This window comes from Olsenella phocaeensis (genome assembly GCF_900120385.1).
GTDB classification, from domain to species: Bacteria; Actinomycetota; Coriobacteriia; order Coriobacteriales; family Atopobiaceae; genus Olsenella_I; species Olsenella_I phocaeensis.
Genome location: NZ_LT635494.1, coordinates 283624 through 339290, shown reverse-complemented (window position 1 = coordinate 339290; position 55667 = coordinate 283624). Strand labels below are relative to the sequence as shown.

The following is a 55667-nucleotide window of genomic DNA, read 5'->3' as shown; positions in this document are numbered from 1 at the left end:
CGTGGAGACGCTCGTCGAGGGAAGCTCCAAGCGCAACGACGCCGTGATGATGGGCAGGAGTCCCAAGGGCCAGACTGTGCTCTTCCCCCTGCCCGAGGGAAGGCGAGCCCCCGAGCTCGTGGGCAGGCTCTGCGACGTCCGCGTGGACGAGGCGAAGACCTGGTACCTGCGCGGTCCCATGGTGGGCGAGGCACGATGACGCCCGCGGGCCCCGTGATCGCCATCGTGGGGCCGACGGCCTCGGGCAAGAGCTCGCTCGCCGAGCGCGTCGCGCTCCAGCTGGGGTCATCCGTCGTCTCGGTCGACGCCATGCAGGTCTACCGCGGCATGGACGTGGGGACCGCCAAGACCCCGCCCGACCAGAGGCGCTGCCCGCTCCTCATGGTGGACGTCTGCGACCCCTGGGACGACTACTCCGCGAGCCTCTTCCAGAGGGACGCGCGCCGTTGCGTCGACGGGCTTATCACGCAGGGCTGCGCGCCCGTCCTCTGTGGCGGCACGGGGCTCTACCTCGACGCCGTCATCGACGAGATGGACTTTCCCGCCGGGGGGGCCAGCCAGAGCAGGACCCGCTGGGAGGAGTTCGCGCGCAAGCACGGGCCGCAGGCGCTCCACGACGAGCTCAGGAGGCTTGACCCCGCCAGCGCGGAGCTCGTCCATCCCAACAACCTCAAGCGCGTCGTGAGGGCGCTCGAGCTCGTGGACCTCGGCCAGTCCTATGCCACCAAGCACGAGGGGCTCAAGCATCGCGAGCCGCACTACCGCACCAGGATCTTCGCCATCCACATGGACCGCGCCAGGCTGTACGCGCGCATAGACGCGCGCGTCGGGCAGATGATGGCAGACGGGCTCCTCGACGAGCTACGCGGCCTCCTGGGGACGGGACATGCGCTCTCAAAGACGGCGGCCCAGGCCATAGGCTACAAGGAGCTCATCGACCACCTGCAGGGGCACTGCACGCTCGAGGAGGCGGTCGACGCCATCAAGCGGAGGACCCGGCGCTATGCCAAGCGCCAGATCGCCTGGATCAGGCGAGACGGACGAGCGAGCACGCTCGACTATGACCGTCTGGACGAGGGCGAGGCGGCCCGTCGGGTCGTCGAGACCCTGAGGGGGGAAGGGCTGCTGTGAGCCGGTTCGAGCCCCTCTCCACCGTACCCGTCCCGGAGCGTGCCATCCTCGTGGGCGTCGACCTCGGAAGGGGAGGCTGGCCCCTCGAGGACTCCCTGGCCGAACTGGGAAGACTTGCCAAGACCGACGGGGCCGAGGTCGTCAGCACCGTTACGCAACGCCTCGACTCGCCCGTCCCCCGCACCTTCATAGGCAGCGGCAAGGCGCAGGAGCTCGTCAGCCTCGTGAGGAACCTCAGCGCAGACGTCGTCATCTTCGACGACGAGCTCAGCCCCTCGCAACAGTCGAATCTCGAGAGGATCCTGGGCGAGCCGACCAAGGTGATCGACCGAACGGCCCTCATACTCGACATCTTCGGCCAGCATGCGACCACGCACGAGGGGCGCCTGCAGGTGCAGCTCGCCCAGCTCCAGTACGTCCTTCCCCGACTCAGGGGCATGTGGGGCCACCTCGTGGGGGAGCAGACGCGAGGGGGCATCGGAAGCCGCTTCGGGCAGGGAGAGAGTCAGCTCGAGGTCGACCGACGCCTCGTGCGCGACCGCATCTCGTGGCTGAGGCGCGAGCTCAGGGAGCTCGAAGGGCGCCGTAGGGTCCAGAGCAAGGCCCGATGGGACTCCGGAATCTATCGCGTCACGCTTGTGGGCTACACGAACGCGGGCAAGTCGACCCTCCTCAACCAGCTCACAGGCTCGGAGGTCTATGCGAAGGACGAGCTCTTCGCGACGCTCGACCCCACCACGAGGAGGCTCGAGCTCGAGGAGGGACGCAAGATCACCCTCACTGACACGGTGGGCTTCATCCAGAAGCTGCCCACCACGCTGGTCGAGTCCTTCAAGTCAACCCTGGCGGAGGTCAGGGCCGCCGACCTCGTGCTCAAGGTCGTGGACGCCTCAGATTCCAACGCACGGAAGCAGCTCGCGGCCGTGGACGACGTGCTTGCCGACATCGAGTCCGACAAGATTCCCTCCGTCGTCGTCTACAACAAGTGCGACCTCCTGGACGCGGACGAGAGGAACGTGCTCTCTGCCTCGCATCCCGACGCGGTGCTGCTCTCTGCCCTTGACTCCTGGGGCCTGCGCGGCCTGCTCTATCGCATCGCCCAGGAAGCGTCACGTGACGATGTGACAATCACGGCGCTCGTCCCCTACGACAAGGGGCTTCTCATGAAGATGGTCCACGAGCGCTGTCAGGTCGTGCGCGAGGAATACGTCCAAGGGGGCCTCATGGCAACGGTCAGGGCGTCGAGTCGCATGGCAGAGACCCTGGCCCCCTATGTCGTGCGCGCCTCGGACGTGGCCGGAAGCTAGGCCCAGAGGCCCAGGGCGATGAGGATGAGGGGCTGGTGCAGGAGGTAGACGGCCAGCGCATGCCTGCCCACGAACTCCAGGGGAGGGCAGGTGGCATCGTAGGCCCAGTCGGGATACCCTCGCGCCACGAGCCACCCACCGAGAGACGCCCCCGAAAGGAAGAGCAGGGAATAGGGGAGCAGGGGATAGTAGTCCCCCGAGGCGAAGGTGGGTCCCGGGAAGCCCAGCCAAGAGAGCCACGGGGTGGAATAGAGGGCCCTGGGCAGCGCAATCCACACGCGGTCGCCCAGCCCCACGCCTCCCGAGGGGATGCCCAGGGCGAGGAGGAAGGCGAGGAAGAGCAGGAGGGCCTCGGCCGGCCTGCCCCTCGGAAGTCCCAGCTCCGAGACGAGCCATGCGGCCAGCGTGCTTGCGCCCATGCAGAAGATGATGCCAAAGCTTATGGGTGTGTCCACGCCGGCCAGGAGGCTTGCCACGAAGACGAGGGCGGCACAGGCAAGGTAGCGAAGGGCCCGTCTGAGGTTGTTCCTCGACTGCGGGCACATGGCTCCCGCGATGAGGAGGAAGGTCCAGCTGATGCTGGCACGCCAGAGGTCCTGCGAGAATCCGCCGAACCACGGCATCCCGACGCCACACAGGTAGCGCAGGTCGTAACAGAGGTGGAAGAGCACCATGGAGACGACCGCGAGACCCCTCAGCGCATCGAGGGCGCGTATGCGCCTGTGCGCAGGCGATGCGCCCCCGTCCTCGCCAGCGGCTGCCGGACAAGCCCGCTCGCAGCGGGCGGACGGCGTCACAGAGACCTGATCAGTGCGGTCACCCTGCCCAAGATGGCGGGGTTCTTCGCGTAGATGGGTTCCATGCTGTCGTTCTCGGGCTGAAGGCGGATGCGGTCCTTCTCCCTGTAGAAGGTCTTCACGGTGGCGGAGTCATCGATGAGGGCCACGACGATCTCTCCGTCATGGGCGTCACGCTGCTCCCTCACCACGATGAGGTCGCCGTCAAAGATGCCGGCGTTGATCATCGAGCTGCCATGGACCCTGAGGATGAACGAACTGGCGTCACCCACGATGCTGGTGGGAAGGGAGAGAGACTCTTCCACGTTCTGCTCGGCAAGGATGGGCTGGCCCGCGGCCACGCGGCCGACGAGGGGCAGCGAGGTGATGCCGCTGCTGGGGTCTTGGCGAACCTCGGCGAGCCGTACGCCCTCATGCGTCGCAGTCGGCTCCTCGGTGACGACCTCGATGGTGCGGGGCTTCTTGGAGTCCCTCTTGATGAGCCCCCGCTCCTGCAGGACCTTGAGGTGCATGTGGACGGTAGAGGGGGAGGCAAGCCCCACGGCGGAGCCGATCTCCCTCACCGAGGGCGGGTAGCCGTGCTCGCCCGTGTAGGAGCAGATGTACTCGTAGATGGCAGCCTGCCTCTTGCTGAGCCGGTCCTTGGGCATGTCCACTCCTCCTGTGAATAGGCCTTGCCGCGAGAGAAACACATGTTCTGTTTTTGCTTGACCGAACAACTGTACGTACCTAGTATAGTACATGCGTTCTGAGTTTTGAAGCGGCCATTTATGTCCCGGGCTCCCCGTATAACTACGTCGTCAGCCACGAGGGAAGGAAGCAAGGATGGAAACGGCGAAGATCTACGCGGGTCAGGCGGGCTACGGCTGCGAGGGGTCTCTCGCGCTCAAGCTCCAGGCCAACGGTAGGCCACGCCTCGTCGTCCACGAGGGCGGCAGGGGAGTCGACGAGCGCGGGCGCGACACGACGGGCCATGGGCTCCCCCTCATGGCTTCGGTCTCGTTTTTCGCCGTCGCCGTCGCCGTGGGGATGCTCCTCTTCGTGGGAGGCGTGCTTGTCCAGGAACGCCGGCAGGCCGCGTTCGAGTCTGCCTTCGCCGACGTCTCTCCCGCGAGCGTCACCGTGCAGGAAGGGGACTCCGTATGGGGCATAGCGAGTCGCATCGACGTCGACGGCGCGGACACCGCGGCGGTCTCGCGCTGGATCGACGCGCACAACGACCTTGGTGCGGGACCCCTCCAACCAGGCCAGTCGCTCGTCGTGCCCCAAGGCCGGTAGCCCAGGTCCTGAGCCCTCCGCTCGCCCCTCCTCCCTTGCGTTCGTGGGGGGAGGGGCATCCGTATGTCCCTTCTGTGCCGAATCTCTGGGTTTCCTGTGTTATCTTTCCTTATGAGAATGACGTCAGGGGAGGAACATGCGCTGTCCAAAGTGTGGTTGCGAGGAATCCAAGGTCGTTGACTCGAGACCGTCCGAGAGTAACGACGCCATCCGACGCAGGCGCGAGTGCATACGTTGCGGCGAGCGCTTCACGACCTACGAGCGCAGGGAAGAGATGCCCCTGATGGTCGTCAAGAAGGACGGTCACAAAGAGACCTTCGACCGACAGAAGGTCATGCGCGGCCTCCTTGCCGCGACCGTGAAGCGCGACGTGCCCGTGGACAGGCTCGGTGCCCTCATCGACGGCATAGAGAGCGAGATGCGTGACCACGGCAGGTCGGAGGTTCCCTCGGAGGAGCTGGGCAAGATGGTCCTCCAGCGCCTCGTTGACATCGACAAGGTAGCCTACGTGCGCTTCGCCTCCGTCTACCGCGACTTCAAGGACCTGGACGAGTTCAGCCAAGAGTTACGGAGCCTCATCAATGAGTGACGACAGGATCGAACTTCCCATCAAGAGGCTCGACCCCTCGGTCGACCTACCCAGCTATGCCTATGCGGGCGATGCCGGGCTTGACCTCAGGTCCAACGAGGACGTGGTCCTCGAGCCCCTCGAGCGCCGCCTGGTCTCGACGGGACTCGCCATAGCCATCCCCGAGGGCTACGCCGGCTTCGTCCAGCCAAGAAGCGGCCTTGCCCTGCGCGAGGGGCTCTCCATGGCAAACACCCCCGGCCTCATCGACGCCCACTACCGCGGGGAGCTCAAGGTCTGCGCCATCAACCTCGATCCCAAGAGGCCAATCGCCATCGCGAAGGGCGAGCGCATAGCCCAGCTCGTCATCCAGAGGGTCCCTCTCGTTCGGCTGGTCGAGGTCGACGAGCTCGACCAGACCGACCGGGGTTCCGGGGGGTTTGGGTCCTCGGGAGCATAGGGTCCCACCAGGCCGACGTTGCTTGCTCCCGATGCATCCACGGTCCAGGCGACGCAGAGAAATGGGTGCGGAAGGAGGGGTAGTCATGGAGTCGTTCTTCAAGCTGCGCGAGAGAGGGTCCAGCCTGGGCCAGGAGGCCCGTGCGGGCCTCACGACCTTCCTTGCGATGGCATACATCATCGCCGTCAACCCATCGCTGCTCTCCGCCGCCGGGGTCCCCGCATCGGCTGCCGTCACGGCCACCTGCCTGGGCGCCGGCATCATGACCATCTGCATGGGCGTCTTCGCTAACCGCCCGCTTGCCTGCGCCTCCGGCATGGGCATCAATGCCGTCGTCGCCTTCACGCTGACCGAGGTCGCGGGCGGAGACTGGCACGCCGCCATGGCGGTCATCTTCATCGAGGGCGTCGCCATCCTCGCCCTGGTGCTCTGTGGCCTGCGCGAGGCTATCATGGACGCCATCCCCATATCTCTGCGTCACGCGATCTCGGTGGGCCTCGGCATCTTCATCGCCATGATAGGCATGGCCAACGCCGGCATCATCGTCGCCAACGAGTCCACCCTCGTGAGCTTCGGGGACATCTCGAACCCCCTGTTCATCGTGGGCCTCGTCTCGATCGTCGCCACCGTCGTCTTCCAATGCCTCCAGATCAAGGGAGCGCTGCTCCTGGGCATCATCGTCGCGGTCCTGGCGGGCATCCCCCTCGGGGTCACCGCCGCTCCGGCGGGCATAGTGTCGGGCCTCGACTTCAGCACCTTCGGTGCCCCCTTCCAGGTCGACGAGACCGGGGTCATGGGCATTGCGAAGGTCATCACCACGCCCGTCCTGCTCGTGTTCGCCTTCTCGCTCATGATGTCCGACTTCTTCGACACCATGGGCACCGCCATGGCCGTGGCGAAGCAGGGCGAGTTCCTTAACGATGACGGAACCGTCGAGGACATCAGGCCCATCCTGATCGTCGACTCCGTGGCCGCAGCCGCGGGCGGCTTCTTCGGCGCCTCGTCCATCACCACCTTCGTCGAGTCCGCCTCGGGTGCCGCCGACGGCGGCCGCTCGGGGCTCACCTCCGTCGTGACCGGCCTCCTCTTCGTGGTCGCGGCGTTCTTCGCCCCCATCATCAGCGTCGTCAGCTCCGCAGCCACCTGCGGTGCCCTCGTCATGGTCGGCTACCTCATGATGAGCGAGGCGGCAGAGATCGAGTGGGGCAACATCCTCGAGGGCTTCCCCGCGTTCATGATCATCGCCGGCATCCCGCTGACGTACTCGATCTCGAGCGGCATCGGCCTGGGCTTCATCGCCTACGTGCTCGTCGCCGCAGCCACGGGCAACATCAAGAAGGTGAAGCCGCTCATGTGGGTCGCAGCGGCCGCGTTCCTTGTATACTTCCTGATTGCCTAGAGTCCCTGGCACCTCGGGGCCCGGTGAGCCGGGTCCCTTTTTTCATGGGCATCCATTGCACGGATGCCGTACGCAAGACGGAGAGGAGCGCTGCTTGAACAAGAAAGAGAGAGAGGTCATCGGGGTCGACGACCGCGTGTCGGTGGGTCGCGCCATTCCCCTGGGAGTCCAGCACATGATGAGCATGTTCGGCTCGACCGTACTGGTTCCCGTCCTGACCGGGCTCAGCCCCAACGTGGCCATCATGTGCTCGGGCATCGGCACCATCTGCTACCTGCTCGTGACGCGCAACAAGATCCCGAGCTACCTGGGCAGCTCCTTTGCCTTCATCAGCCCGATCCTCGCGGCGACCGCCGCCACCGGCAACCTCAACACCGCGCTCTCCGGCGTCGTGGTGGCGGGCCTCGTGTTCCTGGCAGTGGCCGGGATAATCAAGCTCGTGGGCACGGGATGGCTCGACCGCCTGCTCCCGCCCGTGCTCGTCGCCGCCGTCATGGTGGTCATCGGCGTGGGCCTCTCCGCCACGGCGGTCAAGATGGCGCTCAACTCCTCGACCGACGCCTTCGTGGCCGAGGGTGCCGCAGTCGCCGCCATAACCCTCGTCGCCGCCGTCGTGTTCTCGAGCATGGGTGGCATCCTGGGCACCCTTCCCATCCTGCTCGCCATCATCGTGGGATACGTGGTCGCCGCGTTCCTGGGCCTCGTCGACCTCCAGAGCGTCGCCGACGCCGCCTGGGTCGGCCTGCCCCCCGTGCAGATGCCCCACTTCGACCCCGGTGCGATCGCGCTCATTGCGCCTGTGGCCATCGTCGTCGTCATCGAGCACATCGGTCACCTCCTTGCCGTGGGGGAGATCGTGGGAAAGGACTACTGCGAGATGCTCCCGCGCTCCCTTGCCGGTGACGGCATCTCCACCGTCATCTCGGGCTTCCTGGGCGGCCCTCCCACCACCACCTACGCGGAGAACATCGGCGTCATGAGCGTCACGCGCGTCTACTCCACGCAGGTCTTCTGGTACGCGGCGGGCTTCGCCCTCATCGTGGGCGGGTTCTGCCCCAAGCTCGCCGCCTTCATCAACTCCATCCCCGTGCCCGTCATGGGCGGCGTGAGCCTCCTGCTCTTTGGCCTCATCGCCTCCAACGGCCTGCGCATGCTGGTCACCAACAAGGTCGACTTCGACGAGAACCGCAACCTCATGATCGCCTCCGTGGTCATCATCCTGGGCGTCGGCATGGAGACCTCCGGCATCGCCATCCCCCTGGGCTCCTACACGCTGCCCGGCATGGCAACCGCCACCCTGGTGGGCATACTGCTCAACCTCATCCTCCCACGCGCCGAGAAGGTGGAGTAGGGGAGAGAATCCCCAGCTCAGGCCCCATGGTCTTCCCGGGACGCCTCGGCAAAGTGCCGGGACGCCCCCTCGTGTTCGGGTGTCTTGTCGCAAGCTGGCGACGAATTGTTGTCATGAAGTTCCCATATGTTGTATCGTGCGCGATTGAATAGGGTAGTATTGACACGTCGAACAAGACCATGAGGGGAGAAACCCATGTCCCAGAAGCAGCAGAAGGACCTCGTAATCGTCGGAGCGGGCCCTGCGGGCCTCTCCGCCGCCATCTACTCGGCGCGAGCCCTGCTCGACGCCGTGACCCTGGAGCAGGAGGCCGTGGGTGGCCAGATCATCCTCACCAGCGAGGTCGACAACTACCCCGGCGTCCCGCACACCGACGGCTTCACCCTGACGGATACCATGCAGAGGCAGGCCGAGGAACTCGGCGCAAGCGTGGTCATGGGCAAGGTGGAGTCAATCTCCAAGGACGAGCGGACGGGCAGGTTCGCCGTCGTCACGTCCGACGTGAGCTACGAGTCACGTGCCGTCATCATTGCTGGCGGCGCGACCCCGCGCCCGGGCGGCTTCGAGGGCGAGGACGAGTTCCGTGGGCACGGCGTCTCGTACTGCGCCACCTGTGACGGCATGTTCTACCGCGGCAAGCAGGTCTTCGTCATAGGCGGGGGCAACTCGGCCGCCGAGGAGGCCCTGTTCCTCGCCAAGTTCGCCGACCACGTGACCATGGTGGTGCGCAAGGACCACCTGCGCGCCCAGGCGGCCGTGCAGCGGCAGGTCGAGCAGAACGAGAGGGTCTCCGTGCGCTTCAACACCTCCATCGTGAAGGTCGACGGGGACAAGCTCCTCAAGAGCGTCAGCTTCAGGGACAACCTCACCGGTGACGTCCACGTGGAGGAGTTCGACGAGGGCAGCTTTGGCGTCTTCGTGTTCGTGGGTCGCATCCCGGCCTCCGAACTCGTGAGCCAGTCGGTCGACGTGGACGAGCGCGGCTACATCGTCACCAACGAGCGCATGGAGACGAGCCTGCCCGGACTCTTCGCCGCGGGCGACGTGCGCCAGACACCGCTGCGCCAGATCATCACGGCAGCCTCGGACGGCGCCGTCGCCGCCACGAGCGTCGCTTCCTACCTGGGACAGCCCATAGACTGCTGAGGCCGGCAAGCAGGCCCTCGCGGCCTCGTGCCATCGCATCCACAGGAATGCTCCCGTCCAGAGGAGCCTCTAGGCGGGGGCGTCCTTCTCTTCTCCCCTATAACCGTGATAATATATCTTATGTAAAGTAGAAGAGACTCTCGCCTTTCTCTGGGGGCTCTCTTGGCGACGGCCCCTACCTCACCTCTGACGTGCCGACGGCGACAAGTCCGGCTGTCCGCTGGCCCGACTATGCCATCGTGGACAGTTTTCCGCCCATCCCGCGTCGATTCTGTCCACGATCGCAAGATTGGGGCTCGCCGTTGGGCTCGCATGGGCAGAGTGACTCCGGGCCAAGCCCTGCAGGCAGCTAGCCGATGCGCGGAATCTTGCCCGTGGCGAGCGAGCTGCGGCAGTAGTCCAGGATCAGCTCCTGGGTCTCGACCTCAGTGTCGGTGTTCATGATGACGAGGATCTCGTCCAGGGCCTCGAGGGTGGTCTCTCCGCTGGGAACGATGTCCACTCCCGCGCGGGACACCGTGACGATGCGCGAGTCGTCGGGCCAGCCCACCTCGCTGAGGGTGCGACCCTCGAGCTTGCTGCCCGCACCCACGGTATAGGTGTGGAGGACCTTCTCGCCTGGCTCGCCGTTGGCGGAGGGGTCGACGGGCGTCAGATCGAGAAGCCTGGAGAGCAGCCTCTCGTAGAACGGGTCCGTCTTGGTGAGGTTGGCGACGACGTACGAGACGATGGAGACGATGGAGACCGAGAGCAGCGCGTCCATGCTGCCCGTGAGCTCGAAGGCGAGCACCACGGCCGTCACGGGGGCCCTCACGACCGACGCGAAGAGCCCTGCGATGCCCAAGGCCATGAAGTTGGCCATGAAGAGCGACTGGACGCCCGTGACGCGGGTCAGGCAGGCTGCGAAGACGGCTCCGCAGAGCATCCCCATGACGCAGAGCGGGAACAGCGTGCCACCGGGCGTCCCCGCCCCGAAGCAGACCGTCGTGTAGAGGTACTTTCCCAGGAGCAGCAGGGCCAAGGTCCCCAGGGGCACGGCCGCGGGGGCCGAGAGAAGCTCCACGATGGCGTCGCCGCCACAGAGCAGCTCGGGCATGGCGTAGGCGACGGGAATGGCCAGCGCGAAGGGAATCGCGAGCCTGAGCTGCAGGGGCAACTCCCCCATCTTAGCGAACAGGCGTTCGGTACATGCGAACATGCCGCGATTGTGGACGGCACCCGCGAGCCCGCAGAGCACGCCCAGGGCAACGACATAGAGGTAGTAGTCGTGCGGGATGTCCTTGATGAAGGCGAGCTTGAGCACGGGCTGCACGCCCAGGACCTGTGACACGAGGAAGTCCGACGCCACGGCGCTCGCCATGGCGGACACGATGAGCGACGGCGCGAACTCCTTGTGGATCTCCTCTATGGCAAAGAGCACGCCCGTGAGCGGCGCGTTGAAGGCGGCGGACATGCCCGCGGCGGCCCCGCAGGTGACAAGGAGGCGCTCCTCTCCCCTGTTCCTCCTGAGCAGGCGCGAGACGGCCTTGCCGCCCATGCTCCCCAGCTGCACGCTGGGACCCTCCCTGCCCATCGAGAGGCCGGCGAGGGCGCAAAGCACGCCCTCGCTGAACTTCGCGAGGAGGACGCGGTGCCAGGGCATGTCCATGCGGCCCATGACCTCGGCGTCCGTCTGCGGGATGCCCGAACCCGAGGTGTAGGGCTCCCAGCGAACGAGCGCGGCGACGACGAGGCAGCAGGCGAGCACGAGGGCGGCGAATCCCAGCAGCCCGAGGCCGGAGGAGAAGAAGGTGGGCAGGAGCCCCCTCAGGATGTGCTCCGCCCTCGTGAGCGCCATGCGGTAGAGGGTCACCACTCCCCCGCCCGCTATTCCCACCAGCGCGCCCTCCCAGACCATGTCTATCTGGAAGCGACGCGAGAAGCGCCTCCTGACCTCCCCCTGCATCGTGTCTGCGAACACCTGCGCGTGACCTCCCCTGCTGGCCGCCGCGGCGGCCCCGTGCCAATCGTCGAGATAAGACCAACTGCCCAAAGACCGGACGACCCAACATCATACGCATGCCACGGGCGGGGACGAACCGTCTGGTCCGCCCCCGCCCGTCGTCGAGTTCCAAAGGGCTGCCGGCTGCTAGTAGCTGCCGCCGCCGATGAAGCTGTACACGCTGGCGATGCACACCGTGCGGCCGGGATACGGCGCATGGATCATCTGGCCGCCGCCGATGTAGATGCCCACGTGACCGTCACTCGGGAAGACGAGGTCGCCCACCTGGAGCTCGTCCATGCTGGTCTTCCAGTCTCCCGTGGACTTGAGCGAGTCGATCATGTCGTAGGTGGTGCGGCCGCGGGCGTAGCCGTAGCTGTAGCAGACCAAGCCGGAGCAGTCCACGCCGCTGGCGGATGCGCCAGCCCACTCATAGGGCACGCCGATCATGGAGTAGGCCGTGGAGAGACCGCCGCCCGAGGCGCCGCCGTTCTTCGAGGTGCTTGGCTCCTCCTGGGTCGCCTGCCGGGTCTGGGGCTGCTGCTGGGGTGTCTCGTCCTGGGACGGGCTCTGAGCCTGACCCTGGGAGGGGGCGTCATCCTGCTGCTCGGCCTGGGCGGGTGTCTCCGCCGCCTGGGTCGCCTCAGACGATGTGCCGCCGTCGTGCGCCTCGCTGATGACCTGACTCACGGCAGAGGCCTGCCCCCCGCTCTCCTGGGCCTGCTGCCGCTCGGCCGCGGCCTGGGCCGCGAGCTGCTCCTGGACCTCGGCGCTCAGGCTGTTGTAGTACGAGCGCGCCTGCTCGAGCTTGGAGTTGTACTCGGCAACCTGGGAGTTGAGGCTGTCGACTGCGGCCTGCTGCCCCTGCTGGCGGCTCTCGAGCTCCTCCTCCTCGCCCTTGAGCTGGCCCTGGAGGTCGTTGACGCGGGCGATGCTCTGGGCCTGCGCCGAGCTCACCTTGCCGGCATAGTAGACGTTCTGGACGAAGTCGCCGATGCTGTTGGAGCCCAGCGCTATCTGGAGCAGCGAGACGGAGCCGTTCTTGTACGAGCTTCGCACCGTGGTGCCCAGCTCGCCCTTGGCAGTCTGGAGCTGCTGCTGGGTCTCTTCGATCTGGCTCTGCTTCTGGCCGATCTGGTAGCGGGTCTGCTCGAGCTCAGCGGTCTGGCTCTGCAGGCTCTGCTCCAGCGAGGACGCCTCCGAGCTTAGGGACGATATGGTCGCGGACGCCTGGGCCAGGTCGGACTGCGGATCGGCGAGGGCCATGGTGGGGAGCAGCCCGGCAGTGGCCAGGACTGCGGCCAGGCCAGCCGTGGCGGCCCTGCGTCCGAAGGAACGAGCCAATGGGCTCTTGGGCATGAGCATTTCCTTTCGTAGGCTAGTCCCGTCAATTCTATGATTCCGGCAAGGGGCCGACTGCCATTCCACAGAACGGCCACCGGCCTGAAACCCCTGCAAAAGCGGACGGGAGGTCCGTACCTACTTCACCTGGACGAGGGTGAACACCTCCTGGTCGAATGACTCGGCGATGGTCTTGCGGGGGTCCAGGAAGGCAAGCTCGAGGATGAAGGAGAAGCCCACGACCTCGGCCCCCGCCTTCTTGACCAGTCGCGCGGTGGCGACGGCGGTGCCGCCCGTGGCAACCAGGTCGTCCACGATGAGGACCTTGTCGCCGTCGCGGACGCTGTCCTTGTGTATCTGCAGCTCGTCGGTGCCGTACTCGAGGGAGTAGGTCTCGGAGTAGACGGCACGGGGGAGCTTGCCAGGCTTGCGGGCTGGGACGAACCCGGCGCCGAGCTTGTAGGCGACGGGGGCGCCGATGAGGAAGCCGCGGGCCTCGGCGCCTACGACCTTGGTGATGCCGGCGCCCTCGTAGTGCTCTGCGATCTGGTCAACGGCCGACGCCAGCCCCTCGGGGTCCGCCAGGAGCGGGGTGATGTCCTTGAAGATCACGCCCGGCTCGGGGTAGTCGGGGATGTCGACGATGTAGCTTTCGAGCTTGCGGTCGGACACGTCTGTTCCTCTCGTCTTGGTCGTCCTGGTGGGCGACGCGCTAGTCCTGTCTGTCCTCCATCTGGCTGAAGGTCTGCGAGACCTGCCTGCGGATGAGCGCCTCCCGCACGTTGCCGGTGAGGCTCAGCATCTGGCGGAACGCCTGCTCGAACTGCTGGCGGCTCTCGCTGGTGAGCTCCATCTGGACCCCTCCGCCCTTGCGGGCGAACACGATGAGCGCCTGCTCGAACATGGCGCTCTCGCGATTGGCGGCCGTGACGTACTGCCTCAGGTTCTTGGGGCCGATGCCGAAGTGGCGCAGCTCGTCGCAGGCCCTGATGAGCGGGAAGTCCTTCCCGTCCACCAGGTCGCGGCCGTGCGGCGACCTCTTGAGCGCGATGAGGCCCGCGTCCGAGAGCTGGCGCACGAAGCTCACCGACATGCCCAGCACCTCGGGCATGCGGTCGATGGGGTGGAGCTTCTTCGCAAGCTCCTCGTCCTCGTTGGGAAGACGCAGCGAGCTGGGGAGCCCCAATGCCTCGTCCTGCTCCCCCACCGGCCCGGAGCCGTTGCCCTCGAGCCGCTCCTTGATCACGGAGAGGGGCAGGAAGCGGGTCTTCTGGAGGTAGAGGATGGTCTCGAGGCGATGCACGTCATGCTGCGAGTACAGGCGGTAGCCCGAGGGCGTGCGCGACGGGTCGAGCAGCCCCTCGTCCTCGAGGTAGCGCACCTTCGAGATGGAGAGGTCGGGGTACTGCGCCTGCAGCTTGCGAACGACCTTGCCGATCGTCAGGTATCCGGCGTCGGGCATGGCCTAGTTCCCGGTCTCGATCCTGGTCGGCTTCTGGTTGGTGTGGAACACCATGCGGAAGGTGCCGATCTGGATCGTGGAGCCGTCCTTGAGCATGGCGCGGTTGACGATGGCGCCATCCACCCAGCTGCCGTTGAGCGAGCCCAGGTCCTCGATGGTGGCGAATCCGGAGGCGAGTCCGCTGAGGTCGATGCGCGCATGGCGGCGCGACACCGTCATGTCGTTGAGGAAGACGGAGCTGTTGGGGTCACGGCCGATGCTAATCTCGTCCTCGCTCAGCTCGAAGACGGAACCAGTCTGGGGCCCCTTCACGATTGAGAGCGTGGGACTCGACGGCCTCGCCTGGTCCATGAGGTCGGGCGAGGTGGAGTCGGAGGAAGGCATGCGGAAGATCTCGGTCGCGCCCATCTCGGGGCTGTTGTTTGTGGACGTCAAGGCGGCTCCCCTCGATGTGGAGTGTACGTAGACCATCATAGCGCTTGCGCCTGGGCTACCTGCAGGCGACGCAGTCCATCTCGACGAGCGCGCCCAGGGGCAGGCGGGCGACCTCGACGACGGAGCGGGCGGGGGCGGGCGTCACGAAGTGGCGCCCGTACACCTCGTCGACCGCGGGGAGGTCGTCCAGGTCCGTCAGGTAGAGCGTGGTCTGGGCGACGTCGGAGAGGGTACAGTCGCATTCGGAGAGGAGCGACGCCACCAGGGCGATGATCCTCTCGGCCTCGGCGGCGGCACCGCCTTCCACGATGCGCGTGGGGTCGTCGGGGTCGACAGCGACCTGTCCCGCGGCGAAGACGAGGCGCCCCGCCGTGGTCCCCTGGGAGTAGGGCCCCGCCGCGTCGGGGACGCCCGGCGCGTGGATGGAGTACTTCATCGCGCGTCCCCCGGCTCGTCTCCCCCCGAGAAGGCGCCCAGCCTGCGCTCGCGGGCGGCGTGCACGAGCCGCTCGAGGGCGGCCTCCAGCACGTCGGTGGGGCAGGCGAGGTTGAGGCGCTCGAAGCAGTCGCCCTCGGGGCCGAACATCGAGCCCTCGTCGGGGAAGAGCAGGGCGTCCTCGCACATGAAGGCCTCGAGCTCCTCCTTCGAGAGCCCCCAGGAGCCGAAGTCGAGCCAGGCGAGGTAGGTCCCCTCGAGCGGGTAGAGCTCGACTTCGGGCAGGTACGCGGCGAGGAAGCCCCTGAGCATCTGGTAGTTCGCCCACACGAGCCCGATCAGCTGCTCGAGCCACTCGTCGCAGCTGGTGTAGGCAGCCTGGGTGGCCACGTAGGCGAAGGCATTGAGCTCCAGGAGCGGCACCTTGGCGAAGCCCTCCTCGAAGCGCTCGCGCAGGGCCTCGTCGGGGATGTAGATGGCGGACGCCTGGCAGCCGGCCAGGTTGAAGGTCTTCGAGGGGGCGGTGCAGACCAGGATGTGGTCATACTCCCCCGCCTCCGCCACGCGCATGATGGTCGTGTGAGCGTGCCCGGGCATCACGAGGTCGTCGTGGATCTCGTCGCTCACCACGATGACGTCGTTCTGCACGCAGATGTCAAGGAGGCGCCTGAGCTCGTCGGCCCTCCAGACGCGCCCCACGGGGTTGTGCGGGCTGCAGAGCACGAGCATGCGGTTCCTCGGGTCGGCCGCCTTCTGGGCGAGGTCCTCGAAGTCCATCTCGTAGGAGTGGCCGCCCTCCTCGAGCTCGACGCGCCTCAGGGGGTTGGTGACCAGCGTGCGCCCCGTCCGCTCCACTGCCATGCGGAAGGGGTAGTACACAGGCGGCTGGATGATGACGCCGTCGCCCTCCTCGGTGAGCGAGCTCACGGCGTTGAAGATGGCCGGTACGACCCCTGGCGAGGTGACCAGCCAGGCGCGCGCCGGCGTCCAGCCGTGGTGGCGCGCCTGCCAGCCTATGCACGCGTCGTAGAAGGCGTCGGTGGGCTCGGTGTAGCCGAGGATGGCGTCGTCCAGGTAGGACCTCAGGGCGTCGATCACCTCGGGCGGGTTGGGCAGCTCCATGTCCGCGACGGAGAGGGGCACGATCTCGTGCCCCACGCGGGGGTTGCGCCGGTACATGGCGTCCCACTTCGCCGACCCGGTGTTCTCTCGGCTCACATGGGTCTCGAAGTCGTATCCCATGGCATCTCTCCCTCCCTCGGGTCCCGGGCGCACGCCCGGGCGCCCATCCGATTATCTACGAACGCAGGCCGCGCGCGCCCACGAAGTCGTCCGTCTTGCGCAGGAGCCCCTGGCCGTCGAGCTCGCCCCCTGTGGGGGTCACGCGGTCTGCCTGGGCGAGCCAGCCCGCCCAGGGCAGCGCCTCCCTCAGGCGAGAGAGGACGCGCCCGTGCCCCACCGGCGTCACCGAACCGAAGGAGAGGAGGCTCCTCCAGAGCCTGCGCACGAGCGTGGGCGGCACCATGAGGAGGGAGCAGTCCTCCCCCGCGAGCGGCAGCCGTGCGACGAGGCAGCCTATCCGCCCGTCCAGGAGGAGCTCGCCGAGCCTGCCCGCCGCGGGAAGCGTGTCCTCGCCCGGCAGGTAGTCCCTGAGGACGGCCTCGGCGGAGTCTCCCCAGAGCGCGAGCGGGACGAGCCGGTCCGTGACGTCCTCGGTCCCCAGGCCCTCGTAGGGCTTGTAGCCCCCCTGCTCGACGTTGGCCAGGAACGACAGCCAGGCGCTCAGGGTCTGGGAGCGCGGGCTCAGGTCCCAGATCGCGTACTCGTCGTCGCCGGTGCGCCCCAGGAGGGGAATCGACGCCAGGGAGCCGTCGCCCAGGAGCGCCGGCTGGAAGGAGCACTCCCCCACCGCAAGGCGCTCGCCCGCGAACGCGGCCTGCGCCCAGGAGCTGGCCGGACCGCCGGAGGCGAGGAGCACCAGCGTGCCCGTGAGGTCGCAGAGGGCGCAGCCCCCGCGGAAGGGGTCGTCCGCACCCTCCGTGACATACGAGACGGGCCCCAGGAGCGGCGCCTTCCCCTCGGGGAAGCTCGCTCCCAGGAGCAGGTGCTCCTCGTGCAGTTCGCTCTGCAGCATGCAGGTCACATCCAGACTACGCGCCCATGAGCTGGGTCACGTCGAAGAAGAGGGGCAGTTCGAAGGGAGAGAAGGCCGGCACGCTCACGGGTCGCAAGCTTCCGCGCAGGCAGCTTACGGCCACGCTCCGCCCGTCCTGGGTCCAGGAGGAGTAGCCGAAGGGCCCTCCCAGGTCGCAGAGCTCGCCCTCCCCGCGCAGGGTCGTGGAGTACGAGACGGGCTGGCCGCGGTAGCAGCGCCCGCCCACGCTCCACTCCGGCGTGACCACGACCTTGCCCCAGAAGCCGAGTGCCCAGCCGCTCACGCGGATGGGCCAGCTGCTGCGCGCCAGGTGGACCTGGCCCAGGTACTCGTCGTAGGCCCAGTCCATGAGGGCGGCCGTGTCCGTGAAGCGGCCCTCGTGCGTCTGGCAGCCCAGGACGCAGCTGAAGAGCTGCAGGCCGTGGCGGCGCGACGAGCCCAGGAAGGTGGTCCCCGCCTCCACGGCGCCGGTCTTGATGCCGCAGAGGCCGCCGTAGCTCTCCATGAGGTCGTCGGTCGACTCGAAGGTCCGCTCCTTGCCCGCCACCACGCAGCTGTAGCTGCGCGTCATGACGGCCTGCGCTATGAAGGGGTAGTGCTCGAGCGCGTAGCGGCCCATCACCACGAGGTCGTGGGCGCAGGAGTAGTGCCCGTCCTGCTCGAGCCCGTGCGGGTTGGCGAAGTGCGTGTCCCCCATGCCCAGCTCGGCGGCCTTCTTGTTCATGAGCCCCACGAAGGCGTCCGTGCTGCCCGCGACGTTGATGGCGACGTCGTCCGCGGAGTCGTTGCCCGAGTACACGAGCATGGTCATCATCAGGTCGCGCAGGGTGGGGGCATCTCCCTGCTTCCACCCCGTGAGCTGGGCACCCTCCTCGTAGCTGCCATCGACGACCGTACAGGCGCCGTCGAGCGACCTGCCCGAGTCGAGGGCCACCATGGCCGTCATAACCTTGGTGATGGACGCCATTGCCATGTGCTCTTGGGCGTCCTGGGCGAAGAGGACGTTGCCGTCCTGGTCCATGACCTCGTAGCTCCTGGCCTCGCTGAGCCTGGGGGGCTCGACCGCGAACGCGGGGGCAGGCAGGGCCAGGAAGCACAGGACCGCGAGAACGAGGGCGAGGGACGCGCCAAGGACGATGCGGGATGTCCCCCGTCCGAACGTGCCCCAGGTGCCGGCGGGCCTCATCGGCCCTCGCCGTCCTCCGCCCTGGACGCAAGGGCATCTCGTCTGATGGCGATGCCGGTCCTGGTGTACTCGAGGACGGCGAGCAGGGAGCAGAGGAGCCCCGCGTACACGAAGAAGATGCCCATGCAGGCGGGGTCATGGTTGAGGCCGGGCAGCCAGCCGAGGCTGGTGACCCCCAGCCCCCGCACGACGGGAAGGCCCAGCAAGAGGTCGCAGAAGCCAAACATGAGGAGCGCCGTCGCCGCCTTGCCCACGAAGACCACGTCCACCGGACGGCGGCGGTAGTGCTGCAGGCGCAGCCCGCCCAGGAAGAGGTAGACGTCGCGGCCGATGACGAAGCAGGCCACCCACACGGGGAGCTCGCCGGTGATGATGAGCCCCAGGACACCCGTGAAGAGCAGCACGCGGTCCATGATGGGATCCATGACCTTGCCCACCCAGCTGACGGTCTGGGTGCGGCGCGCCACCTGCCCGTCCAGGAAGTCCGTCACCGCGGCGACCGCATAGAACGCCAGGGCGACGTAGCGGTTCATGTCCGAGACGAACATCCACAGGAAGACGATGGTGAGCACGAAGCGGCAGGCAGTGATCACGTTTGCCACGGTGAGGATCGCGTTGGACGGGTTCTGGGGGCTGCCCACGGGAGCGGTGGCGGTGCCATGGGCCTGTGCCATGGCGGCGTCGTGGTCCGCCTGGCTCTTCACGCGGGTCTCGATCTTGTCCTTGGTCTTTCCCAAACGAGTGCCTCCGATGCTCCGGGCCCTCGCCCGGAATCGCATTGAACGACCCTCATACTACCCCATGCCCCCAGGGGCTAGACGGGCAGGAGCTCCCGCACCACACGCTCCCCAAGCTCGCTCGTGCTGGCGCTCCCGCCCAGGTCGGGCGTGAGGGTGTCGCTGTCCTGCAGCACGCGCTCGATGGCGTCCAGCACGCGACGCGCCCACTCGGCGTGTCCCAGGTGCTCGAGCATCTGGCTCGCGGACCAGAGCGTGGCGAGCGGGTTGGCGATGCCCCGTCCAGCGATGTCCGGCGCCGAGCCGTGGATGGGCTCGAACATGGAGGGGAAGCGTCCCTCGGGGTTGAGGTTGGCCCCCGCGGCGAGCCCCATGCCCCCGCTGATGGCGGCGCCGAGGTCGGTCAGGATGTCGCCGAAGAGGTTGGAGGCAACCACCACCTGGAAGCGGCCAGGGTCCCTCACCATGAGCATGGCCGCCGCGTCCACCAGGTAGCTGTGGGTCTCCACCTCCGGGTACTCGGCCGAGAGCTCCTCGAAGACCTGGTCCCAGAAGACCATGGAATAGTTGAGGGCGTTGCCCTTGCTGATGCTCGTGAGGCTCCTGTGCTCGCGCCGTGCCAGCTCGAAGGCGTAGCGCATGATGCGCTCGGTCCCGTGGCGAGAGAAGACCCCGTCCTGGATCACGACCTCGCGCGGGGTGCCCGCGTACAGCCAGGAGCCGGAGCCGGCGTACTCGCCCTCGCTGTTCTCGCGGATGAACGTCATGTCTATCTGACCGGGCTCGACGCCCTTGAGGGGGCAGGGCGCACCCTTGAGCAGGCGCACGGGACGCACGTTGACGTACTCGTCGAAGTCGTGGCGGATCCTCAGCAGGAGGTCGCGCAGGGACACGTGGTCGGACACGCCGGGGAAGCCGACCGCGCCCAGGAGGATGGCGTCGAAGCCCCTGAGCCTCTCTATGCCGTCCTCGGGCATCATCTGGCCGGTCCTGAGGTAGTGCTCGCAGCCCCAGGGGAAGCTCGTGAAGTCGAAGTCGAAGCCACCGTCCGCCTCGGCGACCGCGTCCAGGAGCCTGACGCCCTCGGCAACCACCTCGGGGCCTATGCCGTCGCCGGGGATGAGGGCGATCCGATGGGTCTGCTTCGTGGCCATGTCTCCTCCTGACCGCCCCTGGGGGCAAGCGTCTCGTACCGATGCAGGAGCTTAGGGCATGGGGGTTTCGGGCGGGTAAACGGGCGGGCAGGCGCACGTGCGCACGGAGCCGAGGAGCGCCTCCGGCTCGTGGACCCTGAGCTCGAGCGGGAGTCCCTCCGCCGTAGCGGCACAGACCACGTGCCCCAGCTCCAGCCCCCAGCGGAAGCGCCAGTGGCCGAACCAGTCCTGGTGCTCGCGCAGGTCCGCGTAGAAGCCCGTCCCCTCCGCCTTGAGCGTCGCCTCGAGGCGCGTCCACAGGCGGGCGAACCCCTCTGGCGTGAGCCTCGAGGGCTGGTCCTCCAGGCTGGGCGCGAGGGCCTGGCCTCCGCGCCTCAAGGTCATGACCTTGAGGCGGTCCACGTCCTCGGAGGCAGACGCGACGTCGAGCCCCACCACCGAGGGAGAGGAGCACACGGCCACGAGCTGGTGGGTGTGGGATATGCCCAGGTGCCAGTCGCCCGAGGTGGGCTCGGGCTTCCCGTAGGGACCGTCGAGCAGGTCCCCGTCCCGAACGAGCCCCATGCACCCGGCAAGGATGAGGCCCGTTCCCAGGGACTCGGCCCTCATGCCGGGATGCCGCGCATGGCACGCTCTGTCCAGGTAGCGCGGCATGACGCGTCCCTCGAGCGCGTCGGCGAGCTCGCGCGGGTCCCCCAGCTCGCAGAGCGACCCGAGGTCAAGCAGGTGGCAGGTCACCTGGGCGTCGGATGCGAGCGCCTCTCTCCCCTGGCGCATGGCTACTGCACCTTCTCCACAAGGTGGCGGTACTGGATCTGGGCCAGGTCTCGGAGGGCGCGCGCGAGCTCGAGGAGGAGGTAGCGCGGCTCCATCCGCCCCGGGAGGTCGTTCCAGGGGAGCTCGGGCGCGACCATCGCGAGCAGGGCGGAGGCGACGAGGATGGCGAAGCCTGCAGCGAGCGTTGGAGTGGACAAGACGAGGGCCCTTCTTGCGTCTTTCTGACCAACAGATTGTATCAACTGGGTGTAATAGAGGACAAACTCCTCCGGGTGGGCGCATCCTAGTGGCAGGGACCCAGAGATCGATCGAGGCATGGGAGGTCGGAACATGGCAAAGAACACAAGGCAGGACGCGCGAGGCGTGGCGCGTCAGTACAGTCTGGGCGAGGAGGTCGCCAACTCGATCTCTCACGGAGTGGCCGCGCTGCTCTCCATCGCCGCACTGGTCATCATGATCGTGGTGGCGGTGAGCCATGGGGGCGGGTTCCGGCTCGCCGCGGCGATAGTCTTCGGGATCTCGCTCTTCCTGGAGTTCCTCTTCTCCACCCTCTATCACGCGCTCGCGCCCGAGAAGGCCAAGCGCGTCTTCCGCATCATGGACCATGCGGCCATCTACGTGCTCATCGCCGGCAGCTACGCGCCATACGCGCTGGTGACACTCCGCGACGAGGGAGGGCTGGTGCTCTTCTCGGTGGTGTGGGGCGTGGCGATCCTGGGCATCGTGGCGGAGTGCTTCCTCAAGGAGAGGCAGCCAAAGTGGATGTCTGCCCTGGTGTACCTGGCCATGGGCTGGCTCGTGGTGTTCAGGCTGCCGCAGCTGATGGCGCTGCTGCCCACGCCGGCCTTCGCCCTGCTGGTCGCGGGAGGCGTCTGCTACACGCTGGGAACGGGGTTCTACGTGGCGAAGGGGGTGCCCTTCCTGCACTTCGTCTGGCACCTCTTCGTGCTTGCGGGAGCCGCGTGCATGGCGCTCTCCGTCATGCTCTTCGTGCTGTAGGCGCGCGGGCAGCGGCGGAGCGGCCTGAACCTCGGACGTTCGCTTTGCTTGTGCATGACGTGGGGCGAGGCACGAGCAAACGTCAAGACTGTCTACTTCTCGCGAGACTCCAGCCAGTCGCGCAGGATCACGGCATGGTTCACCTCGGGGTCTTTTGCCGCATAGAGCAGCGTGACGACCTCGTGCGAGAGGAGCTCCGCGGCCAAGGCCGCCGCCTCGTCGCTCTGGTCGAGCTCCATGAGATAGCGAGTGCGGAAGCTCTGGAAGTTCTCCGCCTTGTGGGCGAACTCCTTGCGTGCCTCGTTTGAGGGTGCGAGACCCTTGGCCCAGAGGTCGGGATGCAGGCGCTCCTTGCTCATGCCGCGCGGCCAGAGCCTGTCGACCAGGACCCTGAATCCGTCCGACTCGCTCGCGTCCTCGTACACGCGCTTGATGCTGACCTGTGCCATGTTGCTGCCTCCTGACTTTGTCCACGAGCTTGTTGTGCCCGAGCCGACGCAGAGTATGCACTGCGGTAGAAAATGGACCGGATGTAAAGCCAGTCGCCGACTGCGCTCTGTATTACACAATGGAAGAGCCGGTACCATAAAAGAGGCAATCCCTAGGTACGCAGAGGAGACGGATCCGTGTCAGACATCGTCATCGACTGCACGATCAACTTCCTTTCCCTTAAGAGGGCACTGGGCATGACGCCTCCCGAATTCGCCGCAGCCTACGCATGGTTTCAAGAGCATGAGGGAAGCACAATCCCACGCCTGCCGATCGGTGACGATGCGCCAAGGGGCGTCGAGGTAAAGATGGCATCCCAAAGGGGCATCCATCACCCGAATTACAGACAGCTTCCTTCGAAGGGTGCTGGCAACCCCGCGTACGCCCTCTCGGTCCACTCGGAGGGGCAGCGGTATTACGCAGACAAGGACGTGATCTTCAGGCCTGAGGACGGAACGTGGACCCTGGACTACCAGGAGCATGCAACCGCCGAAGGCAAGAGGGATACCGACAAGTCAAACGAATTCCTCATGAGAAACCTAGAGGATGGGATACCCGTAGGCGTCATGGTCAGGGACAAGACACGGGGCGGATACAAAGTGCTGGGCCTGGCCTTTGTCGAACTATACAACGCAGAGACGGGAACCTTCACGCTCCATGGCCCCGTGAATGCACGGACGGAGCTCCAGGGCTCCTTCCTTGGGTTCCAAATGGATGAACTGACCAATGCGCAATCAAAAAGGGCCAGGCAGCTTTGCGTGGCGGATTTCGGCGAGGAGAAGGATCCGGAGGCGCGACGTTTCGTGAGGGCCCTGCAACGAGAGCGACAGTCGAAGTTCAGGCAGAGCCTCATTGCCGCCTACTCCGGAACCTGTGCGGTGTCCAGCACGGACGTGGTCGACGCCCTGCAGGCCGCCCATATTGATCCCTATAGAGGACGTCGCTCTCAGGTTGTTCAGAACGGAATACTCCTGCGCGCAGACATCCACCTTCTGTACGACGCCAACCTCATCGCGATAGAGCCCGAGACCCACGTCCTTCGCTTGGCGGATGCAATCAGGGGCTCTGTCTACGAACAGTATGCGGGCAGAGCAATCATGACCCCCAAAGACCAGGAGCTACGCCCCTCGGACGAACTCCTTAACAGGCACTACGAACAGTTCATTGCGACATGGAGTCATGCAGCCTAGAGCATTCGCTCAGCCACCAGTCGACGTCTTCCTGTTCCAGGACGCTTTCTAACAGGCTTACCACAAGGCTTGGGAGGAAGAGGTCGGCACCTACCTCAAAGGCAAACCGCACCCCAGAGTAGTCGACTCGACCTGTCCAAACGGAATTTTGGAACCAGGCAGACAGTTCGAGCTTGCGTCCCTTGAATGAAGTGTTGATGTAGGCGACCAAGGCGGCATCGTCAAGGTCCTGAAACGGAGCCTCCGGATTCTTGTCAATGACATCCCGGTAGGCTCCAATGGAAAAACTATGTTCTTCCGCCCATTCCCACTCCCTTTTCCTAGCTTCAGGTGACGGATACAGAAGGAATGGCTTCCGACTCCTATAACTCCTCAACGTACTCTCCCTTCGTCGTAACAAGTCTTTCACGACGGGGTGAGATCGTCAGATCCCCAATCCGACGAGTGGCGAAACGTAAAGTCTGTTTGTGTAGGTTTGAGATGTCGAGTCGACCTCAAAATGGACGGGAAGTGCGTTTGTGCAAGGAAGAGGACGCCCTTGATGCCGCCGGAGCTGTTTTTTTCCTTGCACAAACGCACTTCCCGGGTAGGTCGAGCACCCTTGGGGCATGCGAAGTCGACACAAACGCATATCCCATCCCCATCCAACGGACGGACCTCGGAGGGTCATGCGCGATGCGCCAGGCGCTCCGCCAGCCAACCTGCTATGAACCCGATGGCTGCCGGAAGGATCCAACCCATACCCAGACCCGCCAGGGGCAGAAGGTCAAACGGCAGCACCACGCCCTTCGCGAAGCCATCGCGAAGGGCCACGATCACGCTGTCCACGCCACAGAACGTGATGCAGAGCTTCCAAGCAACCACCTCGCCGTGGCCTTCCCCCCTCTGGACCAGCCCCATGACCACGAGCACGATGGCGATGGGATACAGGGCGGACAGCAGAGGCACCGAGTACTCAAGTATGGTCGTGAGTCCCACGTTCGCAAGCAGGCACGAGAGGGCGGCGATGGCCAGGGCCCAGCGTCTGTAGGGCATGAGCTCGTATTCCGTCGAGAAGTACTCGCTGATGGAGCAGATGAGCCCGATGCACACGTTAAGGCAGGCGAGGAGGAAGATCGCCGCCACAAGAACGCTCCCGGCACCCCCGAACTCCATCGCCGCCGCCGCGGCAATGACCTCGGCTCCATTGGTCGCGTCGGGTACCACGGACCCCATGGATGCTCCCAGGTATCCGAAGCCGCAGTAGATCGCCGCCATGCAGACCCCCGCGATGACACCGGAGCGCACAACCTGTCGCGCTATTCCCTCGGGACTCCGCACGCCGAGCTCTCTCACGTTCATGGCGATGACGTAGCCGAAGGCCAGGGCGGCCAGCACGTCCATGGTCTGGTAGCCATAGACGAAGCCCGCCACTCCCGCAACGCCGTCGTAGGGGGCGCTGGCCGTGGCAGCGGGAGTGCCCGGAGGAGACACGAGGGTCGAGGCGACGAGAAGCACCACGAGGACGATGAGCGTGGGGCCAGAGACCTTGCCCATGAGCTCGGTCAGGCGGTTGGGGTGCATGGCAAGGAGGTAGGCCGCGGCGAAGAACGCGAGCGAGAAGGCCACGAGGGCCGCAGATGCGGGGGTTCCCTCGGGAAGCAGGGGCCGGACCATCTCGAACGAGGTCGTGGCCGTGCGCGGAATGGCAAGGAAGGGACCGATGGCCAGGTAGGTCGCCGCCGCGAAGACCTTCGAGAAGATCGGATGGATGCGGTCGGCGAGCTTGCCGACCGTGCCAGAGAGCGCGATTGCTGCGATGGTGAGGACGGGCAGCCCCACGGCCGAGACGATAAAGCCCAGGAGGGCCTCGGGAGTCTGTGCGCCCGCGCGCACGCCCAGGAGCGGCGCCAGGATCAGGTTGCCGGCACCGAAGAACATCGAGAAGAGCGTGACGCCCACGACCAGGCCGTCGCGAGCCCCTAGCGCGCTCAGGCCCCTGTCAGATGCCAGCTGGTCTCTCTTCGCCATGACGGTCCTTTCGATTGGCCACTCAGAAGGTACACGGTGTATAAGAATAGCGTGTTTCTTGCATCCATTCCGAGACTCTCTCGATGACATTCGCGCACTACGGGGCGAACCAACCGGAAATCCGGTAGGTCCACCCCGTAGCACACACCAATTTTTCCGCACCTTGATGCAGGCATCAACCTGCCCGCACGACATCCCCCTCCCCTACAGCTCCCTCCCCTGGTAGAGCCTGCAGGAAATCTGCATGGAGAGCAGGTAGACCACGACGCAGGCAAGGACGCCGATGGGGGAGAGCCACCATCCGAGCGCGCCGACGACCCCCGTCAGCCCCGCTCCCATGCCCTGCAGCGTCTCATTCGGAAGCAAGGCCAGGAGTGAGGGAACCAGGCAGGGCAGGACGACAATCGCCCTCGCCCTGGCAGTCCCCCAGGCGAAGAGGAAGGGCAGCTGCAGGCTGAAGAGCAGGTGCAGCACCAGGTATGCAAGCAGCAGGAAGCCGAAGAGGCTCTCAAGGCCGAGCTCCCCCGAGACCCGTGGCATGAGCAGGGGGAGCAGCCTGGCGCAGAGCAGTGCCAGAAGGGCGACGAAGAGTAGCACGACCAGGCCGAAGAGGGGCAGGAAGAGGTAGCGCGAGCGCACGACGTCCCGCCTCGTGACGGGGAGCGCCAGCCTGCCCTGCTCCCAGCCGCTCGCCTCGTCGGCGCCGAAGGCCCAGCCGAGGGCAAAGTACATCGCGATGCAGAGCACGATGATAGGGAAGGCGACTATCTGGTCGATTGAGACGGTCGTCTCCCTGCCCGAGACGTAGTTAATCAGGAACGGGACGAAGACGACCAGCGCCGTCACCCACAGCATCTGGCGAAGCCTCCGCGCCATGAGGCAGAAATCCACGTACAGCAGAGACACCATCAGAACTCCTCCCCCCTGACGACGAGCAGCATGAGCTCGTCGATGTCCGCCGCGTCGCAGGCGAGCTGCGGGTAGGAGCGCAGGAACTCCGCGCGGTCGGGAACCAGCAGGTCATAGGACAGGTCGCGCCTCAGTACGCGGGCGCCGCCGCCCCGGAGGAGACCATCCGCGCGCACGCGCTCCAGCTCCGCCTCCCTCAGCCGGGCGATTCCCATCACGTCGTCCACGAGGTCCCTCTCGCACTGGAACACGACCCTTCCGTCGTCCACCATGAGGAGGTAGTCGGCGACGTGCTCGAGGTCACTCGTGATGTGGCTCGAGATCAGCGCGGAGCGGTCTCCCGGCTCCATCCACTCTCGCAGGATGCCCAGGACCTCCTCGCGCACGATGGGGTCGAGCCCCGCCGTTGGCTCGTCCAGGACCAGGACGCGCGCCCCCGTGGCGAGGGCGCAGGCCAGCTGCAGCTTCATGCCCATGCCGCGCGAGAGCTCGCGCACGCGCTTGCGGGCCGCGTGCGAGCGGTGCGGGCGCTCATCGTGCGGCAGGAGCCCCATGCGCTCGGACAGCTCCTGGAAGAGCCTCCAGTCGAAGCGCTCGTAGGCGAGGGCGTGCATGGTCGCCACCTGTGCCACGCTGAGCTCGCCCGGATAGGGGCAGGTCGAGCTCACATAGCCGAGCGCCCCCTTCGCCTCGCGAAGCTCGCCGGGACCCATCTGCGAAACGGGATGCCCGAAGAGCTCCACCTCGCCTGCATCGGGGGCGAGGCCCCCCGTGATCGCGCGCATGATGGTGGTCTTGCCCGCACCGTTCTGCCCCACCAGGCCCATCACCGACCCGCGGGGCAGGTCGAGGTCGATGTCCCTCAGCTCGAAGCCCTCGTAGGACTTGCAGAGCCCCCTCACCCTGAGGTCCGAGGGCTCCCCGCTCAGGTCCAGGGTGCCCAGCGCCAGCTTGCGTCCCATGTGTCCAGACATCAGCGACCACCCTCCTCCAGCACGAGGTCGAGCATCTCGTGCAGCTCGTCCGACCCGATTCCCGCCTCGCGCGCCCGTGCGGCGGCGAGGGCAAGCGCCTCCTCGACGGACCTCAGGCGCTCCTCGCGCAGCAGCTCGGGATCCACGCCCGCGACGAAGCACCCCTTGCCGGGCACGGTCTCCACAAGGCCCTGGGCCTCCAGCTCCGCGTAGGCGCGCTTGGTCGTGATGGCACTGATCCTGAGGCTGGTTGCCAGGTTGCGTATGGAGGGCAGAGCCTCTCCCGGCTCGAGCGAGCCCTGGACGATCTGGGACCTGACCTGCGTGGCTATCTGCTCGTAGATGGGTGTCCCCGAGGAGTTGGAGAGCACGACCTCCATCCCGTCTCCTCTCTGCTCATACTGTATATATACAACATATACAGTATGAGCAGAGAAAGTCAAGGGCGATTTTGGAGAAGGTCCTCTCGCCAGCGGACCCATGCGGGGTGCAACCCGTACACAACTCGCCCCAGATGACGACTTTCTGTCACCTGGGGCGAGTTCTGAACGACCAAGTGAGAGGGGCGCCAGAACCTACGCAGCAAGCTCCCTCACGGCGGCGATGGCCACGTCCACCTCGTCCTCCGTGTTGAAGTACGAGAAGCTGAAGCGGACCACGCCCTGCTCGACGGTGCCCAGGGCGCGGTGCATGCGCGGGGCACAGTGCGCCCCCGGCCTGGTGGCGATGCCCCAGCGCTGCGAGAGCTCGTCCGAGACGGCGGAGGAGCTGTGGTCGCGGACGTTGAGGGCGACGATGGCACAGCGCTCCGCTTGGCCGAAGTCCCCGTAGACGCGGACGCCGTCCACGGAGCGGACGCCCTCCCAGAAGCGGCGCATCAGCAGGCCCTCGCGCGTGCGGACGACCTCCACGCCAAGCTCCTCCAGCCATCCCAGGGCGGCGGAGAGGCCCGCGATGCCGTGGTTGTTGAGGGTGCCGGCCTCCAGGCGGGTGGGGTACTCGTCGGGCTGCGACTCGAGGAAGGACTTGACGCCCGTCCCGCCCACCTTGAGCGGGGCGACGTCGACGCCCTCCGCAAGGCAGAGGCCGCCCGTGCCCTGGGGACCCATGAGCCCCTTGTGCCCGGTGAAGCAGACCACGTCGGCGCCGAGCCTGCCCATGTCGACGTCGTGCGCGCCCGCGGTCTGGGAGGCGTCGAGGACCACCAGGGCGCCGTGGGCGTGGGCCACGTCGGCCACGCGCCTGACGTCCACCATGTTGCCCGTGACGTTGGAGCCGTGCGTCACGGCGACGAGGCGAGTTCCGTCGACCACCAGACGCTCGAGCGCGTCGTAGTCGAGCCTCCCCTCCCCGTCCGCCCCGGCGAAATCCAGGCGCACGCCGCGCTCGTCGCGCAGGCGATAGAGCGGCCTCAGGACCGAGTTGTGCTCGAGGTCGGTGCTCACCACGTGGTCGCCCGGGCGCACCAGGCCCATGAGCGTGACGTTGAGGGCCTCGGTGGAGTTTGAGCAGAAGGCGACGTGGTCCGCGCGGGGACAGCCGAAGAGCCTGGCCAGGCGCTCGCGCGCCACGTAGTCCGCCCTCGTGGCAACGAGCGAGGCCTCGCTCGTGCCGCGAGATGCGTTGCCCATGCCCTGAAGGGCCTCGACCACGGCATCCACCACGACCTGGGGCTTGCGCATGGTGGTGGCGGCGTTGTCCAGGTAGATCACGGCTTCCTCCTCATACGGGTCGCCCCGCCCCCGGATGGACCGCGAGCGGGGCGACGACTGCTCGTTGCATGCCTGGCTAGGGCCTGACCACGTGCGAGGCCTCCATCTGGCGCTGGGCGATGACGTACATGTTGGTGACGTCGCCCACCTGGAGCTTCTCGGCGATGCCATAGAAGTTGAGGCAGGTGCCGCAGCTCAGGACCTCGACGCCGGCATCCACGAGGGCCTTGATGTCCTCGATGGAGTCGGAGCCCTCGGTGGTGAGCTTGACGCCGCCGTTGTAGAACAGGACGCACTTGGGGAGGACCTCCTGCTGGGTGAGGGCGTAGATGAAGCCCTTCATGAGGGTGCGGCCCAATTCGTCGGAGCCCTCGCCCATGTGGTCGGCCGTGATGGCCACGACCACGCCGTTGCCGGGCGCGCAGCAGGCGTAGTCCGCGGGGTCGGCCTCCTTGGCGGCCTCGGCGGCTCCCGCGCCAACCTGGATGCTCACCTGCCAGCTGCCGTCTCCCTTGTCCTCGACCGAGGACGCGAGGCCCTTCTCGCCCGCGAACTTCTGGAGGTTCTTGACGGCCGTGGGGTTGTCCACAGAGGTGACGACGGTCGCGCACTCGGCCGCTGCGGCCACGGCCTTCATGGTCTTGACCACGGGGATGGGGCAGGCGTCGCCGATGGCGTTGACGTCGATGATTTCCTGGCTCATGTGATGCTTCCCTTCTTGGGACCAGAGTCCCAGCGTCTTGCGAAAGACAACTTGCCTACTAGCCCGCTTGCCTACTTGACGACCCTGACGAAGGGCTCCCCCTCACCGCGGGTCACGAACTCTCCCACGCGTGCCGCCGAGACGCCGGTCGCGCGGATGCGCGCCACCAGCTCGTCAGCCTGCTCGGGCGGCAAGGCGAACATCAGGCCGCCGGAGGACTGCGGGTCGAAGACGACCTCGGGAACCTCCTCGGCAAGCCCCTCGTCCACCTTCACGCGGTCCTTGAAGTAGTCCTCGTTGCGGTAGGCCCCGCCGGGGACTATTCCCATGCGAGCCATGTCGGCCGCGCTGTCGAAGAGCGGGACTGCCGAGTAGCTCAGGCGCGCCGTGACGCCCGCGCCCTCGGCCATCTCGCAGAGGTGGCCCGCCAGGCCGAAGCCCGTCACGTCGGTGCAGCCGTGCACGTCGAAGTCGCGCGCGACCTCGGCCGCATACTTGTTGAGGGTGCTCATCTCCTGGTACAGCTCGCCGAGCTCGGACTGCTCGAGCAGCTCGCCCTTGACGGCCGTGTTGAGGAGCCCCGAGCCCACGCGCTTGGTGAGCACGAGGGCATCGCCCAGGCGCGCGCCGCCGTTGGCCAGTACCTCGTCGGGACGCGCGAAGCCCATGACGCACATGCCGTACTTGGGCTCGTCGTCCGTGATGGTGTGGCCGCCCGCTATGGTGCAGCCCGCCTCCATGGCCTTGCTCGCCCCGCCCCTCAGGATCTCTTCCGCGACGCTCACGTCGAGGCAGTTGGGGAAGCAGAGCAGGTTCATGGCCAGGGTGGGCGTGCCTCCCATGGCATAGACGTCCGAGAGAGCATTCGCTGCGGCGATCTGGCCGAAGAGGTAGGGGTCGTCGACCATGGGCGGGAAGAAGTCCACGGTGCTGATGAGCGCCGTGTCGTCGCTCACCTTGTACACGCAGGCGTCGTCCGAGCCGTCATAGCCGATGAGCAGCCGCGGGCTGAACGTGTTGGGTAGGTCGCTCAGAACCTGAGCGAGGGCACCAGGTGCCATCTTGGCCGCTCAACCAGCCGCCTTGGTCATCTTGGTGAGCTGGACCTTCTTTGCCGTCATGGCTGCCTCCTCCCCCTGCTCGTGCGCGGGGCGGCATGTCCGCCGCCAAAGGCTCCCGCGCGTAGAATGTCCTGGACCACGGCGCCCCTGGGGCACCCGTCCACGGAACCTCACCCCAGGCCGGCACAGGAAGGAACGACATGCCCCTCTCCGCTCCCAAGGATACCCTCATAGTAGCGTTCGACCGCACGACCGACGCGATGGCGATGGAGGCCGCCTGCAGGCGCGACGGCGTACCGGGCAGGCTCATCCCCATGCCGCCCCAGATATCCGCCGGCTGCGGCATGGTCTGGAAGGCGGACCCCGCCGACGAGGCCCGGGTCATGGGCGAGATGCGGGAGCTGGGACTCAGCCCCAGCTCCCTGCACCGCATCAGGGTCTAGGCGAGAGGGCCATCCGCCACGGGCCGTCCCGGGCGACCACCTGCGGCGGCAGCGCGGCATCGCACCTAGGCCTTCGCCGGGGCCTCCTTCTGTCCCTCGCCGTCCCCTGCCTCGTCCGCCGCGAAGACGAACATGAGGTAGCGCACAAGTGCGTAGACGAGGATCAGCGTGGCGATGACGGTCTCGACCAGGACGGGCAGCTGCAGCCAGGGCGCGGGCGAGCCGAGCTTGGCCAGGCAGGCCATGGTCTGCTTCAGGGCCGTCGCCGTGATGACGAGGGGGAAGGTGTATGCCGCGAAGCTGGGGGCGAACTTCCTCGCCGCGAGCAGGCGGGGCAACTGGGTGAGCACGCCCAGGAAGATTACGCTGGCGACGACCTCCATGAGGACGAGGAAGCCCACGCTCTTGGGAGTCACGGACTGCACGTAGCCCACGACGCAGAGGCTCGCGGGAGCCGTGCAGATGCACAGCACCGGACGAGCGGGGACCGGCGGCTCACCCACGCGGAGGTAGCGCAGTGCCACCGCGACGGAGACGAGCACGAAGGTGACGACGCCGAACCAGAAGGCGACCGTCCCCACGTCGGCCCTGCCCATGGCGGGGGCGGTGATCGATGTCGCGACGATGCCCACATAGACGATGTACCAGCTGGGGAAGACCTGCTTCAGCTGGAAGTGCAGCACGTAGCGGGCGGTGAACCACACGATGAGCGCCAGGTGCAGGGCGAGGCCCAGGTACCAGAGGAGGTAGCCCAGGGGCTCAAGCACCGGCTTGGCGTAGCCCGCGAGCAGCAGGAGCGCCATGGGGAAGGTGCCCGCGATGCTGGCGAGCATGGGGTTGGCCATGTCGCGCCTGAAGTCCTCGGGGTACAGCGCGACCTTCGCCACCAGGACGATTCCCATCACGGTGGCGAGGATCCCGCAGACCATGCGGATGGGCTCGCCATAGCTCTGGAGCAGGTTTCCCAGGCCGACGAGGCCCAGCATCACGCCGGCGAGCGGCAGGGGGACTCTTCTAAGCAACGAAGGCCTCCCTCTTGACCGCGACGACGTCCTCGATCTTGAGGCGCTCGAGGGGCTCGCTGCCCTCGCCGTCGAGGTTGGTCACGCCCTCCTCGCGGCAGACGATGCTGGCGACCTTCCAGGCGCAGAGACCGGTGAAGTAGATGCACTGCTCCTTGTGGGCGCCCTGGCCCATGTCGAACTCGCGGGTGAGCACGCGGCAGCAGAGGGCATGCTTGCCGTTGTTGTCGCGGAACCAGTCGTGGAGCTCGTGGGTGAGGCTCATGCACCTGACGACCTTGGGGTCCTGCGGGCCGTTCTGCTCGGTGCGCCCGTAGAGCAGGCCGAGGGCGGCAACGCCCCCGTTGGCCGCGCCGCACATGCAGCCGGACTTGCCCACGCCCACCGACATGCCCGAGACCATGGTGATGACCTGCTCGGACACGTCGAGCTTGAAGCAGTCGCGAATGGCGCACATGACTGCCTCGTCGCAGAAGTAGCCGCCCTTGTAGTAGCCCTCCGCCAGGCGCTGGACCTCGTGGGGGCTCACCTCCTGCACGTTGATCCTGACGTTCGTAGCCATGATGAAGCTCCTCTCCTTGAACGCTCTGTATGGCTATGCGTCACCTAGGCCCGAGGGGCTGGGATTCACCGGGTTCGCATGTCAGCTACAAGATGTCTCGAAGCGCCTCTAGCGCGGCATCCACCTCTTCGGCCGTGTTGAAGTAGCCGAACGAGAAGCGAATGGTGCCGCTGGGGTAGGTCCCCAATGTCTTGTGCGCGGACGGGGCGCAGTGTAACCCCACGCGGACCATGATTCCATAGTCGGAATCCAACTTTTTTGCGACGGTCGCCTCGTCGTCGCCAGGCGTCTGGATGGACACGACGGCGGTGCGTCCCTCGCTGCCACGCCTTCCGACCAGCCTTGCGACGCCCCTCTCCTCCAGGGGGGCCAGTCCCTCCATGAAGCGTTCCGCGAGCGCCATCTCGTGCCGATGGATGGCGTCGATGCCCGTCTTTGCGATCCAGCCCAGGGCGGCATGCAGGCCAAAGATGCCCGGCAGGTTCTGGGTGCCCGCCTCCAGGCGGTCGGGCAGGAAGTCCGGAAGCTCCTCGCTGTGGCTGACGCTCCCCGTGCCGCCAGAGACGAGGGGCTCGAGCTCCAGGCCCAGCCCCTCGGCCAGCACGAGCCCGCCTATGCCCTGGGGACCCATGAGGCCCTTGTGGCCGGTGAAGGCCACGGCGTCCGCGTGCAGCTCGCCCACGTCTATGGGGAGCACGCCCGCGGTCTGCGCGCTGTCGAGGAAGAAGCGGATGCCGTGCTCCCGGCAGAAGGCGCCCAGCTCGCGTGCGGGCATGACGGTGCCGCAGACGTTGCTCGCGTGCGTCATGACCAGGGCGCGGGTGGCGGGGGTGATGCAGGACTCGAGCGCGTCCAGGTCGAGCGCGCCCTCCCCGTCGCAGCGGGCGCGGGTGAAGCTCACGCCCTGGCGCTCTAGCTGGCGCAGGGGACGCATGACGGCGTTGTGCTCCATGGAGGAGACGATCACGTGGTCCCCGGGTCGCAGGTAGCCCTTGAGCAGGACGTTGAGGGACTCGGTCACGTTCTTCGAGAAGACCACGTTGGCGCAGTACGAGCCGCCGAAGAGCCTGCAGAGTCGCTCGCGCGTCTCGAAGACGACCTGCTCGGTGCCATAGGCACCCTGGTAGGCTCCGCGTCCCACGTTGGTGCCCTGTACGCGTGACGCTGGCGGGAAAGGTTCAGCAAACTCAAACATTGTCAGCATACGGTAAAAAATCGTTATTCGTCTACAAAGACAACGCTCGTGAGAAGACGGCGGAAAGGAGACGAACGTGGACGCAAAGAGTGAGAAGACGGCGATCGTTGTGGGAGGCGCGGTGATCGGCGTCATCGCGTCGCTCCTCGTGTACTTCGGCAACCCCGGCAACATGGGCTTCTGCATCGCCTGCTTCATGCGCGACACCGCAGGTGCGCTGGGGCTTGACTCCGCCGCAGCGGTCCAGTACATCCGCCCCGAGATCATCGGCCTGATCCTGGGCAGCACGGTCATGGCCGTCGCGAACAAGGAGTTCGCCCCCAAGGGTGGAAGCGCCCCCGTCACCCGCTTCGTCCTGGGCATCGCCTGCGGCGTCGTCTTCCTCAACCGCGGCTACAGCCTGGCCCGCTCCCACAAGATGGGCGTCGTCGAGGGCTCCGTCATGCCCGTCATCGCCGTCGTGCTCCTGGTGCTGGCCATCGCCGCCCCCGAGTTCATCCACTTCACCGAGGCGGGCAAGGGCCCCGGCGCACTGCACGCCGCCCTGGGCATCAGCCTCGTCGCCGGCCTGGTCGTCGGCGCCATCGCCCAGCGCACCCGCCTCTGCATGGTGGGCGGCATCCGCGACCTGATCCTCTTCCGCGACAACAAGCTCATCCTGGGCTTCGTGGCCATCTTCGCGGCGGCGCTCGCGACCAACCTCGTCCTCACCGCCGCGACCCCCGGCACCTTCTTCAAGCTGGGCTTCGCCGAGCAGCCCATCGCCCACACCGACGCGCTGTGGAACGCCCTGGGCACCTTCCTGCTGGGCCTCTCCTGCGCGCTCCTGGGCGGCTGCCCCCTGCGCCAGACGGTCCTCTCGGGCGAGGGCAACTCCGACAGCACCATCACCATCCTGGGCCTCGTCGCCGGCGCCGCCTTCTGCCACAACTTCGGCCTCGCCTCCAGCGGCTCCGGCCCCACCTTCAACGGCATGGTCGCCACGGTCCTGGGCATCGTCGTGGTCCTGGCGATCGCCTATGCCAACAGCCTCTCGCGCAGCGAGTAACCCACGCAGCACGTGCCAGCGCGCCCGGTCGCGACACAGCTCCGACCGGGTCACAGCCTAAGATAGGAGAACCATGAAGACCATTGACGCACGCGGGCTTTCCTGCCCCGAGCCCGTCGTACTCACCCGCAACGCCCTGCGCGACGAGGCGGAGCTCGAGGTGCTGGTCGACAGCCCCGCCCCGCGTGAGAACGTCTCGCGCTTCGCAGCCATGCGCTTCCGCGGCCTCTGCCAGAAGGCGGGCTGGGAGGTGGAGCTCATGCCCGTGCCGCGCTCGCTCAGCAGCAGCTGCGGCACCTGCGCGAGCTATGTCCCCGGCACCGAAGGCGCGCTGCTGCCTGCGGGTGCGCGCGAGGACGAGCTCGAGCTCGTAGCACAGGCGAAGGACGACGGCTTCGAAGTCCTCTGGAGGCACGAGGGCTAGGCGGCGCGACAGCACGTCCGGGCCCCTAGCGGCCCATCTAGCCTAACCAGGCATTTCGACGCACCCGATCTTGCAGTCGTGGACAGAATCGTCATAGGAATGCCCCACATGCGTCCACGAACGCAAGATTCGTCCATGGCAAAGGTCCACCTATGCAATTCGGCCCGGTCAGGCGAGAGCAAGCTCGCTCGACCGGGCCGCGCACGTACGATGCCGGAACCTCCCCTACTCTCCCAGCGTCAGGAGCAGAGCCATCTTGAAGCGCTTGTCCGCGCGCACGTAGTGGCGTCCGCCCGCGTCGAACTTGAAGTTCTCTCCGGCGTGGATGAGGTGCTCCTCTCCCTCGTAGCCGATGGTCGCCTCGCCGTCCAAGGCAAAGACGATGGCCTCTCCCGGAGCGGAATGCTCGCTGAGCCCCTGACCCGCGTCGAAGCTCATGAGGGCGAGCTTCATCCCCGTGTTGTGCGCGAGGTCCATGTTCACGATCGACCCGTCCTGGTAGGGCAGGAGGTTGGCCAGCCTGAGGACCTCCCCCGCCTTGAGCACCTCGTTCATCTGCGCTTCCCTTCCTACGTTCACCTCTACGTACCCGCACCCGACCCCCGTCCGCACGCCCACGGGCACGTCGACGGGCGTGACGGCGAGCTCGCCGGCCCCGAGGGTGGTCGCCTCTCCCCCACTGACATAGAGCTCGAGCGAGCCGCCCTGCACGAGCACCAGCTTGGGCGTCGTATAGCTTTCCGCGCTGATGTCCGTGCCCGCCGCGAGGGCGAAGCCCAAGGGCGCACCGTCGGGCCGTGCGAGCTTGGAGGAGACCGTGCATCCCGGAGGGGCCACGAGCTCCTTCGCAAGCGAGAAGGTCCTACCTGCCTCTATGTCCATGTGCCTCAGCTCCCATATGACTTGGCTCCCTGGTCTTTCCGCACGCTGGGAGTCTGCCCGTTTCGCGCCAAATGATACGTTGACAGGGGCATATTTTTCGCACTCAGCCCGGGCGCGCGGGGCGCGGGCCAAGCCCTATCGCGGCAGTCACGCCGGCAGCTCCCCCGCCTCGATGCACTTCTGGGGACACGACCTTTGGCAGCTGCCACAGCCCATGCAGGCGTCCGTGATTCGAAAGCCCCTCTCACACACGGCGCCACCGCCCAGGGCCAAGCTCTGCCTGAAGACGGGCTCGTGACCCAAGTCGAAGAGCTCCAGCTCGCCGGAGTCGAGGAAGAATGCCTCGAGGACGTAGCAACTCTCGCCCGGATACACGCCCTCCATGGAGGGGTTCTGCTCGAAGATGCGGTCTATCGTCTGCCTCTGGAGGGCATCGGGAAGGCGCTTCGCCTCGCCACTGAGGCGTACGAACTGCCACTGTCCGTTGAGGCCGGCTATCGCCACCTGCGGGAGGCGCAGCAGCTGAGCATGGAAGTCCTTGCCGCGCGCGGTGCAGAAGTAGAGCCTGCCGTCCTCCACGAGCATCACGTCTATGACGCGAACCTGTGGAAGTCCCCTCTCGTCCACCGTCGCGAAGCAGACGTCCCGCATGTCCCTCAGCATCTGAAGCAGCTCCGTGGCCTGTATCTCTCCCCCGTTCCAAGGTCCTCCCCTGGGTACGATTCTCCTGCCTGCGCGTCGTGGCGGGAAGTAGGCACCTTTGGGTAAGCATGAGAGAGAGAATCGGTCGCGTCGAGGGCGGCGGAGCCGGCGAAACCCATGGAGAGGGACCTTCGGCGTGACGGTCCAGGTCGTGACGGACCTGCAACGCGCCTAGAAGACGCGCCTCTTCTTGAGCAGCCACATGATGAGCACGCAGACAAGGGCTGTGACGACGCAGATTATGGTGAAGCCATGCGTCACGTTGGCGAGCGGCATCCACTCGTCGCTCACGTTCATGCCATAGAAGCCCGAGACGATGGTGGGGATGGAGAGGACGACCGTTATCACCGTGAGGCGTCGCATCACGTCGTTGAGGCGCAGGTCCATGACGGACGACATGAGGTCGCGCGTGCCGTCGATCACGTTGCGGTAGATCTGGGCCATCTCGAGGGCCTGCTGGTGCTCCACGATGGCGTCCTCGAGGAGTTCGTCCAGGCCCTCGTGGCGCAGGAGCCGCGGGCAGCGCCTGAGCCTTCCCAGGGCGTTGGCGTTTCCCTGCAGGGAGGTGAAGAGGTACACCAGCGAGGACTCGAGCCCATGGAGGGAGAAGAGGTCGGCCTCGCTGATGGAGCGGTCCATGCGGCCCTCGAGCGCGAGGCGACGACGGTCGATGTCTGCCAGGACCTGCTGGTAGAAGACGCCCAGGCGCAGGAGGATGGTGCAGACGAAGCGACTGTGCCTCCAGGTGGAGAAGCCCCTCACCTTGCCGGACGAGAAGTCGTCCAGGAGCGCGAAGCGCTCGGAGCAGATGGTGATCACGTTGGACTTGGTGAGGATGATGCAGAGGGGCACGGTGTTGCGGGCGCGCTCGCCGTGGGTCTCCCCCGCCGAGGGGACGTCGACGAGGATGAGCAGGGAGTCGTCCTCGTACTCGTACTCGACGCGCGCCTTCTCCTCGGGGTCGGTGGCAGCGAGGACGTCGTCGCGCTCGAGGCCGAAGGTCCTAGCGACGAGGTCGACCTCGTCGAGCGTGGGCGCGCAGAGGCGGACCCACGCGCCGTCCCCCATGTCTTCCACGCGGGAGGTCACGCGATTCTCGGTGCGATATGCCTCGATCACGCTTCCTCCCCCGGACTCACGGCCTGGCCCCTGCATCCAGTCGAGCCTAGCACAGGACGCGCCCCCGACCGGAGATGCTCCGACAGGGGGCGCGGCGGTCGGCTGCGAGCGAGCAGTCGGCCATTCTCGTTCGCCCAAGGCCAGTCGTGTCCGTCCGAGGGCTACCCCTGCCCACCCATGCCGAAGGCGTAGCCCGTCATGGCCATGGACCCCAGGTTGATCTTGTGGTTGAACACTAGGGGCCTCTCGCCCTCCGCGGCACCCATCACGAAGGGCAGCGGGAGGAAGTGGTCCGGCGTGGGAACGGCGTAGTCCGCGTCGGGGAGGCTTGCGTACGAGAGGACCGCGTCGTCGTCGCGCCCCTCGACGGCCGCGGTGACGCGGGCCTCGAAACGCTGGGCCTGGGGCGTGCCGCCGGGGTTGTGCCAGTCGGCCTCGTAGAGGTTGTGGACCACGTTGCCGGAGCCCATGACGAGGTAACCCTCGTCGCGGAGGTGGGCAAGCCCTTGGCCCAGCCGGTAGGCGTAGCGGGCGTCCTCGTCGCCGTTGACGGAGATCTGGACGACGGGGATCTTTGCCCCCGGGAACATGTGGACGAGGGGCGCCCAGGTCCCGTGGTCGATACCCCAGCTGTCGCTCACCGCGACCTCGATGCCCTTGGTGGCAAGGACGGCGTCGGTGAGCGCGCGATGGCCCGAGGGCTCGTACTTGAGGGCATAGAGCTCGTCAGGGAAGCCGTACATGTCATAGATCTGGCGGGGCCTCTCGACGCTTTGGACCCAGCTTCCATGCGTGTACCAGTGCGCGGACGCCATGAGGATGGCCCTGGGCGTGCCAAACTCCTCGACCACCCTCCGGCCCAGCTGTGACATGCCCTCCGTGAGCTCGTCGTGACGCAGGGCGATCATGGGGTCGCCGTGGCCCACGAAGATGGCGGGCATCCTTCTGCGTCCGGTGTACGCAGCGGGCTCGGTCGTGGCCGCGTTGGGCGTGGCCTCCGCCGCACCGTTGGGCGTGGCCTCGTTTCGTGCTGTCATGATTCCTCCCTCTGCCCGCGACCGTCGTCACGGGCCACCTTGCTCAGAAGCAGCCAGAGCTGGCGCTTCTCGCCTTCGTCCAATGCAGAGAACCGCCTGCCGATGGCCCCCATCACCCGTGGGTAGGTCGCGCGCACGAGGGTGCGGCCCGCCTCGGTGAGGCTCACCATGTGCACGCGTGCGTCCGTGTCGGAACGGCCCAGGCTCACCAGTCCGTCGCGCTCGAGGTTGCGTGCCACGAGGGGCACGTTGCCCTGGGTGCCGAAGATGGCCGCCTGGATCCCGCCCATGGAGAGGGGACCGTGCGCGTCCAGCGCCTCGAGCACCTCGAACTGGGTGAGTGTGAGGCCGGAGGGACGGACCTCCGCCGCGCTCTCGCGAAAGATGCGGTTGCGGGCCCTGCTCAGGGCAGCGAAGAGGTAGTCGTCGGCGCTTGGCATGGATGGTCACGCTCCCTTCGGACTGGCCGGATTCCGTTGGCTGGTGTCCTTCTCTTGTCGACCGGTGTTCTTCTCTTGTCGACTGGTGTCCTTCTCCCCCGAACGCGGCAATTTATACCTAACTAGTTGTTTCAAGGGAGAATTGCCGCCCTTCTCCCCGTTCTCTATGCAACTTCCTGACTCTGACGCGCCTCTCCCCCGTTCTCTATGCAACTCTCTGACTTCGTCGAGGCGTCAACTGGCCTTTTGTTAGGGCAATTTCAGAGAAAGGCATAGAGAACGGAACTGGGAGCAGGAGCTGGGTGCGGAAGCAGGAGCTGGGGGGCGGGGTTGGACGGGATGACGGTGAGCGGCATGGAGCTGAGGGATGGAGTGGAGCTGGGGAGCGCGTCGAGAAGAGCGGCGCCGGGGTCGAGCGAGTGGTCAGCCCAGATGCCAGGTGTGGTCGGCGGGGAGGCTGTGGCCCAGCACGAGCTCGACGTTCCTGCTGTCGCTCCTCTGGTAGTGCGCCTCCGCCTCCTCGGACGTCGACCCGCCCGCTACCTTGCGTGCCACGAGCCGGCGGTGCAGGACCTCAGAGTCCTCCCGCAGCATGACGGAGACGTCGCAGAGCGCGCGGAGCCCACGCCAGCCCGGCTCGTCCAGGAGCAGGTAGTTGCCCTCCACGAGCACGACCTCGCTCTCGACCCAGGGCCCCTCCGCACAGACGTCGTGGGTCGCTCGGCTGTAGCTAGGCCAGCGCAGGCGCTCCCCCGCCCTGAGGCGACACAGCGTCGCCTCCAGCGCCCCCACGTCGAAGGTCTGTGGCGCGCCCTTTACGCTCCTCAGGGACGGGGCGGCGGGGTCGTCACCCACATGGCGCGCGTCCAGCCAGGCGTTGGGGCGGTGGAACCCGTCCATCCCCAGGGCATGCAGGGGAGCCAGTCCCTCTCGCCCGGAAGAAAGCTCCTGGAGGAAGCTCGCGAGCGTGGACTTCCCCGCGCCCGGGGGCGCCACGAGGAAGGCGACGACGCGCCCGCCGCGACCACGGGCCTCCTCACGAAGTCTCGTCAGCTCGCGCAGCAGGGGGAGAAAGAGACCCTCCACGTCCTCGCGCGCATAACTCGCGAGGACCTCCTGGTCGTTTATGAGGAGGGGCAGCTCGACTCGAGGACCGCCCTTTCCCCTTTGTGACTCTGGCGAGAGCAACGACATCCCCTACAGGTCGTCGACCAGGGCCGTGGACTTGGCGTAGGCCGTGGAGCGGGCCTCGAAGAAGTCCGTCTTCACCATGTTGGCGTTGGAGTACTGCCTGACCCAGGCCATGTCCTCCGGCTCGTGGCGCGCATCCTCGAAGAGGTAGCCGTAGCCCAGGGCGTTCCAGCGGAGGTTGCCCAGGTAGCGCACGTAGCCTTCCACCATGTCGCCCGTGAGGCCGGGAATCTGGTCGCCGATGACGTAGCGGCCCCAGGCGACCTCCTGGCGCACGCCCTCCTCGAGCATGGCGCGCAGCTCCGCGACAATCCGCTCGTCGAAGAGCTGCGGCTCCTCCTTCTGGAGCTCGCCGATGATGTTGCGGAAGAGCCAGAGATGGGTGTTCTCGTCGCGGTTGATGTAGCGGATCTCCTGGGCGCTGCCGGGCATCTTGCCGTTGCGAGCCAGGTTGTAGAAGAACATGAAGCCCGAGTAGAAGTACACGCCCTCGAGGATGTAGTTGGCCATGACCACGTGCAGGAAGGCACGCGCGTCCTGGTGCTCGACGAACTCGTTGTAGTTGTCGCCGATGAAGGTGTTGCGCCTCAGAAGGTGCTCGTCGTCGCGCCACTGGTAGAGGATCTGGTTGCGCTTCTCGGGCGAGCAGATCGTGTCGAGCATGTAGGAGTAGCTCTGGGAGTGCACGCACTCCTGGAAGGTCTGGATGCCCAGGCAGAGGTTGACCTCGTTTGCCGTGACGTACGCGCTCACGTTGGGGAGGTTGGCGCTCTGGAGGGAGTCCAGGAACACCAGGAAGCTCAGTATCTTGTCGTAGGCGCTGCGCTCTGCCTCGCTGAGGCGCGGGTAGTCCTTCACGTCCTGGGCCAGGTTGATCTCCTCCGGGACCCAGAAGTTGTTCATGGCCTGGCGGTACCAGTCGCTCACCCAGCCGTAGCGCATGTTGTTGAAGTCGTTGAGGTTGGTGGTGTTGCCGCCGATCATGCGGCGGTCGCGGACCTCGATGTCCCCCTGGGGATTGAAGAGCGCCTTGCGCACGAGGGCGCTGGACTTCTCTATGGCCATGGCCTGCCTTTCTGTTTGGCGTGACGAAGCGATGCTGGCGTAGCGAAGCGGCACGGCAAGAATATACGCCCCGGGCAACCCGTGAGTCTGACGGGGCGCGCCCACTACGACGAGCAGCTCTCGCACTCCTCCACCTCGAGGGACTTGGAGCGCACGTAGTAGACGGTCTTGACGCCGCGCTCCCAGGCCTCGACGTAGAGGGCGAGCACCTGCCTCATGGTGAACTCGTTGGTGATGTAGAGGTTCATGGACTGCGCCTGGTCGATGTGGCGCTGCCTCACGCCCGCCGCGCGCACCGACCAGCTCTGGTCGATGAGGTGGGCGGGCTTGTAGTACCAGTAGGTGCCCACGCTGAGCTCGGGGGCGATGCGCGGCAGCATCATGCCCTTCTTCTCCTCGAGGAAGAAGCGCCTCATGATGGGGTCCAGGCCCGCCGTGGTTCCCGAGAGGATCGAGGTCGAGCTGGTGGGGGCGACGGCCAGGAGGTAGGCGTTGCGCATGCCCTGCCCGGCCACGCGGGCGCGCAGCACGTCCCACTCGCCTCCGACGTAGCCGCGCTTGTCGAAGTAGGCGCCGGTCTGCCAGTCGGAGCCCTCGAAGAGCTCGTAGGCGCCCTTCTCCGCCGCGAGGTCGCTCGAGGCCTCGATGGCGTGGCGGTTGATGCGCTCGAAGACGTCGTCCACGAACTCCAGGTGCTCCTCGCTCTCCCACTTGATGTGGCACTTGGCCAGCATGTGGTGGTATCCGCTCACGCCCAAGCCGATGGAGCGGTAGCGGTGGTTGGTGATCCTCGCATAGGGCAGCGCGTAGAAGTTGAGGTCGATCACGTTGTCGAGCGCGCGCACCACGGAGCGCACGGTCTGCCCGAGCTCGGCGTCGTCCTCCACGTCGATGCGGCCGAGCGAGAGGGACGCGAGGTTGCAGACCACGAAGTCCCCCGGACGCGTGGTGCTCACCACCACGGTGTCTCCGTCCGAGGTGACGACCTCGCGCGAGACGGACTTCATGGCGGAGGTGTTCTGGGCGATCTCGCAGCAGAGGTTGGAGCAGTAGATCATGCCCGCGTGCGGGTTGGGGTTGGCCCGGTTCACCGTGTCGCGCATGAAGGCGAAGGGCGTGCCCGTCTCCACCGCGGAGCGCAGGATCAGGCGCACGACCTCGCGGATGGGCATGCTGCGCTTGGGGATGCGGGGGTCCGCCACGCAGTCGAGGTAGCGCCTCTCCCACTCGTCGCCGAAGTAGTCCTCGATGGCATAGCCCTTGACGGTCAGGACGTCATGCGGGTCCATGAGGTGCCACTCCTGCGACATGTCCTCCTTGGCCATCCTCCAGAAGAGGTCGGGGTAACAGACCGCGGGGAAGACGTCGTGGGCCTTCATGCGTTCGTCGCCGTTGTTGGTGCGCAGCTGCAGGAACTCCGGCAGATCGCGGTGCCAGGCATCAAGGTAGACCGCGACGGCGCCCGAGCGCACGCCCAGCTGGTCCACCGCCACGGCGGTGTCGTTGATCACGCGGATCCAGCGTACGACGCCGCCCGCGGCGCCCTTGTAGCCGCGGATCGACCCACCCGCCGCGCGCACCTTGCCCAGATACATGCCCATGCCGCCACCGTACTTCGAGACCTGCGCGAAGTTGTCGACCGAGCGGTAGATGCCCTCGAGGGAGTCCGGCACCGTGTCGATGAAGCAGCTCGAGAGCTGGTGCTGGGGCCTGCGCGCGTTGGAGAGCGTGGGCGTGGCCATGGTCACCTTGAGCTGGCTCAGCATGTCATAGAAGCGGGCGACCCACCCAAGCCGGACGCCGGGGTCCTCGCGCAGGGCCAGGTGCAGGGCGATGCCCAGGAACATCTCCTGCGGGGTCTCCAGCGCCTCCCCCTCGAAGGAGCGGATGACGTAGCGGCGCAGGACCAGGTCCATACCCGCGTAGTCAAAGAGGTCGTCACGGGAGTCGTCGATGAGCGCCTGGGCCTCGTCTATCTCTGCCCTGGTATAGCCCTCGAGGATGTATTCGCCATAGAGCCCGAGGTCGGTGAGAAGGCGCAGCTTGTCATAGAAGGAGCCCACGGAGCGACCCGCCATGAGGGCCGCGACCCTGCGGTGGTGTCCGTAGGCGAGGATGCGTGCGGCGACGTAGCTCCACTTGGGGGCGTCCTTGCTGGTGAGCTCCACCGCGGCACGCACCAGGGCGTCAAGGCGGCCGTCGGCATCGAGCTCGTCGGTGAGAAAGCCGCGGAAGCGGCCGAGGAGCGACGCCGTGGCGTACTCCTCGTCCAGGAAGTCGTGCTGGATGCGGGCGATCACGGGCGAGAGGCCCTCGTCAGCCACGAGCCGCACGATCTCCCGGCGCTGCTGGCGAAGCTCGCTGCGGCGGGAGCGGTACAGGATGTAGGCCTTGGCCTGCGCGAAGTGCCCCTCGCGCATGAGCGCCTCCTCGACGAGGTCCTGGACCTGCTCGACCGTGGTGGCGCCCTCCTCGGCCATGCGGGCCTCGACCGCGGTGACGAGGGCCTCGAGCTCGCCCCCGGCGAGCTGGGCCGACGTGGCGGCGAAGGCCTTCTGGATGGCGCGGCCGACCTTGGAGGGGTCGTATTCCTCCGTCGAGCCGTTTCTCTTGACTATCTGCATCGTTGCTCCCGTTGTTGCGGCGCAAATGGGGCGTGCGCGATTAATTGACCCAGTGACAATAGCATATCTTGGCCCCAGGACATGCGAGCGCATGCAACATCTCGTTGCTGATTTTGTGCCACGCACAATATGTTGGTGAAAACAGCAATTCAAAGACCAGCTAGGGGCCTGCCAGGACGGACGCGCCGCGACGTGGGAGGCTAGTTCGGGTCGCGCGTTGGTGCGCGTCCGCACGGCCCGTTGCGGCAGCCTCTCGCGCAAATGGCATGTGGCTTGCGCGGGAAAGACGCATAACACCAGGTCGTTGGGAATTGGCGCGCAGACCACGAGCAGCTTGTGCGTGACATATGCGATGCACGACCCCCGCCCCGTGCCATGCGGAGTCGTACACAATCGGCATATCCACACAACTGAAAAATACGTGTGGCTCTTACGCACAAAAGCGCAGGTCAAGGGCATTCGACCATGCCGCTGCTAGAATGTTCAGCCTAAGCCTATCGAAAGGACATCGCCATGAAGCATGCCCCCGGCACAAGCGTCGCGCTTGCAGCGGCATCCGCCTGCCTCGCGCTCGCAATCGGGATGGCAGCGGCCTCCCCCGCCCTCGCGCAGAACTCCGGCGCCTCCATCGACATGCAGCGCCTCTACAACCCCAACTCGGGCGAGCACTTCTACACCGCAGACACCTCCGAGGCCAGCGGGCTCGTCAGCCTGGGATGGCGCCACGAGGGCTCCGGCTGGGTGGCGCCCCAGAAGTCTTCGACGCCGGTCTATCGCCTCTACAACCCCAACGCGGGCGACCATCACTACACGACAAGCGTCGAGGAGAGGGACGTCCTGGTCGAGAAGGGCTGGAACTACGAGGGAGTGGGCTGGTACTCCAGCGACAACAAGTCCGTCGCCGTCCTGCGCCAGTACAACCCCAACGCAAAGGCGGGCGCACACAACTTCACGACCAGCAGCGCCGAGAACGACAACCTGGTCAATGCCGGCTGGAAAGCCGAGGGCGTGGCCTGGTACGCCGTGGCCGAGGGGAAGCCCGCCGTCGACGGGGCCATCATGGGGGTGAGCACCACGACGCCTGCGGGAATGGCTGCGTATTACCGCGCCATGGGCAAGAAGAACGGCTTTAGCTACCCCTCAGAGGTTGAGTCAAAGGGTGGAGCAGCCACCATCGAGACCTTCGCCCAAATCGTCTATGAGGAGGCGAACGCCGAGGGCATTCGTGCCGAAGTGGTCTTCTGTCAAGCCATGCACGAGACTGGCTGGCTCCAATATGGCGGTGACGTCAGCCCCGACCAGTTCAACTATGCGGGGTTAGGTGCCACGGGCAATGGCGAACCGGGCAATCGTTTTTGTGATGTTCGAACTGGCGTCAGAGCCCAGGTACAGCACCTCAAGGCCTATGCCTCCAATGCGCCTTTGATAAATGAATGCGTAGACAAACGCTTCAAATACGTGAAGCCTCGCGGCGTCGCGCCAACAGTCAACGACCTCACCGGAAAGTGGGCAGTTCCTGGAGTAAAGGACGGGGTAACCTACGGCGGACAGATCGCCTCGCTCATGAACGAGCTCGCCAACTACAAGGCTTAGCGGCTTGACGCCAGGACTGCTGGCGCCGACGACGAAACGGATGGTTAGATGGAACTGAGCAAGAAGAGAAGAAGGGCCCTCCTCGCCCTGGCACTCACGGTCGTGCTGGGCATGGGCGTGACGCCCGCCTGGGCGGGCGAGCCCACGGAGGGACAGAACGTGGTAGCTGGGGAGACTACGGCCGAGCAGGCGGAGACGTCCGCGCCCATGCTGGATGCGGAGGTCGCAGAGGAGGCTGCGGCTCCGCAGGAGCTTGCGCTTCCCGCCCAGGAGGCGCCTCTCCCCGAGGAAGCCAAGTCGCCCGCCCCTGCCGACGAGAACGAGGCACAGGCAACGGACGCCGAGGTAGGCTCCGCGCCCGCAGGCGACGGGACGAAGACCGACCAGCAGGAGGCGACCAAAGCGGAGCCCACCACCAAAGCCGCCGAGCAGACGCCCGCCTCCGGCGATGGCGCTGATGACGACAGTGGCTCGACCATGACCGAGCTCGAGGAGCTCTCCAAGACCACGGACGTGGACGAGCTCGTGGCGAGCAAGGCGCAGGTCGTGCGCGACGAGGTGCCCCTGCAGCTTCGCAAGCTCGCCAAGACCGCATCCGTCAAGTCGATCGAGATGATGCGCCTCTACAACCCCAACTCGGGCGAGCACTTCTACACCAGCAACGCGGAGGAGGTGGCGAACCTGCGCTCCCTGGGATGGAGGCTCGAATCCGTCGGCTGGGTCGCGCCAGAGACCTCAAACGTCCCGGTCTATCGCCTCTACAACCCCAACGCGGGCGACCACCACTACACCACCAGCGCCGAAGAGCGCGACGACCTTGTCAGGCTGGGATGGCACGACGAGGGCATAGGCTGGTACTCGGACTCCGGCGAGACCGTCGCGCTGCTGCGCCAGTACAACCCCAACGCCAAGGCGGGCGCTCACAACTTCACGACCAGCGAGGAAGAGAACGACAGCCTGGTCAGGCTGGGCTGGCGCGCCGAGGGCATCGGCTGGTACGCACTGGCGGCCGGCTACGCCATCGATCCCAAGGAGACGAGCTACATCTATCTGGATGCCGGGCACGGTTGGAGTAGCGGAGCTTGGGACTCTGGCGCCGTTGGCAACGGCTACCAGGAGGCGGAGCTCACGGCCGACCTCACGGCTCGCATGGCCAAGTACGCACGCGAGGTCTATGGCTTGAACGTCTTCGAGAGCACCAGCGAGGGCACGAGCCGCCCCGACTACAGAGGCCGACAGGCAGACGCCAAGAGTCGCGGCTGCACCTCCCTGGTCTCCATCCACTTCAACGCCAGCGATGGATCAGGCGCCTCTGGCTACGAGAGCTACCGCCACGAGAGCGTGCCCAACCCGCGTTCCGCCCGACTCCAGTCCATCATGCACGCGCAGCTCGCCTCCACGGGCCTGCTCAATAGGGGCATGAAGAGTGCAAAATACGCTGTGGTGAGCGGCCGCGACGGCGGCCTTCCCGCGACCTTGCTCGAGATCTGCTTCATCGACAACCCCTACGATATTCGCCAGTACATGGCAAACCGGGACAAGGTCGCACGCGCCCTCGCCAAGGGCCTTTACGAGGCCGCGCAGGCCGGCTTCTGATCGACCAGCCCAAACCGAACGCCCAAGGAGGACACGGATGAGAAGGAACGTGCTCGCGCCCCACGCCGCCAGCATCGCCCTGGCGGGACTGTTGGCCCTGAGCCCCCTGACACTCGCAGGCTGCGACCAGCAGCAGCCTACGACGCCCGCCGAAAGTGACGCCCAGCAGACGGAATCCAAGGACTCCAAAGCGACGGACGGAAAAGACGGCTCGGCTGCCAGCGACGAGGGCAAGGACGCCCAGGCCACCGTCACGGCAGACATGGGCAAGGGAGACACGCTCGTGTCTCTCACCAACTCCCTCGGCTTCGACATCAGCTCCGTCGCCGTCAAGGACGCCACCGCCCAGGACTTCGACGCGACGAACAGCTTCGACGGGGTCGACCTCGCGGACGGCGGCACCAAGACCCTCGCCTACGAATCGGTCCAGGGGGCCAGCGGCTACGACCTCAGGCTCGGCGTCGGCCCCGACAGCTACTTCCTCGTCAGGGACGTTGACCTTGCAAACGCCAAGGACGTGAGACTCCTCATGGACGAGGGCGTGGCCTACGTGAGCTACACCGACGCCACGACCGGCGAGGAGAGGAACAACCACGACGGGGCCGTCGCCGCCGCGATGGACCCCGACCTCCCGACCTACGACAAGGAGACCCAGAGGGACTAGCCCCCCTAGCGCTCGCGCGCAAACCAAGGGAGGCCTGCGCACGATTCCGCGAAAGGCCTGCTCGTGTCGAGGGGCCGCGCAAAACAGGAATGGGCTGCGCGGCCCCTCCTGCTACCGTCTGCCCGTTTGGGGCCCCAGCTCGGACCCCAGCCTTCCCCTCGGCTAGTACACTTGCAACTCGAGTCCGTATTTCCCGACCGCCCCGGAGGTCACATGAGCGCAAACCTCAGCAAGATCAAGTACGTCGCCATCGCCGCCATCGCACTGGGCGCCATGGGTCTCTTCCTGGCTGTCCTCTCGCTCACCCAGACGCCGCTGCTCGCGGCCCGATGGGCGTTTGCGGTGGGGTCCGCCAGCTCCATCGTGCTGGGCATCCACTGCCTCACGATGCTGGGTGGCGTCGCCGTGGGGCAGCGCGTGCGCGATGCGGCCTCCATCTCGCTGCTTGTGAGCCTCTTCTGCTCCTTCGTCGTGGTGGTCCCGCCCCAGAAGGCGCCGCGCCTCCCCCTGCACCTGCTGCTCATCATGCTCGTCATGACGGCAGCGCTCGTGCTCTATTCCACCGGCCGCGACACCGCGGCGCTCGAGCGCATCGGCAGCAGGAAGAAGAAGGCAAAATAGCAGTAGATTAGTCGCAATTCGAGGCATAGCGCCCACTCCAGAGGGGTAGCCTGTAGCGGGGTCCATCGGGCCCCGCTCATCTTGCACGCGCCATCCGTCAGGAGCACTCACATGCCAGAGGTAGCACAGGGGCTCGCCATCCCCTTCGCCGGAACAACGCTGGGCGCCGCCATGGTCTTCTTCGCCCGCAGGCAGATGGGACGGGAGGTGCAGAGGGCGCTCACCGGCTTCGCCGCCGGCGTCATGGTGGCGGCCTCCATCTGGAGCCTCATCATCCCCGCCATCGACGACTCCGCCAGCCTGGGCAGCTTCGCCTTCATGCCCGCCCTCGTGGGCTTCTGGGCGGGGACCCTCTTCCTGCTGCTGCTCGACAGCATCCTCCCCCACCTGCACCTTGGAGCGAAGGACGACGAGCCGGAGGGCATCAGGACCCGCCTGCAGCGCACCACCCTCATGGTGCTCGCCGTCACCATCCACAACATTCCCGAGGGCATGGCCGTCGGCGTCGTGTACGCGGGCTGGCTCACCGGCAACTCCGGCATAACGCTCGCCGGCGCGCTCGCGCTCTCGCTGGGCATCGCCATCCAGAACTTCCCCGAGGGCGCCATCATCTCGCTGCCGCTGCGCGCCGAGGGCGCCAGCAAGGGCCGCGCCTTCCTGGGAGGATTCCTCTCGGGCGTGGTCGAGCCCATCGGCGCCGTCCTCACCATCATGGCCGCGCGCCAGGTCGTGCCCCTCCTCCCCTACCTCCTGAGCTTCGCCGCGGGAGCCATGATGTACGTCGTGGTGGAGGAGCTCATCCCCGAGATGAGCGAGGGGGAGCACTCCAACGTGGGCGTGCTCATGTTCGCCCTCGGCTTCACCGTCATGATGACCCTGGACGTGGCCCTGGGCTAGGAAAGGGGCATCGTCGGGCGAGAGGGACGTCCCGCCTCGACCCGAAGGGCGTCACCTCGCAGAGCTGCCCCCGTGGCCCTAAGGCTACGGGGGCAGTCGCATGCCCGGGGTTTGGCGGGCGGTACGCGGTCCCTGGCCCTACNCTTGCGGTCGTCCACCACGACCTCGACCCCGCGGGCGACGAGCTCGCCGGCAAGGCGGTCTGCGACGGGCCAGACCAGCCCGTCGTGCACGTCCAGGGGGATGACCTCGACCTCGTAGGGGGCGACGGAGACGGGCCAGCAGATGCCGTGCTCGTCGCGGTGCTGCTCGACGACGGCAGCCAGGGTGCGCGACACGCCGATGCCATAGCAGCCCATGAGGAAGGGCCTCTCCCTGCCGTCCTCGTCCGTGAAGGTGGCGCCCATCGCCTCGGAGTACTTGGTGCCCAGCTGGAAGACCTGGCTCACCTCGATGCCGCGGGCAGACTTGAGCGCCGCGCCGCAGCGCGGGCAGGCGTCGCCCTCCTGGGCGCTCGCGAGGTCGAGCCACTCGTCCACCTCGAAGTCGCGGCCGGGACGCGCGCCCAGGAGGTGCTGGCCCTCCTCGTTGGCGCCGACGACCCAGCTTGTGGAGTCGCGCAGGGCGACGTCGGCCACCACGCGGACGCCCTCGGCCACGCCGACGGGGCCCATGAAGCCCGCCACCAGGCCCGCACGGGCGAGGTCCCCCGGCTCCATCATGTGGTAGTGGCCGAAGGCGTGCTCGGCCTTGACCTCGTTGAGCTCGTGGTCTCCGGGGAGGACGGCCAGGACCAGGCTCCCGTCCTCCGCCTGGAGGGCGACGGACTTGCGGCAGGCCGCCTCCTCGACGCCGAGGAAGGCCGCGAGGGCCGAGATGTTGCCCTCGATGGGCGTGGCGACCTTCTGGAGCCCGCCGTCCCCCGGACCCTCGAGGACGCGGACCTGCGCCGTGGCCGCCTCGGTGTCCGCGGCGAAGCCGCAGGCGTCGCAGTACACGAGCTCGGCCTCGCCGGCGTCCGCCAGGGCCATGAACTCGACGGAGGTGTCCCCGCCGATCTGGCCGGAGTCGGCTACGACGGGGAGGGCGCGCAGCCCGCAGCGCTCGCAGACGTTGGCGTAGGCGGCCTTCTCCTGGTCATAGCACTCCTGCAGCGACTCCTGGGTCGCGCTGAAGGAGTAGGCGTCCTTCATGATGAACTCGCGACCGCGCATGAGGCCGAAGCGGGGCCGAAGCTCGTCACGGAACTTGTCCTGGATCTGGTACAGGGTGACGGGGAGCTGCTTGTAGGAGCGCAGCTCGTCGCGGACGAGGTCGGTGAAGGTCTCCTCGTGGGTGGGACCCAGGGCGAAGCCGCGGTCGTGGCGGTCGGTGATGCGCATGAGCTCGGGGCCGTAGGCGGCCCAGCGGCCGGACTGGCGCCAGAGCTCGCCGTCGGTGAGGATGGGCACCTGCATCTCCTGTGCGCCGATGGCCTCCATCTCGTCGCGGATGATGGCCTCGATCTTGCGGAGGGACCTCCATGCCAGGGGGAGGTAGCTGTAGAGCCCCGCCGCGCCCTTGCGTATCATGCCCGCGCGCAGGAGCAGGCGATGGCTGGCCAGCTCGGCGTCCGCCGGGTCCTCCTTCAGGGTGGGCGCGTACAGCCTCGACATCTTCTCGTAGCTTCTCAACCTGCGTTCCTTCCTTGCTTGCCCTTGCTCCGGACGCGTCCGGACGAGTCGACCAGAACATGATACGCCCCACGAGGGGCAACGTCCCTAGGCCTTGCTGCCGTAGCGCTCCTCGATCTCTCGGAAGAGCTCGTCGACGATCTGGCCCTCGGGCACCTTGCGGATGGGCTCGCCGTTCTGGAAGAGGAGCCCCTGGCCCCTGCCGCAGGCGACGCCCAGGTCGGCGTCGCGCGCCTCGCCGGGGCCGTTCACGACGCAGCCCATGACGGCGACCGAGATGGGGGCCTCGACCCCCTGGAGCCGCTCCGAGACCCGCTCGGCCATGCCGATGAGGTCCACCTGGCAGCGGCCGCAGGTGGGGCAGGACACGAGCTCGGGGTGGAGCCTGCGCATGCCAAGGGCCGAGAGCAGATCCCAGGCGACGCGCACCTCCTCGACGGGGTCCGCGGTGAGCGAGAGCCTGAGCGTGTCGCCGATGCCCTGCTCGAGCAGGATCCCCACGCCGGCGCAGTTCTTGACCGTGCCCTGCCGGAGCGTGCCGGCCTCGGTCACGCCCACGTGGAGCGGCACGTGGGGCAGCCTGCGCGAGAGCTCGCGGTAGGTGGCGAGCGTCGTGGGGACGGAGTGCGCCTTGGCGGAGAGGACCACGTCCCTGAAGCCGCGCTCCTCGAAGTGGCGCACGAAGGCCTCCGCCGAGGCGACGAGCTTCTGGGGCAGGCTGAGGTCGCGCCTCTGGTCGACCTCGCGGTCGAGAGAGCCCGCGTTGACGCCGATGCGGATGGGGATGCCCGCCGAACCCGCCTCTTCGATCACCGCGTCCACGCGCTCGAAGGAGCCGATGTTTCCCGGGTTGATGCGCAGTGCCGCGGCACCCCTCCTGCAGGCCTCGATGGCGAGCCTGTGGTCGAAGTGGATGTCCGCCACGACGGGAAGGGGGCTCATCGCGCAGACCTCGCCGAAGCCGTCGAGCGCGCCGGCGTTGGGGATGGCCACGCGGATGATCTCGCAGCCCTCGGCGGCGAGGCCCCCTATCTGTGACAGCGTGGCGGCGGGGTCCGAGGTCTTCGTGGTGCACATCGACTGCACCGAGACGGGGGCACCCCCTCCCACGGGGACCCCTCCCACCATGACCCGGCGCGTGAGCTCGCGGGCGGCGCGCGGCTTGGCGCCAGCCCGTCCTTCCGTGGTGTCGGCCGACCCTTCCGTGACTCTCTCTTCCATGGCTTGCCACCTATCCTATGACGAGGCGGGTGATGTCGTTCTTGAGCGCGAAGACGAAGATGACGAGGAACACCGCGATGCCCAGGTAGCCCACGACCGTCTGCGCGCGGGACGAGAGCTCGCGCCTGAGCGTGGCCTGTACCAGCTCGACGAGCACCTTCCCCCCGTCGAGCGGCGGGATGGGCAGGAGGTTCATGAAGCCCAGCGACATGGAGATCATGGCCACGAAGAGGGCGAGGTCATAGGCCCCCGAGGAAGCCGCCTGGGACGCCATGGCCGATATGCCCACCACCGAGGAGGTACCCTGCAGGGTCTGCATCGTCCGGGCGGGCGTGATGAGGTCGAGCGCGAAGCGGGCGACCGCGCGCCCGTACGAGAGGGCCGCCAGGGCGGACTGGCCCACCCCGAGCCTGACGCGCTGGGTCTGGGCGAGGACACCGAGGCTGCCCAGCCCCTCCCCGACCTCGACCCTGACGGTGGAGGTCCTCCCGTCGCGCAGGTAGCTCAGGCTGAAGTCCTCCTTCGCTCCCAAGGCGGCGTCCAAGGCGGCGGAGAGGGACCTCCAGTCGCTCACGGGAGTCCCTGCCACGTCCACGATCGCGTCACCTCCCCTGAGGCCCACGGCCTCGGCGGCGGAGCCCGCGGTGACCCCTGCGATCTGGTTGGAGTCCACCACGCCCTCGACCCCCACGAGCGAGAGGGCGACGGTGATGACGAGGAAGGCCAGCAGAAGGTTGACGAGGGGGCCTGCGACGAGCGTGGCCAGGCGGGCGAGAAGCCCCTTGCCGTGATATGTGCGGGAGAGCTCGCTTGCGAGGAAGGCCTCCGCGTCGTCGACGGGACGCGCCTCTCCCTCGCCCGTCGTGCCCACCGCCTCGAAGTCGTGCCCGCGGTCGAACTGGGTGAGGAGCATGGCGTCGCGGCGCTGGGTCTGGAATCTCTGCGGCCAGTCCGCCTGGCCGGGCCTCTCGCCCAGCTCCGGGTCATAGAGGGGGGCGATGGCGGCGAGGTCCGCGAGCGATCCCAGGAGGGCGTAGGCGCGGTCCTCCTCGATGGCCAGCTCCTCCGCCACCTCCCTCGCGCTGACCCTGCCCCGCCGCTGCACCAGGGAGAGGCAGGGGGCCAGGAGCTCGTCTTCCAGGGGCTCCATGCCGCAGATCCTCGTGTAGCCGCCCAGCAGGAGCGGGGTCACGCCGAACTCGCAGCCGATGCGCGGCGAGCGCCACGAGAGCCTCCAGCGGCTGGGCATGCCGAGGAAGAACTCCGTCACGCGCATGCCGCAGGCGCGCGCGGCGAGGAAGTGCCCTCCCTCGTGGACGAACACGAGGAGCGAGAGCACGAGGACGCCCCAGAACGCGGACGAGAGGACCCCGACGCCGGCGCTCATCGCAAGCCCTCCAGGACGCGGTGCGCGGACGCGCGGGACGCGCGGTCGACCTCCTCGAGCTGCTCGACGCTCTGGACGGGCTGGACGCTGGCAGCGTCCATGACCTCGCGGACCACGCGCTCGATGTCGAGGAAGCCGCACTCGTCCCTGCGGAAGGCGAGGTTGGCGACCTCGTTGGCCGCGTTCATGACGCAGGGGAGCGTGCCTCCCGCGCGTCCCGCGCGACGGGCGAGGCCCAGGCAGCCGAAGGCCCCCTCGTCGGGACGGGAGAAGCTGAGGTCGGGAAGGTCGCGGTACTCCACGCGGTCCGAGGGCGTCTCCCAGCGCTCGGGGTAGCTGAGGGCGTACTGTATGGGAATGCGCATGTCGGAGGGGCCGAGCTGGGCCTTCACGACGCCATCCGAGAACTCGACCATGGAGTGGATCGTGCTCTGGCGGTGGACCAGGACGTTGACGTCGTCCACGTCGACGTCGAAGAGGTGGTGGGCCTCCAGGACCTCGAGGCCCTTGTTCATCAGAGTGGCCGAGTCGATGGTGATCTTGGGCCCCATGGACCAGGTGGGGTGCTTGAGGGCGTCCGCCGCCGTGACCTTGGCCAGCTCGTCGCGGCCCATGCCGAAGAAGGGGCCGCCCGAGCAGGTGAGCCAGACCTTGTGGACGTCGCACCTGCGCTCCCCCACGAGGCACTGGTAGATGGCGCTGTGCTCGGAGTCTATGGGAAGGAGACGGCCGGGCTGGGCGAGCGGCATGAGGAGGTCGCCCCCCACGACGAGGGACTCCTTGTTCGCGTAGGTCAGGATCTTGTGCGCCCTGAGCGACTCGTGCCCCAGGCGGATGCCGGCGAAGCCCACGAGGGCGTTCACCACCACGTCCACGTCGTCGAGCCAGGCGACCTCCTCGAGGGAGCGGCCGCCCACGCGGAGCTCGCAGCCCCGGGGCAGGCCCTCGAGCGACGCGTCATGGGCGTGGCCCTCGTCGCTCACGTACACGTGCGAGGCGCCGAACTCGCGGGCGGCGCGGACGGCCAGGTCGCAGGACGAGTGGACGGAGAGCGCGGTCACGCGCAGCTTGTCGGGATGCTTGCGGCACACGTCGAGGGTCTGGGTCCCGATGG

57 protein-coding genes and 1 pseudogene (1 of these 58 running past the window's edge) are annotated in these 55667 nt (G+C 66.9%); 19 read left to right on the top strand and 39 right to left on the bottom strand.

Going from position 1 to position 55667, the window contains the following annotated elements:
- The 3 genes in view from miaB to hflX are tightly spaced (each overlapping or abutting the next) and all read left to right on the top strand, a layout consistent with a single transcriptional unit that may run on beyond the window.
- On the top strand, positions 1 to 199 hold the end of the coding sequence (gene miaB, locus BQ7388_RS01575; protein WP_072499622.1) for a tRNA (N6-isopentenyl adenosine(37)-C2)-methylthiotransferase MiaB. The gene continues 1166 nt to the left of window position 1, outside the view; only the last 199 of its 1365 coding nucleotides appear in the window; the start codon falls outside the window, past its left edge; its stop codon occupies positions 197 to 199.
- On the top strand, positions 196 to 1131 hold the full coding sequence (gene miaA / locus BQ7388_RS01570; RefSeq protein WP_072499621.1) for a tRNA (adenosine(37)-N6)-dimethylallyltransferase MiaA: 936 nt from the start codon (positions 196 to 198) through the stop codon (positions 1129 to 1131). The genes miaB and miaA overlap by 4 nt, the downstream gene beginning before the upstream one ends.
- Positions 1128 to 2438, top strand: a complete 1311-nt coding sequence (gene hflX / locus BQ7388_RS01565) for a GTPase HflX (RefSeq protein ID WP_072499620.1) — start codon at positions 1128 to 1130, stop codon at positions 2436 to 2438. The genes miaA and hflX overlap by 4 nt, the downstream gene beginning before the upstream one ends.
- Here the strand turns inward: hflX and BQ7388_RS01560 are convergent.
- Positions 2435 to 3235 (bottom strand): heparan-alpha-glucosaminide N-acetyltransferase, encoded by an 801-nt coding sequence (locus BQ7388_RS01560; protein WP_407668467.1) that lies wholly within the window; start codon positions 3233 to 3235, stop codon positions 2435 to 2437. The genes hflX and BQ7388_RS01560 overlap by 4 nt on opposite strands.
- On the bottom strand, positions 3232 to 3885 hold the full coding sequence (gene lexA / locus BQ7388_RS01555; protein WP_062531065.1) for a transcriptional repressor LexA: 654 nt from the start codon (positions 3883 to 3885) through the stop codon (positions 3232 to 3234). Before lexA ends, BQ7388_RS01560 begins: the two co-directional genes overlap by 4 nt.
- 175 nt (positions 3886 to 4060) lie before the next feature.
- Between lexA and BQ7388_RS01550 the strand changes: the two genes are divergently transcribed.
- The 6 genes from BQ7388_RS01550 to trxB all read left to right on the top strand — a co-directional run bounded on the left by BQ7388_RS01550 (position 4061) and on the right by trxB (position 9437).
- The gene (locus BQ7388_RS01550; RefSeq protein ID WP_072499619.1) at positions 4061 to 4513 is read left to right on the top strand and encodes a LysM peptidoglycan-binding domain-containing protein; all 453 of its coding nucleotides are present in this window, start codon (positions 4061 to 4063) and stop codon (positions 4511 to 4513) included.
- 136 nt (positions 4514 to 4649) lie between these two features.
- Positions 4650 to 5102 carry a transcriptional regulator NrdR gene (gene nrdR, locus BQ7388_RS01545; RefSeq protein WP_072499618.1) on the top strand — a complete coding sequence of 151 codons (453 nt, stop codon included), beginning with the start codon at positions 4650 to 4652 and terminating at the stop codon, positions 5100 to 5102.
- Positions 5095 to 5541 (top strand): dUTP diphosphatase, encoded by a 447-nt coding sequence (gene dut, locus BQ7388_RS01540; RefSeq protein WP_009279251.1) that lies wholly within the window; start codon positions 5095 to 5097, stop codon positions 5539 to 5541. Before nrdR ends, dut begins: the two co-directional genes overlap by 8 nt.
- Positions 5542 to 5626: 85 nt before the next feature.
- The gene (locus tag BQ7388_RS01535) at positions 5627 to 6940 is read left to right on the top strand and encodes an NCS2 family permease (protein WP_072499617.1); all 1314 of its coding nucleotides are present in this window, start codon (positions 5627 to 5629) and stop codon (positions 6938 to 6940) included.
- A 94-nt stretch (positions 6941 to 7034) separates the two neighbouring features.
- Positions 7035 to 8291, top strand: a complete 1257-nt coding sequence (locus BQ7388_RS01530) for a uracil-xanthine permease family protein (protein WP_072499616.1) — start codon at positions 7035 to 7037, stop codon at positions 8289 to 8291.
- A gap of 195 nt (positions 8292 to 8486) precedes the next feature.
- Positions 8487 to 9437 (top strand): thioredoxin-disulfide reductase, encoded by a 951-nt coding sequence (trxB, locus tag BQ7388_RS01525; protein WP_009279248.1) that lies wholly within the window; start codon positions 8487 to 8489, stop codon positions 9435 to 9437.
- Between the two features lie 349 nt (positions 9438 to 9786).
- Here trxB and BQ7388_RS01520 read toward each other — a convergent pair whose 3' ends face one another.
- The 13 genes from BQ7388_RS01520 to BQ7388_RS01460 form a co-directional block, all read right to left on the bottom strand.
- The gene (locus tag BQ7388_RS01520) at positions 9787 to 11397 is read right to left on the bottom strand and encodes a ClC family H(+)/Cl(-) exchange transporter (RefSeq protein WP_072499615.1); all 1611 of its coding nucleotides are present in this window, start codon (positions 11395 to 11397) and stop codon (positions 9787 to 9789) included.
- 168 nt (positions 11398 to 11565) lie between these two features.
- Positions 11566 to 12777: a C40 family peptidase gene (locus BQ7388_RS01515; protein WP_072499614.1), complete on the bottom strand. Its 1212-nt coding sequence runs from the start codon at positions 12775 to 12777 to the stop codon at positions 11566 to 11568.
- Between the two features lie 120 nt (positions 12778 to 12897).
- Entirely contained in the window at positions 12898 to 13431 is a 534-nt protein-coding gene (locus BQ7388_RS01510) for an adenine phosphoribosyltransferase (RefSeq protein WP_009279245.1), read from the bottom strand.
- A 40-nt stretch (positions 13432 to 13471) separates the two neighbouring features.
- A complete protein-coding gene (gene ftsR / locus BQ7388_RS01505) occupies positions 13472 to 14221 on the bottom strand; it encodes a transcriptional regulator FtsR (RefSeq protein ID WP_072499613.1) in 750 nt (249 codons plus the stop codon).
- 3 nt (positions 14222 to 14224) lie between these two features.
- Positions 14225 to 14656, bottom strand: coding sequence for an FHA domain-containing protein (locus tag BQ7388_RS01500; RefSeq protein ID WP_009279243.1), 432 nt, complete (start codon positions 14654 to 14656; stop codon positions 14225 to 14227).
- Positions 14657 to 14711: 55 nt separating this feature from the next.
- On the bottom strand, positions 14712 to 15092 hold the full coding sequence (locus tag BQ7388_RS01495) for a Rid family detoxifying hydrolase (protein WP_072499612.1): 381 nt from the start codon (positions 15090 to 15092) through the stop codon (positions 14712 to 14714).
- Positions 15089 to 16333: a MalY/PatB family protein gene (locus BQ7388_RS01490; RefSeq protein ID WP_072499611.1), complete on the bottom strand. Its 1245-nt coding sequence runs from the start codon at positions 16331 to 16333 to the stop codon at positions 15089 to 15091. The genes BQ7388_RS01495 and BQ7388_RS01490 overlap by 4 nt, the downstream gene beginning before the upstream one ends.
- Positions 16334 to 16388: 55 nt before the next feature.
- Positions 16389 to 17225, bottom strand: coding sequence for a hypothetical protein (locus BQ7388_RS01485; protein ID WP_072500414.1), 837 nt, complete (start codon positions 17223 to 17225; stop codon positions 16389 to 16391).
- A 16-nt stretch (positions 17226 to 17241) separates the two neighbouring features.
- Positions 17242 to 18432 carry a D-alanyl-D-alanine carboxypeptidase family protein gene (locus tag BQ7388_RS01480; protein ID WP_072499610.1) on the bottom strand — a complete coding sequence of 397 codons (1191 nt, stop codon included), beginning with the start codon at positions 18430 to 18432 and terminating at the stop codon, positions 17242 to 17244.
- On the bottom strand, positions 18429 to 19169 hold the full coding sequence (locus BQ7388_RS01475; RefSeq protein WP_197414956.1) for a CDP-alcohol phosphatidyltransferase family protein: 741 nt from the start codon (positions 19167 to 19169) through the stop codon (positions 18429 to 18431). The genes BQ7388_RS01480 and BQ7388_RS01475 overlap by 4 nt, the downstream gene beginning before the upstream one ends.
- A 77-nt stretch (positions 19170 to 19246) precedes the next feature.
- Positions 19247 to 20323 carry a tartrate dehydrogenase gene (locus BQ7388_RS01470; protein ID WP_072499608.1) on the bottom strand — a complete coding sequence of 359 codons (1077 nt, stop codon included), beginning with the start codon at positions 20321 to 20323 and terminating at the stop codon, positions 19247 to 19249.
- 51 nt (positions 20324 to 20374) lie between these two features.
- A complete protein-coding gene (locus tag BQ7388_RS12205) occupies positions 20375 to 21100 on the bottom strand; it encodes a 4'-phosphopantetheinyl transferase family protein (protein ID WP_072499607.1) in 726 nt (241 codons plus the stop codon).
- A gap of 2 nt (positions 21101 to 21102) precedes the next feature.
- A complete protein-coding gene (locus BQ7388_RS01460) occupies positions 21103 to 21297 on the bottom strand; it encodes a hypothetical protein (protein ID WP_072499606.1) in 195 nt (64 codons plus the stop codon).
- 133 nt (positions 21298 to 21430) lie between these two features.
- Here BQ7388_RS01460 and trhA point away from each other — a divergent pair, with 133 nt between their 5' ends.
- Positions 21431 to 22099, top strand: a complete 669-nt coding sequence (gene trhA / locus BQ7388_RS01455; RefSeq protein ID WP_200781412.1) for a PAQR family membrane homeostasis protein TrhA — start codon at positions 21431 to 21433, stop codon at positions 22097 to 22099.
- Between the two features lie 92 nt (positions 22100 to 22191).
- Here the strand turns inward: trhA and BQ7388_RS01450 are convergent, their stop codons facing one another.
- Positions 22192 to 22548, bottom strand: a complete 357-nt coding sequence (locus tag BQ7388_RS01450) for a DUF488 domain-containing protein (RefSeq protein ID WP_072499605.1) — start codon at positions 22546 to 22548, stop codon at positions 22192 to 22194.
- 177 nt (positions 22549 to 22725) lie between these two features.
- On the opposite strand from BQ7388_RS01450, the gene BQ7388_RS01445 reads away from it, so the two are divergent.
- Complete coding sequence (locus tag BQ7388_RS01445) at positions 22726 to 23778, top strand: HNH endonuclease (protein ID WP_072499604.1); 1053 nt, start codon at positions 22726 to 22728, stop codon at positions 23776 to 23778.
- Here the strand turns inward: BQ7388_RS01445 and BQ7388_RS01440 are convergent.
- The 8 genes from BQ7388_RS01440 to selD all read right to left on the bottom strand — a co-directional run bounded on the left by BQ7388_RS01440 (position 23750) and on the right by selD (position 31207).
- The gene (locus BQ7388_RS01440) at positions 23750 to 24154 is read right to left on the bottom strand and encodes a hypothetical protein (protein WP_072499603.1); all 405 of its coding nucleotides are present in this window, start codon (positions 24152 to 24154) and stop codon (positions 23750 to 23752) included. The two genes, BQ7388_RS01445 and BQ7388_RS01440, sit on opposite strands and share 29 nt — an antisense overlap.
- A 290-nt stretch (positions 24155 to 24444) precedes the next feature.
- Positions 24445 to 25788 carry a branched-chain amino acid transport system II carrier protein gene (gene brnQ, locus BQ7388_RS01435; protein WP_083558170.1) on the bottom strand — a complete coding sequence of 448 codons (1344 nt, stop codon included), beginning with the start codon at positions 25786 to 25788 and terminating at the stop codon, positions 24445 to 24447.
- A gap of 204 nt (positions 25789 to 25992) precedes the next feature.
- On the bottom strand, positions 25993 to 26697 hold the full coding sequence (locus BQ7388_RS01430; RefSeq protein WP_072499602.1) for an ABC-2 transporter permease: 705 nt from the start codon (positions 26695 to 26697) through the stop codon (positions 25993 to 25995).
- Positions 26697 to 27671: an ABC transporter ATP-binding protein gene (locus BQ7388_RS01425; RefSeq protein ID WP_083558168.1), complete on the bottom strand. Its 975-nt coding sequence runs from the start codon at positions 27669 to 27671 to the stop codon at positions 26697 to 26699. Before BQ7388_RS01425 ends, BQ7388_RS01430 begins: the two co-directional genes overlap by 1 nt.
- On the bottom strand, positions 27671 to 28051 hold the full coding sequence (locus tag BQ7388_RS01420) for a GntR family transcriptional regulator (RefSeq protein WP_072499601.1): 381 nt from the start codon (positions 28049 to 28051) through the stop codon (positions 27671 to 27673). The genes BQ7388_RS01425 and BQ7388_RS01420 overlap by 1 nt, the downstream gene beginning before the upstream one ends.
- A 195-nt stretch (positions 28052 to 28246) precedes the next feature.
- A complete protein-coding gene (locus BQ7388_RS01415) occupies positions 28247 to 29383 on the bottom strand; it encodes an aminotransferase class V-fold PLP-dependent enzyme (RefSeq protein ID WP_072499600.1) in 1137 nt (378 codons plus the stop codon).
- Between the two features lie 76 nt (positions 29384 to 29459).
- The gene (gene yedF, locus BQ7388_RS01410) at positions 29460 to 30086 is read right to left on the bottom strand and encodes a sulfurtransferase-like selenium metabolism protein YedF (RefSeq protein WP_083558166.1); all 627 of its coding nucleotides are present in this window, start codon (positions 30084 to 30086) and stop codon (positions 29460 to 29462) included.
- A 71-nt stretch (positions 30087 to 30157) separates the two neighbouring features.
- Entirely contained in the window at positions 30158 to 31207 is a 1050-nt protein-coding gene (gene selD, locus BQ7388_RS01405; protein ID WP_083558164.1) for a selenide, water dikinase SelD, read from the bottom strand.
- Between the two features lie 140 nt (positions 31208 to 31347).
- On the opposite strand from selD, the gene BQ7388_RS01400 reads away from it, so the two are divergent.
- Positions 31348 to 31590, top strand: coding sequence for a putative Se/S carrier protein (locus BQ7388_RS01400; protein ID WP_072499598.1), 243 nt, complete (start codon positions 31348 to 31350; stop codon positions 31588 to 31590).
- A gap of 65 nt (positions 31591 to 31655) precedes the next feature.
- On the opposite strand, the gene BQ7388_RS01395 is transcribed toward BQ7388_RS01400, so the two are convergent.
- From BQ7388_RS01395 to BQ7388_RS01385, 3 genes are all read right to left on the bottom strand, one after another.
- Positions 31656 to 32612, bottom strand: a complete 957-nt coding sequence (locus tag BQ7388_RS01395) for a TDT family transporter (protein WP_072499597.1) — start codon at positions 32610 to 32612, stop codon at positions 31656 to 31658.
- Complete coding sequence (locus tag BQ7388_RS01390; protein ID WP_072499596.1) at positions 32605 to 33174, bottom strand: C-GCAxxG-C-C family protein; 570 nt, start codon at positions 33172 to 33174, stop codon at positions 32605 to 32607. The genes BQ7388_RS01395 and BQ7388_RS01390 overlap by 8 nt, the downstream gene beginning before the upstream one ends.
- 85 nt (positions 33175 to 33259) lie before the next feature.
- Positions 33260 to 34369 carry an aminotransferase class V-fold PLP-dependent enzyme gene (locus tag BQ7388_RS01385; protein ID WP_268794025.1) on the bottom strand — a complete coding sequence of 370 codons (1110 nt, stop codon included), beginning with the start codon at positions 34367 to 34369 and terminating at the stop codon, positions 33260 to 33262.
- A 76-nt stretch (positions 34370 to 34445) separates the two neighbouring features.
- Between BQ7388_RS01385 and yedE the strand changes: the two genes are divergently transcribed.
- Together yedE and BQ7388_RS12805 are read left to right on the top strand one after the other, a co-directional pair.
- Positions 34446 to 35417 carry a YedE family putative selenium transporter gene (gene yedE, locus BQ7388_RS01380; RefSeq protein WP_072499594.1) on the top strand — a complete coding sequence of 324 codons (972 nt, stop codon included), beginning with the start codon at positions 34446 to 34448 and terminating at the stop codon, positions 35415 to 35417.
- A 73-nt stretch (positions 35418 to 35490) separates the two neighbouring features.
- A complete protein-coding gene (locus BQ7388_RS12805) occupies positions 35491 to 35841 on the top strand; it encodes a sulfurtransferase TusA family protein (RefSeq protein WP_072499593.1) in 351 nt (116 codons plus the stop codon).
- A 225-nt stretch (positions 35842 to 36066) separates the two neighbouring features.
- Here the strand turns inward: BQ7388_RS12805 and BQ7388_RS01370 are convergent, their stop codons facing one another.
- The 8 genes from BQ7388_RS01370 to BQ7388_RS01335 all read right to left on the bottom strand — a co-directional run bounded on the left by BQ7388_RS01370 (position 36067) and on the right by BQ7388_RS01335 (position 44901).
- Positions 36067 to 36723 carry a cupin domain-containing protein gene (locus BQ7388_RS01370; protein WP_072499592.1) on the bottom strand — a complete coding sequence of 219 codons (657 nt, stop codon included), beginning with the start codon at positions 36721 to 36723 and terminating at the stop codon, positions 36067 to 36069.
- Positions 36724 to 36870: 147 nt separating this feature from the next.
- On the bottom strand, positions 36871 to 37386 hold the full coding sequence (locus tag BQ7388_RS01365) for a pyridoxamine 5'-phosphate oxidase family protein (protein ID WP_234946754.1): 516 nt from the start codon (positions 37384 to 37386) through the stop codon (positions 36871 to 36873).
- 210 nt (positions 37387 to 37596) lie between these two features.
- Positions 37597 to 38544 carry a magnesium transporter CorA family protein gene (locus BQ7388_RS01360; protein WP_072499590.1) on the bottom strand — a complete coding sequence of 316 codons (948 nt, stop codon included), beginning with the start codon at positions 38542 to 38544 and terminating at the stop codon, positions 37597 to 37599.
- Between the two features lie 161 nt (positions 38545 to 38705).
- Positions 38706 to 39581, bottom strand: coding sequence for a dioxygenase family protein (locus tag BQ7388_RS01355; protein WP_083558159.1), 876 nt, complete (start codon positions 39579 to 39581; stop codon positions 38706 to 38708).
- Positions 39578 to 40021: a MarR family winged helix-turn-helix transcriptional regulator gene (locus tag BQ7388_RS01350; RefSeq protein ID WP_009279213.1), complete on the bottom strand. Its 444-nt coding sequence runs from the start codon at positions 40019 to 40021 to the stop codon at positions 39578 to 39580. The genes BQ7388_RS01355 and BQ7388_RS01350 overlap by 4 nt, the downstream gene beginning before the upstream one ends.
- 423 nt (positions 40022 to 40444) lie before the next feature.
- Entirely contained in the window at positions 40445 to 41215 is a 771-nt protein-coding gene (locus BQ7388_RS01345) for a nucleoside/nucleotide kinase family protein (RefSeq protein ID WP_072499589.1), read from the bottom strand.
- 3 nt (positions 41216 to 41218) lie between these two features.
- Positions 41219 to 42277, bottom strand: coding sequence for a ribonucleotide-diphosphate reductase subunit beta (locus BQ7388_RS01340; protein ID WP_062531142.1), 1059 nt, complete (start codon positions 42275 to 42277; stop codon positions 41219 to 41221).
- A 104-nt stretch (positions 42278 to 42381) separates the two neighbouring features.
- Positions 42382 to 44901 carry a ribonucleoside-diphosphate reductase subunit alpha gene (locus BQ7388_RS01335; RefSeq protein WP_072499588.1) on the bottom strand — a complete coding sequence of 840 codons (2520 nt, stop codon included), beginning with the start codon at positions 44899 to 44901 and terminating at the stop codon, positions 42382 to 42384.
- A 513-nt stretch (positions 44902 to 45414) separates the two neighbouring features.
- Here BQ7388_RS01335 and BQ7388_RS12560 point away from each other — a divergent pair.
- The 5 genes from BQ7388_RS12560 (at position 45415) to BQ7388_RS01310 (ending at position 50272) form a co-directional block, all read left to right on the top strand.
- The gene (locus tag BQ7388_RS12560; protein ID WP_072499587.1) at positions 45415 to 46494 is read left to right on the top strand and encodes a glucosaminidase domain-containing protein; all 1080 of its coding nucleotides are present in this window, start codon (positions 45415 to 45417) and stop codon (positions 46492 to 46494) included.
- Between the two features lie 48 nt (positions 46495 to 46542).
- Positions 46543 to 48090, top strand: coding sequence for an N-acetylmuramoyl-L-alanine amidase (locus BQ7388_RS01325; RefSeq protein WP_072499586.1), 1548 nt, complete (start codon positions 46543 to 46545; stop codon positions 48088 to 48090).
- Positions 48091 to 48127: 37 nt separating this feature from the next.
- Positions 48128 to 48754, top strand: coding sequence for a hypothetical protein (locus BQ7388_RS01320; RefSeq protein ID WP_072499585.1), 627 nt, complete (start codon positions 48128 to 48130; stop codon positions 48752 to 48754).
- A gap of 213 nt (positions 48755 to 48967) precedes the next feature.
- Positions 48968 to 49375, top strand: coding sequence for a hypothetical protein (locus BQ7388_RS01315; protein ID WP_072499584.1), 408 nt, complete (start codon positions 48968 to 48970; stop codon positions 49373 to 49375).
- A gap of 111 nt (positions 49376 to 49486) precedes the next feature.
- Positions 49487 to 50272, top strand: a complete 786-nt coding sequence (locus BQ7388_RS01310) for a ZIP family metal transporter (RefSeq protein WP_009279205.1) — start codon at positions 49487 to 49489, stop codon at positions 50270 to 50272.
- A 137-nt stretch (positions 50273 to 50409) separates the two neighbouring features.
- Here BQ7388_RS01310 and BQ7388_RS01305 read toward each other — a convergent pair.
- The 4 genes and pseudogenes from BQ7388_RS01305 to dxr all read right to left on the bottom strand — a co-directional run.
- A pseudogene (locus BQ7388_RS01305) lies at positions 50410 to 51945 on the bottom strand (proline--tRNA ligase); the annotation flags it as partial.
- Between the two features lie 87 nt (positions 51946 to 52032).
- On the bottom strand, positions 52033 to 53166 hold the full coding sequence (gene ispG / locus BQ7388_RS01300) for a flavodoxin-dependent (E)-4-hydroxy-3-methylbut-2-enyl-diphosphate synthase (RefSeq protein WP_072499583.1): 1134 nt from the start codon (positions 53164 to 53166) through the stop codon (positions 52033 to 52035).
- A 10-nt stretch (positions 53167 to 53176) separates the two neighbouring features.
- Positions 53177 to 54553, bottom strand: coding sequence for a site-2 protease family protein (locus BQ7388_RS01295; RefSeq protein ID WP_072499582.1), 1377 nt, complete (start codon positions 54551 to 54553; stop codon positions 53177 to 53179).
- Entirely contained in the window at positions 54550 to 55665 is a 1116-nt protein-coding gene (gene dxr, locus BQ7388_RS01290; RefSeq protein ID WP_234946750.1) for a 1-deoxy-D-xylulose-5-phosphate reductoisomerase, read from the bottom strand. Before dxr ends, BQ7388_RS01295 begins: the two co-directional genes overlap by 4 nt.
- Positions 55666 to 55667 lie beyond the last annotated feature (2 nt).

Coding starts and splice junctions, on each gene's coding strand:
- BQ7388_RS12805 (WP_072499593.1), top strand. CDS start 35,491: ATGAAGACCATTGACGCACGCGGGCTTTCCTGCCCCGAGCCCGTCGTA.
- BQ7388_RS01310 (WP_009279205.1), top strand. CDS start 49,487: ATGCCAGAGGTAGCACAGGGGCTCGCCATCCCCTTCGCCGGAACAACG.
- miaA (WP_072499621.1), top strand. CDS start 196: ATGACGCCCGCGGGCCCCGTGATCGCCATCGTGGGGCCGACGGCCTCG.
- BQ7388_RS01480 (WP_072499610.1), bottom strand. CDS start 18,432: ATGAGGCCCGCCGGCACCTGGGGCACGTTCGGACGGGGGACATCCCGC.
- BQ7388_RS01350 (WP_009279213.1), bottom strand. CDS start 40,021: ATGCCAAGCGCCGACGACTACCTCTTCGCTGCCCTGAGCAGGGCCCGC.
- BQ7388_RS12205 (WP_072499607.1), bottom strand. CDS start 21,100: ATGCGCCAGGGGAGAGAGGCGCTCGCATCCGACGCCCAGGTGACCTGC.
- BQ7388_RS01490 (WP_072499611.1), bottom strand. CDS start 16,333: ATGGGATACGACTTCGAGACCCATGTGAGCCGAGAGAACACCGGGTCG.
- ispG (WP_072499583.1), bottom strand. CDS start 53,166: ATGGAAGAGAGAGTCACGGAAGGGTCGGCCGACACCACGGAAGGACGG.
- BQ7388_RS01400 (WP_072499598.1), top strand. CDS start 31,348: ATGCCCCTCTCCGCTCCCAAGGATACCCTCATAGTAGCGTTCGACCGC.
- BQ7388_RS01385 (WP_268794025.1), bottom strand. CDS start 34,369: ATGTTTGAGTTTGCTGAACCTTTCCCGCCAGCGTCACGCGTACAGGGC.
- BQ7388_RS01365 (WP_234946754.1), bottom strand. CDS start 37,386: ATGCTGAGGGACATGCGGGACGTCTGCTTCGCGACGGTGGACGAGAGG.
- BQ7388_RS01485 (WP_072500414.1), bottom strand. CDS start 17,225: ATGCTGCAGAGCGAACTGCACGAGGAGCACCTGCTCCTGGGAGCGAGC.
- ftsR (WP_072499613.1), bottom strand. CDS start 14,221: ATGCCCGACGCCGGATACCTGACGATCGGCAAGGTCGTTCGCAAGCTG.
- BQ7388_RS01495 (WP_072499612.1), bottom strand. CDS start 15,092: ATGAAGTACTCCATCCACGCGCCGGGCGTCCCCGACGCGGCGGGGCCC.
- BQ7388_RS01430 (WP_072499602.1), bottom strand. CDS start 26,697: ATGGTGTCTCTGCTGTACGTGGATTTCTGCCTCATGGCGCGGAGGCTT.
- BQ7388_RS01340 (WP_062531142.1), bottom strand. CDS start 42,277: ATGGCCATAGAGAAGTCCAGCGCCCTCGTGCGCAAGGCGCTCTTCAAT.
- BQ7388_RS12560 (WP_072499587.1), top strand. CDS start 45,415: ATGAAGCATGCCCCCGGCACAAGCGTCGCGCTTGCAGCGGCATCCGCC.
- BQ7388_RS01425 (WP_083558168.1), bottom strand. CDS start 27,671: ATGTCTGGACACATGGGACGCAAGCTGGCGCTGGGCACCCTGGACCTG.
- BQ7388_RS01515 (WP_072499614.1), bottom strand. CDS start 12,777: ATGCCCAAGAGCCCATTGGCTCGTTCCTTCGGACGCAGGGCCGCCACG.
- trxB (WP_009279248.1), top strand. CDS start 8,487: ATGTCCCAGAAGCAGCAGAAGGACCTCGTAATCGTCGGAGCGGGCCCT.
- BQ7388_RS01325 (WP_072499586.1), top strand. CDS start 46,543: ATGGAACTGAGCAAGAAGAGAAGAAGGGCCCTCCTCGCCCTGGCACTC.
- BQ7388_RS01370 (WP_072499592.1), bottom strand. CDS start 36,723: ATGGACATAGAGGCAGGTAGGACCTTCTCGCTTGCGAAGGAGCTCGTG.
- BQ7388_RS01355 (WP_083558159.1), bottom strand. CDS start 39,581: ATGACAGCACGAAACGAGGCCACGCCCAACGGTGCGGCGGAGGCCACG.
- BQ7388_RS01470 (WP_072499608.1), bottom strand. CDS start 20,323: ATGGCCACGAAGCAGACCCATCGGATCGCCCTCATCCCCGGCGACGGC.
- BQ7388_RS01450 (WP_072499605.1), bottom strand. CDS start 22,548: ATGGCACAGGTCAGCATCAAGCGCGTGTACGAGGACGCGAGCGAGTCG.
- BQ7388_RS01390 (WP_072499596.1), bottom strand. CDS start 33,174: ATGGCTACGAACGTCAGGATCAACGTGCAGGAGGTGAGCCCCCACGAG.
- trhA (WP_200781412.1), top strand. CDS start 21,431: ATGGCAAAGAACACAAGGCAGGACGCGCGAGGCGTGGCGCGTCAGTAC.
- dut (WP_009279251.1), top strand. CDS start 5,095: ATGAGTGACGACAGGATCGAACTTCCCATCAAGAGGCTCGACCCCTCG.
- BQ7388_RS01315 (WP_072499584.1), top strand. CDS start 48,968: ATGAGCGCAAACCTCAGCAAGATCAAGTACGTCGCCATCGCCGCCATC.
- yedF (WP_083558166.1), bottom strand. CDS start 30,086: ATGAGCCAGGAAATCATCGACGTCAACGCCATCGGCGACGCCTGCCCC.
- BQ7388_RS01345 (WP_072499589.1), bottom strand. CDS start 41,215: ATGTCGTTGCTCTCGCCAGAGTCACAAAGGGGAAAGGGCGGTCCTCGA.
- BQ7388_RS01320 (WP_072499585.1), top strand. CDS start 48,128: ATGAGAAGGAACGTGCTCGCGCCCCACGCCGCCAGCATCGCCCTGGCG.
- BQ7388_RS01335 (WP_072499588.1), bottom strand. CDS start 44,901: ATGCAGATAGTCAAGAGAAACGGCTCGACGGAGGAATACGACCCCTCC.
- BQ7388_RS01550 (WP_072499619.1), top strand. CDS start 4,061: ATGGAAACGGCGAAGATCTACGCGGGTCAGGCGGGCTACGGCTGCGAG.
- lexA (WP_062531065.1), bottom strand. CDS start 3,885: ATGCCCAAGGACCGGCTCAGCAAGAGGCAGGCTGCCATCTACGAGTAC.
- BQ7388_RS01295 (WP_072499582.1), bottom strand. CDS start 54,553: ATGAGCGCCGGCGTCGGGGTCCTCTCGTCCGCGTTCTGGGGCGTCCTC.
- BQ7388_RS01535 (WP_072499617.1), top strand. CDS start 5,627: ATGGAGTCGTTCTTCAAGCTGCGCGAGAGAGGGTCCAGCCTGGGCCAG.
- nrdR (WP_072499618.1), top strand. CDS start 4,650: ATGCGCTGTCCAAAGTGTGGTTGCGAGGAATCCAAGGTCGTTGACTCG.
- BQ7388_RS01420 (WP_072499601.1), bottom strand. CDS start 28,051: ATGGAGGTCGTGCTCTCCAACTCCTCGGGGACACCCATCTACGAGCAG.
- brnQ (WP_083558170.1), bottom strand. CDS start 25,788: ATGGCGAAGAGAGACCAGCTGGCATCTGACAGGGGCCTGAGCGCGCTA.